The 56,664-nt window shown below is 72.2% G+C and carries 53 protein-coding genes and 2 tRNA genes; 19 read left to right on the top strand and 36 right to left on the bottom strand.

Going from position 1 to position 56,664, the window contains the following annotated elements; genetic code table 11:
• Positions 1 to 491 precede the first annotated feature (491 nt).
• A complete protein-coding gene (locus tag E1182_RS04165) occupies positions 492 to 719 on the top strand; it encodes a hypothetical protein (protein ID WP_132261285.1) in 228 nt (75 codons plus the stop codon).
• 6 nt (positions 720 to 725) lie between these two features.
• On the opposite strand, the gene E1182_RS04160 is transcribed toward E1182_RS04165, so the two are convergent.
• The 6 genes from E1182_RS04160 to E1182_RS04135 all read right to left on the bottom strand — a co-directional run bounded on the left by E1182_RS04160 (position 726) and on the right by E1182_RS04135 (position 6,247).
• Positions 726 to 1,523, bottom strand: coding sequence for a carbon-nitrogen hydrolase family protein (locus E1182_RS04160; protein ID WP_132261284.1), 798 nt, complete (start codon positions 1,521 to 1,523; stop codon positions 726 to 728).
• A 164-nt stretch (positions 1,524 to 1,687) separates the two neighbouring features.
• The gene (gene clpX, locus E1182_RS04155) at positions 1,688 to 2,983 is read right to left on the bottom strand and encodes an ATP-dependent Clp protease ATP-binding subunit ClpX (protein WP_132261283.1); all 1,296 of its coding nucleotides are present in this window, start codon (positions 2,981 to 2,983) and stop codon (positions 1,688 to 1,690) included.
• Between the two features lie 210 nt (positions 2,984 to 3,193).
• Complete coding sequence (locus tag E1182_RS04150; protein ID WP_132261282.1) at positions 3,194 to 3,856, bottom strand: ATP-dependent Clp protease proteolytic subunit; 663 nt, start codon at positions 3,854 to 3,856, stop codon at positions 3,194 to 3,196.
• A gap of 14 nt (positions 3,857 to 3,870) precedes the next feature.
• Complete coding sequence (locus E1182_RS04145; RefSeq protein ID WP_132261281.1) at positions 3,871 to 4,512, bottom strand: ATP-dependent Clp protease proteolytic subunit; 642 nt, start codon at positions 4,510 to 4,512, stop codon at positions 3,871 to 3,873.
• 171 nt (positions 4,513 to 4,683) lie between these two features.
• Entirely contained in the window at positions 4,684 to 6,030 is a 1,347-nt protein-coding gene (gene tig / locus E1182_RS04140) for a trigger factor (RefSeq protein ID WP_165942504.1), read from the bottom strand.
• A gap of 143 nt (positions 6,031 to 6,173) precedes the next feature.
• Positions 6,174 to 6,247, bottom strand: a tRNA-Pro gene (locus E1182_RS04135).
• Positions 6,248 to 6,514: 267 nt separating this feature from the next.
• Between E1182_RS04135 and E1182_RS04130 the strand changes: the two genes are divergently transcribed.
• Both E1182_RS04130 and E1182_RS04125 read left to right on the top strand, forming a co-directional pair.
• A tRNA-Gly gene (locus E1182_RS04130) sits at positions 6,515 to 6,588 on the top strand.
• A 143-nt stretch (positions 6,589 to 6,731) separates the two neighbouring features.
• Entirely contained in the window at positions 6,732 to 7,220 is a 489-nt protein-coding gene (locus E1182_RS04125; RefSeq protein ID WP_132261279.1) for an SRPBCC family protein, read from the top strand.
• 168 nt (positions 7,221 to 7,388) lie between these two features.
• Here the strand turns inward: E1182_RS04125 and E1182_RS04120 are convergent, their stop codons facing one another.
• Positions 7,389 to 8,390: a hypothetical protein gene (locus E1182_RS04120; RefSeq protein WP_132261278.1), complete on the bottom strand. Its 1,002-nt coding sequence runs from the start codon at positions 8,388 to 8,390 to the stop codon at positions 7,389 to 7,391.
• A 705-nt stretch (positions 8,391 to 9,095) separates the two neighbouring features.
• Here E1182_RS04120 and E1182_RS04115 point away from each other — a divergent pair.
• Positions 9,096 to 10,988 (top strand): RICIN domain-containing protein, encoded by a 1,893-nt coding sequence (locus tag E1182_RS04115; RefSeq protein ID WP_132261277.1) that lies wholly within the window; start codon positions 9,096 to 9,098, stop codon positions 10,986 to 10,988.
• Between the two features lie 82 nt (positions 10,989 to 11,070).
• Here E1182_RS04115 and E1182_RS04110 read toward each other — a convergent pair whose 3' ends face one another.
• The 3 genes from E1182_RS04110 to E1182_RS04100 form a co-directional block, all read right to left on the bottom strand.
• Positions 11,071 to 12,018: a hypothetical protein gene (locus E1182_RS04110; protein ID WP_132261276.1), complete on the bottom strand. Its 948-nt coding sequence runs from the start codon at positions 12,016 to 12,018 to the stop codon at positions 11,071 to 11,073.
• On the bottom strand, positions 12,015 to 12,347 hold the full coding sequence (locus E1182_RS04105) for a PadR family transcriptional regulator (protein ID WP_132261275.1): 333 nt from the start codon (positions 12,345 to 12,347) through the stop codon (positions 12,015 to 12,017). Before E1182_RS04105 ends, E1182_RS04110 begins: the two co-directional genes overlap by 4 nt.
• A 71-nt stretch (positions 12,348 to 12,418) precedes the next feature.
• Positions 12,419 to 12,763, bottom strand: coding sequence for a hypothetical protein (locus tag E1182_RS04100; RefSeq protein ID WP_132261274.1), 345 nt, complete (start codon positions 12,761 to 12,763; stop codon positions 12,419 to 12,421).
• 69 nt (positions 12,764 to 12,832) lie between these two features.
• Between E1182_RS04100 and E1182_RS04095 the strand changes: the two genes are divergently transcribed.
• On the top strand, positions 12,833 to 13,096 hold the full coding sequence (locus E1182_RS04095; protein ID WP_132261273.1) for a hypothetical protein: 264 nt from the start codon (positions 12,833 to 12,835) through the stop codon (positions 13,094 to 13,096).
• A 93-nt stretch (positions 13,097 to 13,189) separates the two neighbouring features.
• On the opposite strand, the gene E1182_RS04090 is transcribed toward E1182_RS04095, so the two are convergent.
• Entirely contained in the window at positions 13,190 to 13,720 is a 531-nt protein-coding gene (locus E1182_RS04090; RefSeq protein ID WP_132261272.1) for a hypothetical protein, read from the bottom strand.
• A 124-nt stretch (positions 13,721 to 13,844) separates the two neighbouring features.
• On the opposite strand from E1182_RS04090, the gene E1182_RS04085 reads away from it, so the two are divergent.
• A complete protein-coding gene (locus tag E1182_RS04085) occupies positions 13,845 to 14,174 on the top strand; it encodes a hypothetical protein (RefSeq protein WP_132261271.1) in 330 nt (109 codons plus the stop codon).
• Between the two features lie 41 nt (positions 14,175 to 14,215).
• On the opposite strand, the gene E1182_RS04080 is transcribed toward E1182_RS04085, so the two are convergent.
• Together E1182_RS04080 and E1182_RS04075 are read right to left on the bottom strand one after the other, a co-directional pair.
• Positions 14,216 to 14,683 (bottom strand): ribose-5-phosphate isomerase, encoded by a 468-nt coding sequence (locus E1182_RS04080; protein WP_132261270.1) that lies wholly within the window; start codon positions 14,681 to 14,683, stop codon positions 14,216 to 14,218.
• A gap of 70 nt (positions 14,684 to 14,753) precedes the next feature.
• Positions 14,754 to 15,956: a DUF1015 family protein gene (locus E1182_RS04075; RefSeq protein WP_132261269.1), complete on the bottom strand. Its 1,203-nt coding sequence runs from the start codon at positions 15,954 to 15,956 to the stop codon at positions 14,754 to 14,756.
• A 581-nt stretch (positions 15,957 to 16,537) separates the two neighbouring features.
• Between E1182_RS04075 and pepN the strand changes: the two genes are divergently transcribed.
• Positions 16,538 to 19,084, top strand: coding sequence for an aminopeptidase N (pepN, locus tag E1182_RS04070; protein WP_132261268.1), 2,547 nt, complete (start codon positions 16,538 to 16,540; stop codon positions 19,082 to 19,084).
• Positions 19,085 to 19,141: 57 nt separating this feature from the next.
• On the opposite strand, the gene E1182_RS04065 is transcribed toward pepN, so the two are convergent.
• From E1182_RS04065 to E1182_RS04040, 7 genes are all read right to left on the bottom strand, one after another.
• A complete protein-coding gene (locus E1182_RS04065) occupies positions 19,142 to 19,555 on the bottom strand; it encodes a DUF5130 family protein (RefSeq protein WP_132261267.1) in 414 nt (137 codons plus the stop codon).
• Positions 19,542 to 19,841, bottom strand: a complete 300-nt coding sequence (locus tag E1182_RS04060) for a hypothetical protein (RefSeq protein ID WP_132261266.1) — start codon at positions 19,839 to 19,841, stop codon at positions 19,542 to 19,544. Before E1182_RS04060 ends, E1182_RS04065 begins: the two co-directional genes overlap by 14 nt.
• A gap of 54 nt (positions 19,842 to 19,895) precedes the next feature.
• Entirely contained in the window at positions 19,896 to 21,359 is a 1,464-nt protein-coding gene (locus E1182_RS04055) for an amidase (protein ID WP_132261265.1), read from the bottom strand.
• A 337-nt stretch (positions 21,360 to 21,696) separates the two neighbouring features.
• The gene (locus tag E1182_RS30855; RefSeq protein WP_165942503.1) at positions 21,697 to 21,873 is read right to left on the bottom strand and encodes a hypothetical protein; all 177 of its coding nucleotides are present in this window, start codon (positions 21,871 to 21,873) and stop codon (positions 21,697 to 21,699) included.
• 67 nt (positions 21,874 to 21,940) lie between these two features.
• Positions 21,941 to 23,275, bottom strand: a complete 1,335-nt coding sequence (locus E1182_RS04050; protein ID WP_132261264.1) for an NAD(P)/FAD-dependent oxidoreductase — start codon at positions 23,273 to 23,275, stop codon at positions 21,941 to 21,943.
• Positions 23,272 to 24,585: a kynureninase gene (kynU, locus tag E1182_RS04045; RefSeq protein WP_371687511.1), complete on the bottom strand. Its 1,314-nt coding sequence runs from the start codon at positions 24,583 to 24,585 to the stop codon at positions 23,272 to 23,274. Before kynU ends, E1182_RS04050 begins: the two co-directional genes overlap by 4 nt.
• Entirely contained in the window at positions 24,561 to 25,463 is a 903-nt protein-coding gene (locus E1182_RS04040; protein WP_132261262.1) for a tryptophan 2,3-dioxygenase, read from the bottom strand. Before E1182_RS04040 ends, kynU begins: the two co-directional genes overlap by 25 nt.
• Before the next feature lie 145 nt (positions 25,464 to 25,608).
• Here E1182_RS04040 and E1182_RS04035 point away from each other — a divergent pair, with 145 nt between their 5' ends.
• The 3 genes from E1182_RS04035 to E1182_RS04025 all read left to right on the top strand — a co-directional run bounded on the left by E1182_RS04035 (position 25,609) and on the right by E1182_RS04025 (position 27,550).
• The gene (locus E1182_RS04035) at positions 25,609 to 26,079 is read left to right on the top strand and encodes an Lrp/AsnC family transcriptional regulator (RefSeq protein WP_132261261.1); all 471 of its coding nucleotides are present in this window, start codon (positions 25,609 to 25,611) and stop codon (positions 26,077 to 26,079) included.
• Between the two features lie 160 nt (positions 26,080 to 26,239).
• The gene (locus E1182_RS04030) at positions 26,240 to 26,716 is read left to right on the top strand and encodes a hypothetical protein (protein WP_132261289.1); all 477 of its coding nucleotides are present in this window, start codon (positions 26,240 to 26,242) and stop codon (positions 26,714 to 26,716) included.
• 12 nt (positions 26,717 to 26,728) lie between these two features.
• Entirely contained in the window at positions 26,729 to 27,550 is an 822-nt protein-coding gene (locus E1182_RS04025) for a class F sortase (protein ID WP_132261260.1), read from the top strand.
• A gap of 9 nt (positions 27,551 to 27,559) precedes the next feature.
• On the opposite strand, the gene E1182_RS04020 is transcribed toward E1182_RS04025, so the two are convergent.
• Positions 27,560 to 28,105, bottom strand: a complete 546-nt coding sequence (locus E1182_RS04020; protein WP_132261259.1) for an HNH endonuclease — start codon at positions 28,103 to 28,105, stop codon at positions 27,560 to 27,562.
• 212 nt (positions 28,106 to 28,317) lie between these two features.
• Between E1182_RS04020 and E1182_RS04015 the strand changes: the two genes are divergently transcribed.
• The 3 genes from E1182_RS04015 to E1182_RS04005 all read left to right on the top strand — a co-directional run bounded on the left by E1182_RS04015 (position 28,318) and on the right by E1182_RS04005 (position 31,559).
• Positions 28,318 to 29,463, top strand: coding sequence for a mechanosensitive ion channel family protein (locus tag E1182_RS04015; protein WP_132261258.1), 1,146 nt, complete (start codon positions 28,318 to 28,320; stop codon positions 29,461 to 29,463).
• A 217-nt stretch (positions 29,464 to 29,680) separates the two neighbouring features.
• Positions 29,681 to 31,075, top strand: a complete 1,395-nt coding sequence (locus E1182_RS04010) for an MFS transporter (protein WP_132261257.1) — start codon at positions 29,681 to 29,683, stop codon at positions 31,073 to 31,075.
• A gap of 61 nt (positions 31,076 to 31,136) precedes the next feature.
• Positions 31,137 to 31,559, top strand: coding sequence for a globin (locus tag E1182_RS04005; protein WP_132261256.1), 423 nt, complete (start codon positions 31,137 to 31,139; stop codon positions 31,557 to 31,559).
• 44 nt (positions 31,560 to 31,603) lie between these two features.
• Here E1182_RS04005 and E1182_RS04000 read toward each other — a convergent pair whose 3' ends face one another.
• From E1182_RS04000 to ettA, 4 genes are all read right to left on the bottom strand, one after another.
• Positions 31,604 to 32,191 (bottom strand): YbjN domain-containing protein, encoded by a 588-nt coding sequence (locus tag E1182_RS04000; protein ID WP_132261255.1) that lies wholly within the window; start codon positions 32,189 to 32,191, stop codon positions 31,604 to 31,606.
• Between the two features lie 131 nt (positions 32,192 to 32,322).
• Positions 32,323 to 33,009, bottom strand: coding sequence for a hypothetical protein (locus E1182_RS03995; protein ID WP_132261254.1), 687 nt, complete (start codon positions 33,007 to 33,009; stop codon positions 32,323 to 32,325).
• On the bottom strand, positions 33,006 to 33,452 hold the full coding sequence (locus tag E1182_RS03990; RefSeq protein WP_132261253.1) for a thioesterase family protein: 447 nt from the start codon (positions 33,450 to 33,452) through the stop codon (positions 33,006 to 33,008). The genes E1182_RS03995 and E1182_RS03990 overlap by 4 nt, the downstream gene beginning before the upstream one ends.
• 2 nt (positions 33,453 to 33,454) lie before the next feature.
• Entirely contained in the window at positions 33,455 to 35,131 is a 1,677-nt protein-coding gene (gene ettA, locus E1182_RS03985) for an energy-dependent translational throttle protein EttA (protein WP_132261252.1), read from the bottom strand.
• Positions 35,132 to 35,533: 402 nt separating this feature from the next.
• On the opposite strand from ettA, the gene E1182_RS03980 reads away from it, so the two are divergent.
• The 3 genes from E1182_RS03980 (at position 35,534) to otsB (ending at position 40,177) form a co-directional block, all read left to right on the top strand.
• Entirely contained in the window at positions 35,534 to 35,920 is a 387-nt protein-coding gene (locus E1182_RS03980; RefSeq protein ID WP_132261251.1) for a hypothetical protein, read from the top strand.
• 141 nt (positions 35,921 to 36,061) lie between these two features.
• Positions 36,062 to 37,459, top strand: coding sequence for a trehalose-6-phosphate synthase (locus E1182_RS03975; protein ID WP_132261250.1), 1,398 nt, complete (start codon positions 36,062 to 36,064; stop codon positions 37,457 to 37,459).
• A gap of 156 nt (positions 37,460 to 37,615) precedes the next feature.
• A complete protein-coding gene (otsB, locus tag E1182_RS03970) occupies positions 37,616 to 40,177 on the top strand; it encodes a trehalose-phosphatase (RefSeq protein ID WP_371687510.1) in 2,562 nt (853 codons plus the stop codon).
• A gap of 91 nt (positions 40,178 to 40,268) precedes the next feature.
• On the opposite strand, the gene cobA is transcribed toward otsB, so the two are convergent.
• The 3 genes from cobA to cobC are packed head-to-tail and all read right to left on the bottom strand — an operon-like array spanning position 40,269 to position 43,719.
• Positions 40,269 to 41,483 carry a uroporphyrinogen-III C-methyltransferase gene (gene cobA / locus E1182_RS03965; protein WP_132261248.1) on the bottom strand — a complete coding sequence of 405 codons (1,215 nt, stop codon included), beginning with the start codon at positions 41,481 to 41,483 and terminating at the stop codon, positions 40,269 to 40,271.
• Entirely contained in the window at positions 41,480 to 42,550 is a 1,071-nt protein-coding gene (gene cobT, locus E1182_RS03960) for a nicotinate-nucleotide--dimethylbenzimidazole phosphoribosyltransferase (protein WP_132261288.1), read from the bottom strand. Before cobT ends, cobA begins: the two co-directional genes overlap by 4 nt.
• Positions 42,550 to 43,719 carry an Rv2231c family pyridoxal phosphate-dependent protein CobC gene (gene cobC / locus E1182_RS03955; RefSeq protein WP_132261247.1) on the bottom strand — a complete coding sequence of 390 codons (1,170 nt, stop codon included), beginning with the start codon at positions 43,717 to 43,719 and terminating at the stop codon, positions 42,550 to 42,552. The genes cobT and cobC overlap by 1 nt, the downstream gene beginning before the upstream one ends.
• A gap of 123 nt (positions 43,720 to 43,842) precedes the next feature.
• Between cobC and E1182_RS03950 the strand changes: the two genes are divergently transcribed.
• Positions 43,843 to 45,975, top strand: a complete 2,133-nt coding sequence (locus tag E1182_RS03950; protein ID WP_132261246.1) for a transglycosylase domain-containing protein — start codon at positions 43,843 to 43,845, stop codon at positions 45,973 to 45,975.
• A gap of 143 nt (positions 45,976 to 46,118) precedes the next feature.
• Here E1182_RS03950 and E1182_RS03945 read toward each other — a convergent pair whose 3' ends face one another.
• Positions 46,119 to 46,688 carry a GNAT family N-acetyltransferase gene (locus E1182_RS03945; RefSeq protein ID WP_132261245.1) on the bottom strand — a complete coding sequence of 190 codons (570 nt, stop codon included), beginning with the start codon at positions 46,686 to 46,688 and terminating at the stop codon, positions 46,119 to 46,121.
• Entirely contained in the window at positions 46,685 to 48,133 is a 1,449-nt protein-coding gene (locus tag E1182_RS03940; RefSeq protein WP_132261244.1) for a cobyrinate a,c-diamide synthase, read from the bottom strand. Before E1182_RS03940 ends, E1182_RS03945 begins: the two co-directional genes overlap by 4 nt.
• A gap of 172 nt (positions 48,134 to 48,305) precedes the next feature.
• Here E1182_RS03940 and E1182_RS03935 point away from each other — a divergent pair, with 172 nt between their 5' ends.
• Positions 48,306 to 49,124, top strand: coding sequence for an SURF1 family protein (locus tag E1182_RS03935; RefSeq protein ID WP_132261243.1), 819 nt, complete (start codon positions 48,306 to 48,308; stop codon positions 49,122 to 49,124).
• A 9-nt stretch (positions 49,125 to 49,133) separates the two neighbouring features.
• Here the strand turns inward: E1182_RS03935 and E1182_RS03930 are convergent, their stop codons facing one another.
• The 4 genes from E1182_RS03930 to E1182_RS03915 form a co-directional block, all read right to left on the bottom strand.
• Positions 49,134 to 50,726, bottom strand: a complete 1,593-nt coding sequence (locus E1182_RS03930; RefSeq protein WP_243706025.1) for an ATP-dependent DNA ligase — start codon at positions 50,724 to 50,726, stop codon at positions 49,134 to 49,136.
• Positions 50,727 to 50,795: 69 nt separating this feature from the next.
• Complete coding sequence (locus tag E1182_RS03925) at positions 50,796 to 51,002, bottom strand: hypothetical protein (RefSeq protein WP_132261242.1); 207 nt, start codon at positions 51,000 to 51,002, stop codon at positions 50,796 to 50,798.
• Between the two features lie 142 nt (positions 51,003 to 51,144).
• On the bottom strand, positions 51,145 to 52,497 hold the full coding sequence (locus tag E1182_RS03920) for a dipeptidase (RefSeq protein WP_207921263.1): 1,353 nt from the start codon (positions 52,495 to 52,497) through the stop codon (positions 51,145 to 51,147).
• A 36-nt stretch (positions 52,498 to 52,533) separates the two neighbouring features.
• Positions 52,534 to 53,280: a uridine kinase gene (locus E1182_RS03915; protein WP_371687509.1), complete on the bottom strand. Its 747-nt coding sequence runs from the start codon at positions 53,278 to 53,280 to the stop codon at positions 52,534 to 52,536.
• Positions 53,281 to 53,345: 65 nt separating this feature from the next.
• Here E1182_RS03915 and E1182_RS03910 point away from each other — a divergent pair, with 65 nt between their 5' ends.
• Positions 53,346 to 53,747, top strand: coding sequence for a rhodanese-like domain-containing protein (locus E1182_RS03910; RefSeq protein ID WP_132261286.1), 402 nt, complete (start codon positions 53,346 to 53,348; stop codon positions 53,745 to 53,747).
• 136 nt (positions 53,748 to 53,883) lie between these two features.
• Here the strand turns inward: E1182_RS03910 and E1182_RS03905 are convergent, their stop codons facing one another.
• Positions 53,884 to 55,425 (bottom strand): cobyric acid synthase, encoded by a 1,542-nt coding sequence (locus E1182_RS03905; protein WP_132261240.1) that lies wholly within the window; start codon positions 55,423 to 55,425, stop codon positions 53,884 to 53,886.
• Positions 55,422 to 56,495 (bottom strand): cobalamin biosynthesis protein, encoded by a 1,074-nt coding sequence (locus E1182_RS03900; protein WP_132261239.1) that lies wholly within the window; start codon positions 56,493 to 56,495, stop codon positions 55,422 to 55,424. Before E1182_RS03900 ends, E1182_RS03905 begins: the two co-directional genes overlap by 4 nt.
• Positions 56,496 to 56,664 lie beyond the last annotated feature (169 nt).

Below are 56,664 nucleotides of genomic sequence, written 5' to 3'. Positions count from 1 at the left end.
CCCACCGAAAGCCCCACACCGTGGAACCCCCGCCAGGGGCAACCTCTCCACCTTACCCGACTCAACCTCACTCGTCAACCTTGTCTCAGATTGACAACGTGGTGTGAGTCGTCCCACGCTCACGCACGCCATACTTGGCGGTCGCTTCTGGCATGGAAGTTGGCAGACCGGCCGATCGCCGCTCTCGCGGCCACCCGCCCGGCACCCTGCCGGCTTTCGAACTCTACCCGGTCGGCTTCGCGATCGCAACCCCGTCTTCCGGATCGCCTCGCACCGCCCGCCCAGCCTCGTTCGGTGTCGCCATCACGAGCCTGGTGCCCACTTGCGGCCAGTTTGCCCGGCCTTTCGCGTGCAGAGAGAAAGTTACGCCGACGCCCCCGGATAAGGCAAATCAACGATCATCATTGCCTGCTCGGTCGCTGCGCAGCCGCTGGTATTCCGACAGGCGCACACCGACCCACAACGGCTTGTGACGTGCCAGAGTGGCTGCCATGGTTGACATGACCCGGTCCCCGGTCGCGCTCCTCGCCGAAGAGGCGTTGCTCGGACTGCTGCTGCCGTTCTGGCAGATGGTGATCGCCGCGGTCGTGTTCGTCGTGGTGATCCTGTCGGTCACGCGACTGGCCCGGCGCGGCCGGTCGCGCATGGGCACCGCGCTACTCGTGACCGCCGCCGCCATCGTCGGCCTGACAGTCCTCGGCGTACTGCTCCAGACCTGATCGGCGCTACAGCCGGCGGTTGGCCAAGCTCGGCAGTTCGGCGCGGATGGTGCGCAGCCGGTCAAGGTCCAGGTCGACGACGGAGAGCCCGGGGCCGTCGGGCACCTGGCCGAGCACCGTGCCCCACGGATCCACCACCATGCTGCGTCCGAAGCATGTGCGGCCCGGATCGTGGTCGCCGGTCTGCCCGGCGGCGGCCACGAAGCATTGGTTCTCGATGGCCCGAGCCCGCAGCAGCACCTCCCAGTGGTCTCGACCGGTGTGCATCATGAACGCGGCCGGCACCACGAGAAGCTGCGCCTGCCCATCGGTGGCCAGCCGTCGGTACAGCTCGGGGAAGCGCAGGTCGTAGCAGATGGACAATCCCACCCGCAGCCCCTCGACGTCGACGACCACCGGCTGGTCCCCCGGCGCCACCGACGCCGACTCAAGGTAGGAGACCCGGCCGGGGATCTCCACGTCGTACAGGTGGATCTTGCGGTAGCTGGCGGCGAGCGTGCCGGAACGGTCGAAGACCAGCGACGTGTTCCAGGTATGGCGCGGATCCGGACCGGCCTCGTGGAAGGAACCGGCGATCACCCAGATGCCGAGCCGGGCCGCGACGCCGGCGAAAAAGGTACCCACCGTGCCCTGCACCGACTCGGGCTCTGGCATACCGGCGGCGTAACCCAGGTAGTCGACGTACTCCGGCAGGATCGCGAGATCGGCGCCGGCCGCCGCAGCCCTGACCAGCAGGGCCTCGGCGGCGGCCAGGTTGGCGTCGCGGTTGTCACGGGAGTTGAGCTGGCAGACGGCGACACGCATGTGAGCCAGGGTACGGACCGCAGGCCCACCGGCGACAGGGTCGGGTGCCCGGGCGTGGGGGGTCGTCGCCGCAGCGACACTCCGGGTCGGTCAGTCCGACCCGGAACGGCGGAAGCACGGCCGCCGAGCGGCCGTGCTTCCGGATGTCTGATGCGTACGGCTGATCAGGCCGACTTCTCCTCGCGCTCACGACGGGCACGGCGGCCGGTGAACTCCCGCGGCACGATCGTCGGGTTGACGTTCTCCAGGACCACCTCGCGGGTGATCAGCACGCGGGCGGCGTCGGGGTTGCTGGGCACCTCGTACATCACGGAGAGCAGAACCTCCTCCATGATGGCGCGCAGCCCCCGAGCCCCGGTGCCACGCAGCATCGCCTGGTCGGCGATCGCCTCGAGCGCGGGCTGCTCGAACTCCAACTCCACCCCGTCGAGCTCGAACAGGCGCTGGTACTGCCGGACCAAGGCGTTGCGCGGCTCGGTGAGGATCCGCACCAGGGCGCTACGGTCCAGGCTCCGCACGTTGGTGATCACCGGAAGGCGGCCGATGAACTCGGGGATCAGCCCGAACTTGAGCATGTCCTCCGGCATGACCTGACTGAAGATGTCGTCGGTCGACCGCTCGGACACCGAGCGCAGCCGGGCGCCGAACCCGGTGCCGCCGTGGCCGGTGCGGGCCTCGATGATCTGGTCGAGGCCGGCGAAGGCACCACCGCAGATGAACAGCACGTTGGTGGTGTCGATCTGGATGAACTCCTGGTGCGGGTGCTTGCGCCCGCCCTGCGGCGGCACGTTGGCCACCGTGCCTTCGAGCATCTTCAGCAGCGCCTGCTGGACGCCCTCTCCGGAGACGTCCCGGGTGATCGACGGGTTCTCCGACTTGCGGGCGATCTTGTCGACCTCGTCGATGTAGATGATGCCGGTCTCGGCGCGTTTGATGTCGTAGTCCGCGGCCTGGATCAGCTTGAGGAGGATGTTCTCCACGTCCTCGCCGACGTATCCGGCCTCGGTCAGGGCCGTGGCGTCGGCGATGGCGAACGGGACGTTCAGCATCCGCGCGAGGGTCTGCGCCAGGTGCGTCTTGCCGCAACCGGTCGGCCCGAGCAGCAGGATGTTGGACTTGGCCAGCTCGACGCTGTCGCTGCCGGCACCCGGCGCGTTGGCGGCCTCGGCCTGGATCCGCTTGTAGTGGTTGTAGACCGCGACGGCGAGTGCCTTCTTGGCCTGCTCCTGGCCCACGACGTAGTTGTCGAGGAACTGGCAGATCTCCATCGGCTTGGGAAGCTCTTCCCACTTCACCTCGCCGGACTCGGCCAGCTCCTCCTCGATGATCTCGTTGCAGAGATCGATGCACTCGTCGCAGATGTAGACCCCGGGGCCCGCGATGAGCTTCTTGACCTGCTTCTGGGACTTGCCACAGAAGGAGCACTTCAGTAGGTCGCCGCCGTCACCGATCCGTGCCACCTACGTTCTCCCTGCACTCGTCGGCCGGAACCCGGCCCTGACCTGCGGACGCCGGGCGTCCGTCCGTCTGATTCCCTGCGACCGGGTCGGCCCGGCGCAGCGGTACGGACCCGACGTTACCCGTTGGCGGAGGATTCTCCGACCCCCGGAACGGGTGTGTCAGAGGTCGGCCGGGAACGCGGCCCCGACCGGCCTCTGACCCGGTGCTGCTCAGCCGGCGGCGTTGGCCGCCAGCAGACCCTTCTTGCGGCTGGTCAGAATGGTGTCGACCAGCCCGTACTCCTTGGCCTCCTCGGCCGTCATGATCTTGTCGCGGTCGATGTCCTTCCGGACCATCTCGATCGGGCGGTTGCAGTGCCGGGAGAGCATGTCCTCCAGCTGGGTCCGCATCCGCAGGATCTCCCGCGCCTGGATCTCGATGTCCGAGCCCTGGCCGTAGCCGCCCTCGGTGGCCGGCTGGTGGATGATGATCCGCGAGTTCGGCAGAGCCATCCGCTTGCCCGGGGTACCCGCCGAGAGCAGCACCGCAGCCGCGCTCGCCGCCTGGCCCAGGCAGACCGTGGAGATGTCCGGCCGGACGTACTGCATGGTGTCGTAGATCGCCGTCATGGCGGTGAACGAACCACCGGGCGAGTTGATGTACATGATGATGTCGCGGTCCGGGTCGGTGCCCTCGAGCGTCAACAGCTGCGCCATCACGTCGTTGGCCGACGCATCGTCCACCTGCACGCCGAGGAAGATGATCCGGTCCTCGAAGAGCTTGTTGTACGGGTTGGACTCCTTGACCCCGTACGACGTCCGCTCCACGAACGACGGAAGGACGTAGCGGTTGTGCACGGCCGCGAACTGGGGCGGCAGGCTCAGGTCGGTCATCGTCAGCTCCTCGGTCAGCTCAGGGTCCCGGCGCCTTCCGGAACCTGTGCGGCTCCGGTGATCACCTTGTCGATGAAGCCGTAGTCCATGGCCTCCTTGGCGGTGAACCAGCGGTCGCGGTCCGAATCCACCTCGATCTGGGCCTGGGTCTGGCCGGTGTGGAAGGCCACCCGCTCCTGGAACATCCGCTTGGTGTAGAGCATCTGCTCCGCCTGGATGGCGATGTCGGAAGCGGTACCGCCCATGCCGCCGGACGGCTGGTGCATCATGATCCGCGCGTGCGGCAGGGCGTACCGCTTGCCCTTGGTGCCCGCGCAGAGCAGCAGCTGGCCCATGGAGGCGGCCATGCCCATCGCCACGGTCGACACGTCGTTGTCGATGTACTGCATCGTGTCGTAGATCGCCATGCCCGAGTAGACCGAGCCACCCGGCGAGTTGATCCAGAGGAAGATGTCCCGGTCCGGGTCCTCCGCCGCGAGCAGCAGCAGCTGCGCGCAGATGCGGTTGGCCACCTGGTCGTTCACCTCGCTGCCCAGGAAGATGATGCGCTCCTTGAGCAACCGGTTGTAGACCGAGTCGTCGAGGTTGCCAATTGAGTCGCCACCGCGGGCGTCGATCGCCCGGAGCGGCTTCGCTGGGATGTGCATGTCGGTCATGGCAGCCCTTCGCTCTCCGTACCGTCGTACCCGACACTAACCGCTCACCCGGGTGACGGACTCCCGGTCGGGGCACTGTTCGCTATCAGCGCACTCGCCGGGAAGGCGTACCCGGAAAGGGTTTCGGCCGCCGTCCACCGCAATCGGCGGACGGCGGCCTACCAGGGTCGATCAGTGCTCGTGGTCGTGCGCCTGCTCGCTCTCGGCGCGCAGCGCGTCGAGGGTGACCTCGTTACCCGCCGTGTCCTTGATCTTGATCTTCTCCATCACGGCGGCGAGCGCCTTGCCGCGACGGACGTCGCCGAAGACAGCGGCGGCGGCACCCGAGCGCACCAGCTGGTCGTAGTACTGCTGCGGGGCCATGCCCGCCCGCTGCGCCCGGTGGACGATCTCGTGACCGAACTCGTCGTCGGAGACCTGGACGTCCTCGGCGTCGGCCAGCGTGTCCAGCAGCAGCTGGACCTTGACGCCCTCCGTCGCCGCCTCGGTCAACTCGGCGTCGATCTGCTCCTCGGTCTTCTCCTCGGCGGCGAGGTACTCCTCCATCGAGGCGCCGATCCGCTCCAGCTGGTCGATCATGGCAGCCTTGCGGCTCTCGACCTCCTCGCGGACGACACCCTCCGGCGCCGGCACCCCGGCCGCCTCGACCAGCTGCGCGAGGGCCTTGTCCCGGGCGGCGTAGATCTGCTCGACCCGCTTGCTCCGGGTGACCCGCTCGCGCAGGTCGGCACGAAGCTCCTCGATGGTGTCGAACTCGCTCGCCATCTGGGCGAAGTCGTCGTTGAGCTCCGGCAGCTCCTTCTCCTTGACCGTACGGGCGGTCACCGCCACCTCGGCGTCCCGGCCGGCGAAGTCGCCGCCCACCAGCTGGGTGGTGAAGGTGGTGCTGTCACCGGCGGCCAGGCCGACCAGGGCCTCGTCCAGCCCCGGCAGCAGCTGCTTGCTGCCGACCTCGTGGGAGATGTTGCTCGCCTGGCCACCCGGCACGGGCTCGCCGTCGACGGTGGCGTCCAGGTCGAGCTGGACGTAGTCGCCCTCCTGGGCGGCCCGCTCCACGGTCTTGAGGGTGGCGAACCGCTCCCGCAGGTTCTTCACCTGCTCGTCGATCTCGCTCTCGTCGACCTGCAGCTCGTCGACGGTCACCTCGACGGTGGCCGGGTCCGGCAGAGTGATCTCCGGCCGGACGTCGACCTCGGCGGTGAAGTTCAGCGAGTCACCGTCGTTAAACTCGGTGATCTCGACCTCGGGACGGCCGAGGGTCTTCAGGTCGTGCTCGCGGACCGCGGCGAGGATGTTCTGCGGGATCGCCTCCTGCACCGCCTCGTTGAGGACGGTGCCCCGGCCCACCCGCTGGTCGATGACAGCAGCCGGCACCTTGCCCCGACGGAAGCCGGGAACCTGGACCTGCTGGCCGATCTCCCGGTACGCCTTCTTGAGGCTCGGCTCGAGCTCGACGAACGGCACCTCGATGGCGAGCCGCACGCGCGTCGGGCTCAGAGTCTCGACGGTGCTCTTCACAGGCGTACTCCTTGACGGGATCTCAGTTGAGTCTGGGCGTGATTGCGCCCATCGAGTGTAGGCGAGCCGGGCAGCGGCCCCGGCAGCGCCCGGGGGGCGCGCGGAAACCGGCGCGCCCCGGGCGACCTCGACGCGGACGACAGTCGGGGTGGCGGGATTTGAACCCACGGCCCCTCGCTCCCAAAGCGAGTGCGCTACCAAGCTGCGCCACACCCCGTGGCGACAGAAGTGTATGCCTTCGACGCGCGCCAGAGGTGCCGGGGCGTCCCTACGCGCCGAACCGCCCCCACGGCGGACCCGCGGCGGACCGGGCGCGGGCCGACGCGGGCGACGCCGTTTGCGGCAAGTTGCGGTGTCCGGGCTGCGGAATACCCCTGTTTGCCGAATGTTGTGCGGGGGATCATGAAGAGCGGCGCGGGATATGCCGCTGCGCGCGGGGCGGCCGGACCAGGTAGGCTGTCGACGCGTCCCCATTGGGGCGTACGCGGGCGTAGCTCAATGGCAGAGCTTCAGTCTTCCAAACTGACGGTGCGGGTTCGATTCCCGTCGCCCGCTCCACACCTTCCGGCCCAGGTCAGCGGCATGATCGCCGAGCCTGGGCCGTTCTCGTGCTAGCTCGCTTTGATCTTGCGTGCCTTCAGGGCGTCCCTGTCCACCTCGCCATCTTTTCGCGCTCCCGGGCCGGGACCTACGGTGGCTGTATGCCGCGCATCGAGCTGCTGACCGACGTTCAGGCAGTCCCGGAAGCCGTCTTCGACGCCTGCCTCGACGTCGGCATGCACACCCGGTCCATGGGGACCAGCTCCGAACGCGCGGTCGGAGGTGTGACGACCGGCCGGTTGACGGCCGGCGATGCCGTCACGTGGGAAGCCAGGCACTTCGGCCTTCCCTGGCGGATGACCGTTCGGATCACTGACTACCGGCGGCCGCACGGCTTCACCGACGAGCAGATCAGCGGCCCTTTTGGTCGATGGCACCACGAGCACAGCTTCACGCCGGACCCGGCTGACTCCTCGGCGACGGTCATGCGCGATGTCATCGACTTCGCTGCGCCGATGGGGTTCGTCGGCGACCTCATGGCCAGCTTCATCCTGCGGCCGTATCTGCGACGTCTCATCGCACGCCGCAGCGCCTATCTCGCTGCCACGCTGGCGGGGGGTCCTCGCCCAGCCCATGAGGAGGTGGTGTGAAGACGCCCGGTGACAGTGGCGCGCAGATGCGGCACGAGACGGCGTGAATGGTCCGTACGACGTGGCGGGCCGGGCGCGGGTCGACGGCAGACAGTGAGGATGGTGCTGATTTCAGTTCGAGTTGCCCTCAATGTTTCTGATCATCTGCCGTAGCAGCGTGCGGGCAGATCATGCGGGCGCAGGCACTTCCCGTCGCTCGGCACGCCGCCTGTTGGCGGTGTGGGCGATGACCAGCAGACCGGGGACCGCGCCGAGTAGCCAGATCGCGACCAACGGCCAGTGGACCAGCTCGCCAACCGCTCCACGGATGTCGGGCGGCTTTCCGACCAGGTAGGACGCCTGATCGTCGGAGGATCGACAGTTCAGCGAGTAGACGCCGGCGTCGGGGACGTCGAAGGAGGCGACCCAGGCGTACGCGGCGGCGTCGGTGCCGTAGTCACCGGGCGCGACCGTGACCAACTTTGCCGGTCGACCCGACGCGCCGGCACCGGTGACTCGGCAGTCGGGATCGTGCGGCGCGAAACCCACCGCCAAGATCGCATACCGGCCCCCCGCCGGCAGGGTCACCACCCCGGGTTCACCTGCCGCCGCGCCGTACGGCCCCACGCCACCGTGGCTGATCACTTCGTAGCCGCTGGTGCTGTCCTCGGCGCCCAGCCGCACCGTCACCTCTGCGAGGAGGACACCCACCACAGCCATCATCACGCCGATGAGGTAGCCGTGCCGATCCGACAGCCGACGGCGGCGCCCGTTACCCAGGCCGACCAGGTAGCCGATGACCGCACCGGCGGCCACCAGCAGAGCACCGCTGGACAGGACGCCCCGCCATCCGGCCGCGCCCTGCAGCGGCACGACCCACCGGTAGACGGCCATGGAGGCCCCCAGGAACACCGCGCTGACCAGCATGGCCACACCGACGGCCGTCAGGAGGCCGGAGCTGGTACGACGCCGGCCGGTGCACCGGGTCCAGCTTGCCGCCACCCCAGCGGCGAGCACCGGCACCGCACCCAGCGTCCACCAGAGCGCCGTCGACACGTCCTGGCGTTCCTCCCACCGATGGGTGCCCTCGAAGAACAGCAGCGGAGCTGGCAGGGTCACCGCGACCCACGCCGCCAGCCCCACCGGGCCGGGACACGCCCGCCCCATCGTCCGCCAGGCCGCCGCATCCACGCATCGATCGTGCCCCGCAGCATCGATGGGCAGGAGCCGCGCGGCGGACATGAGCGGGCACAAAATGGCAACGAATCCGCCTGTCCGACTCCCGCACACCGGTGGCGGCCCGCCCGGGTCCGCTGCCGCCGGCATCGACAGCCTCTCCACGAAGGAGGCCGGAGAGCGCGGGTGCGGAGAAGGAGCCTTCGGGTCGGGTAGGTCGAGCGGTCCTGCCCGCTGCACCCCGAAAGCAGCGAGAACGGAAGTTGTTAGCGTTAACAGGAATGGGTTCGCTTGGTCCGGGACCGGTCGGCGCCGTGGTCATGATCGAGTAGCAGGAGGCCAGGCGGTTCCCGGCGGGTACAGCCTCCCGCCGGAACGACCGGACATGTCGAGCAGGTTGCCGACGTGCCCCCTCGAAGTGTTAACGCTCACAGCCCGGCCGTCAAGAGGGCTTTCCGCCCCCCGTACCGATGGGCGACCATGCCGCCCGGCCCAGCGGGCGCGGGTACCAGGCCGCCCTCTCGACCGAGACACGACACCCTCTTGACCTCGGGGCCGGTCGCCGTTAACACTGCGCAGCACCGCATCGCCCGTAGGGTGCAGCCCCCGCCGGTCGCGACGCCCGCCCTCATCACCCCCACCTCGGCGGTGCCCGGCACCCCGGCGGAGACCTCGACGCCCGCTGGCATCGCCGCGTCCGCAAGGCGATAGGAGAATCCCATGTCGCGACGACGCTGGCGAACGCTCGCCGCCGCCTGTGCCGCCCTGCTCGGCGTGGTCTACGCGCTCGTGCCGGTCAGCATCGCGAACGCGGTCGGCGAGACCTCGTTCCGCAATCCGCTGGTGGCCAACGGGGCTGACCCGTGGCTGCAGTACCACAACGGCAACTACTACCTGGCGTACACGACCTGGAACAACCAGCTGCTCATGAAGAAGTCACCCACGCTCGCCGGGCTGAGCACGGCAGCGGCGGTGAACATCTGGTCGGACACCGAGGCCGACCGCTGCTGCAGCCACTGGGCGCCCGAGTTCCACCGGCTGACCGGCCCCAACGGCACCCGCTGGTACTACATGTACACCTCGGGGCGGGACGGGACGCTCGACTTCCAGCACCTGCACGTGCTGGAGAGCGCCGGGGACGATCCGATGGGGCCGTACCTCTACCGCGGCTCCCCGATGCCGACCACGTGGAACATCGACGGCAGCTACCTGCAGCTCAACGGACAGCTCTACCTGATGTGGTCAGAGTGGGAGAGCGGCGACCAGAGCCTGTGGATCGCCCAGATGAGCAACCCGTGGACGATCACCGGATCGAAGGTGCTCATCTCCCGCCCGTCACTGAGCTGGGAGATCCAGGGCGGGCGCACCGAGGAGGGTCCGGTGGCGCTGCAGCGCAACGGCAAGACCTACATCGTGTACTCGGCCAGCTCCTGCAACACACCGGACTACAAGCTCGGGATGCTGACCCTGACCGGCAGCAATCCGCTGAGCCCGGCGTCGTGGACCAAGTCCCCCAACCCGGTCTTCCAGGCGGCCAACGGCGTGTACGGCCCCGGCCACAACGGCTTCTTCACCTCGCCCGACGGCACGGAGAACTGGATCGTCTACCACGGCAACGCCTCGTCGACCGACGGCTGCGGGTCGACCCGCTCGACCCGGGCGCAGAAGTTCACCTGGAACGCCGACGACACCCCGAACTTCGGCTCACCCGTGTCGACCAGCACCAACCTGGCCGTACCGTCCGGTGAGCAAGCGGCAACCACCACCGCGGTGCGCGGTGCCGCGTACCGGCTGGTCAACCGCAACAGCGCGCTGTGCGCCGCGGTGGCCGGCAGCTCGACGGCGGACGGCGGCAACGTCTCGCAACAGGCCTGCAGCGGCGCCGCGGCGGAGTGGGTACTCGACTCGACCGCGGACGGCTACTACCGGCTGATCAACCGGGGCAGCAACAAGGCCCTCGACGTGGCCGACTGCGGCACCGCCGACGGCACGAACGTACGGCAGTGGGCCTGGCTGAACAGCAACTGCCAGCAGTGGCAGGTGACCAGCACCTCCGACGGCTGGTTCCGGTTGCAGTCGCGCAGCTCGGACAAAATGCTCGACGTCAACGGCTGCGGTACGTCCACCGGCACCAACATCCAGCTGTGGACCTCGCTGAACAACAACTGCCAGCAGTGGCGGCTCCAACCGGTCGGTACCGTGGCGATCGCGAGCATGCAGAGCGGCAAGGTGGTCGACGTGGCCAACTGCGCCACGGCCAACGGCAGCAACGTCCAGCAGTGGGGCTACCTCGGCACGGCCTGCCAGAAGTGGACGTTCACCCACACCGACAGCGGCTACTACCGGATCGTGCCCACCCACGCCACCAGCAGCTGCCTCGTCGTCGCCGGTGCCTCCACCGCCGACGGCGCCAACGTCGAACAGAACGCCTGCGGTGGCACGAACAGCCAGTGGCGGGTGGAGCCGCTCGCTGACGGCTCGGTGCGCCTGGTGGCCCGGCACAGCGGCAGGGCCCTCGACCTGGCCGGCTGCGGCCTGCCCAACGGCACCAACGTCCAGCAGTGGAGCTGGCTGGACAACATCTGCCAGCGCTTCCACCTGATGCCCGTCTAGAACGAGGCCGACTCCGGGCACCTGTCGCCTCCGATAAAGCGGCAGGTGACCGGAGTTCACGCGTCATCGGCGGCCGGGCCTGCTAGACGCGGACCTGACGGCGCAGGCCGAGAGCTCCGGCGATCAACAGGCCAACTGCCCCGATGACCAATGTCCAGAACCACCGGCTGTCGAGCGCCTCGGGCTGGCCCCAGGCGCCCAGGGCCTTGGACCCCAGCATGGCGGTGATCAGCGGGACGAGTAGCACCCCGGCCGCGATGGTCGCCCGGGCATCGACAGCGACCCACAACAGGAAGCCAGCCATCACGACCACGGTAGGCGCCGGTTGCAGGTTGATCGTCACGTTGTAGCCCGTGGGTAGCGACAACACCGCGACCGGCACGGCGAGCAGCCAGGCCACCGGCCTCCCCGTGCCTGGTGCCGGCCAACGGATCAACGGCACGAGCAACAGTACGGCGAGCGGCAGCGGCCAGAGCGTCGGGTCAGGCATTGCGAAGTCGCGGACGAACTCGATCGGTAGATAGTGGCGCTCACCGGTGACGTTGTCCACGGTGAAGTAGGTGAGGCGCAGGACGACCAACGTCAGCGCGCACGTGCCGAGCGCCGTCAGCAGGCCCAGCACGTATCGGCCGCCGGCTACCGCGACGACCGCCGAGCCGGCGATGACGGTCACCAGTGGGTGGAGAAGCTCTGGTGGATACTCCACGGCGCGGTCGGCGACAGCGCGAGAGAGGACCCTGCCGCTCTCGATCAGGCTGCCGGCCGTGGCGTAGGCGAGCAGCAGGAGCACGGCCAACCGCAGCGCCCCGCGTGTGCCCGCACCGACCGAGCGCGCATGGTGTGTCCCGGCGCGGGCCTGCAGCCCGCGCAGGATCAGGATCACCGCCTCCCGCACCGTCGGACGCCGCTGGTCGGTGCCGGCGGCCTCCATGAGCGTGCCGATCATCTCAGCGCCGCGCTCGCGCCGGTAGTGACGGGGGTACGCGCACAGCAGCAGCCGGTACCACGCCTCAAGCGCCTCCTGGGTCATGCCGGCCTCGCCGCCTGCACGCGACGTACCGGTCGATCGTTCACCACGCGCGCGGCCCGGACCATCCGGTCGGCTTCGGCGTGAAGCGCGGCGAGACCGTCATCGGTGAGGTCGTAGTAGCGCCGGGCCCGCCCGTTGACCACCTCCTCGTCAACCACCCGGAGGAGCCCTTCGGCGCTGAGCCGATCGAGCGCGGCGTAGAGGGTGCCGGCCGCCATGCGCACCCGACCGCCCGACAGTTCCTCGGCGCGTTTGATGATCGCGTATCCATGGAGTGGGCCATCCATCAGCGCGGCGAGTGCGTAGTAGCTCTGTTCGCGTATACTCATTCGAGTAGTATATGCACTCATGCAGAGTATGCAGATGCGCGGAACGAGGTGCGCGGAGCATGTCTGTCACATCAACCCGCCGGCGTCGGGGGCAGTGGGAGATTCACCCGCCGGCCCGTCCCGAACTCCTCCGCCACGTCGTCAGTGACCATCGCGAAAGCGCCGGCCGGCACCCGGTCGAGTGACGTCACCTCGGAAGCGACCTTGAGCAGTGCCCGCTCGCTGCCGCCGGCGACGAAGAAGAGGTAGTGGTCCCCGTACTCCTCGCCGTCGTCGTACGCCTGGACGTCGCCCTGCTCGTCCAGGTCCGCCAGAAAGTCCTCGATGTCCTCGATCCAGGGGAAGGCGTACTCGTCGTCGGCGAGCCCGGGAGTTGCCAGCAGCGGTACATGGATCTCCACAATCACGGTCGGCATGGGAGTGAGTCTGCCCGACCCTGCCGACGGTTCCGTTTCCGTTCGCTCCGGCAGGGGTACGGCTGCGGCATGGACACGAACACGAAGGCGTACCTGGTCGGTGGTCCCTGCGACGGCAGCAGCCGGGAGGCGGACTCCGCTCTCCTGGAGGTCGAGCTGGACGGCATGATCCACCGCTACGTGCGCACCACCAAGCAGCACGGTGACGACGGCACGATCTACAACTACGACGGCATGGTGGCCCCGGGCGGCGGTGAGCCGGGCGTCGAGAACCCGGCAGCCCGGGTGGCGTCGCCGAAGGCGGACGCGGAGGGGCAGGGCGGCCCGGCCTGACCGGCCACCCGCGCGCCGTCGCGTCACCGACGATCATCGCGGTCGGCGGCGCGGTGGCGCGGGCTCACCCGCCGGGGAAGCGGGGCGACCAGGTCACCCGCCGGTCAGGAAGTTCCAGGCGGAGACGACCCAGCTGGTCTGTTGGAGGTAGGCGATGCCGACCCCGACCAGGTAGGCCGCCGTCACCAGGTGCGCCCCGCGCGCGCTGCGCCGGATCCGGCCGAACTGCCGCTCCAGGATCAGGTGGCCCAGCAGCCGGGCAAGCAGGAAGAGGCCGACCCCGACCAGCAGGCTCAGCACGAAGGTGAGCAGCGGTCCGGTCAGGTCTCCCCAGTTGGAGATGGCCCAGACCCCCCAGCAGACGAACGCGAAGAGAGCGCCGGTGGCGCTGAACTCGCGGCCCACCCGCCACTGGGCCAGATGCCAGCTCAACGGGCGGCGGGGAGCGTCCGGCCCGGCCCATTCGTGCTCCACCGTCGGGAACGGCTCGGTGCGGGGGGTACGCGGCTGCCCGACCGAGGCGACACCCCGGCGGAACACGTCCCGCTGCGGCGGCACCCCGACACCGGGCTGCGGCGGCACCTCGACGGTCCGCTCGGTCCACGGCTGAGTCTGGTCTGCCATCTCGTCGTCCTCCCCCTGACCGATACCGGCCTCCGACCTACGAGGGTATCCAGCGGACAAAGCAGTCGCCGCCCCCCGTGTCGAGCCAGGTGCCGTCGCCCCGACCGGGCGGTACGGTCACCAGATGGCGGAAGTGGAACGGCGACGGCGCCGGCTGCGGCACCAGCCCGACGGCCAGGCCGGGGAGGCCGGCAGCGCGACGACGGCGGCAACGGCCGACGAGCCCGACGAACCGCCGCCGCCCCGGGCCCGTCGCGGCGGGGCGGACGAGAACGAGCGCGGGCTGCGGGGCCTGGTCGGCTCCGGCTCGTCGCAGGTGGGTGTGCGTGCGGCGATGCGGGCTCGGGACGCCGCCCGGCCCAGCGAGGAGGACCTGGCCGCCGCCGAGGCCCGGCTGGTGGTCGTCCGACGCAACTGGACACCCCGCGAGGAGCTGCCGCGTTCGGGGCGGTGACCCGACCGGCCCCGGACGGGACCGGCCGGAATCGGGATGCGTCAGGGCAGGTCGGGCAGCTTGCGGGTGTGCTCGTACTCGGCCACCTGGGCGATCCGGCGGGCGTGCCGCTCGTTGCCGGAGAACGCCGTGGTGAGGAACGCCTCGACCAGGGCGGTGGCCTCGTCCAGGGTGTGCTGGCGGGCACCCACGGCCACCACGTTGGCGTCGTTGTGTGCCCGGCCGAGCTGAGCGGTCTCGACGTTCCAGGCCAGCGCCGCGCGGACGCCGGCGACCTTGTTCGCGGCGATCTGCTCACCGTTGCCGGAGCCGCCGATGACCACCCCGAGGCTGCCCGGGTCGTCGACCACCCGCTGGCCGGTGTGCAGACAGAAGGCCGGGTAGTCGTCGTCCGGGTCGAAGACGTGGGGGCCGACGTCGACCACCTCGTAGCCCTGCTTGGCCAGATGGTTGGCCAGGTGCACCTTCAACTCGAAACCGGCGTGGTCGGATCCCAGGTAGACGCGCATACGCGCAGTCTGACAGGGCCGTGTTCCGACACGTCGCGGGGGCGGCGTGCCGGACCGGATGCTGACACGCTCAGCGGGACAGCTCGGCGACGACCAGACCGCCGCGGGCCTTGGGGGTGAACCAGGTGCTCTTGCGGGGCATCTTCTCCCGGGCCAGGTTGACCGCGACGAAGTCGTCCACGGTGACCGGGGCGATGAGGATGGCCAGCTCGGCACGGCCGGCGTCGACCTCACCGGTGAGCCAGCTCGCCGGGTAGTCGCCGCCGACGTAGGTGATCCGCTTGTCGCCCGGGTCGAGGCCGAGCGCCTCCCGTAGCAGCAGCCGCTCGACCAGGGCGTGGTCGAGGTTCTCCAGCCGGGCGGCGCCCGGGTCGTGGGGCAGCCGGACCGCGTACCCCTGACCGGGAAGCCGGAGGTGGACGGTGCCGCCGGTGGCCGGCACCTGCACCGGACCGTCGATTCCGGTGATCTCCGCGCCGGCGGCACGGAGCCGGTCGAGCAGTTCGTCGGGAGTGGCGGTCAGCTCGCTGACCAGCCGGTTGTAGGGCTGGATGGCAACCGAGGCCGGGGTGGTCACCACCGCCAGGAAGCGGGGCAGGCCACCGGTCTGGGCGGCCAGGCTGCGGTGGTTGCCGTCGGCGACCACCAGTTCCCCGCCGCCGGCCAGCGCGGTCAGCTCGTCCTGCTCCGGGCCGGGGCCGAGCAGCCAGATGGCGTGGGTACGCCCGGCCTGGTCGGTGTCGGTCGCGGCTGGCGCGCCGGCCGCCTCGGTCGCCGCGGCGAGCGCGGCGTGCAGTTCCTCGCCACGCCCGGTCTGCAGCAGCAGTACGGGCGAGAGCAGGTGCCCGAGCGCCTCGGCGAGCGCCACCCGCTCCCGGACCTTGGCGATGAAGACGTCCTCGTTGCGGATGACCAGGCCGGGCTCGTCGGCGCTGGTGGAGATCTGGTCGGTGTCGACCATGGCGAACAGCCCGTACGCGGGCTCCTCCCCGGGCGCGCTGATCCGGTAGAGGACGATCACCTGCTCGGCCGGGGTGTAACTGCCGTCGGCCTTGGCCTCGGTGAGGCGGGCCACCGCGTCGGGGAGCGCGTCGAGGAAGGATTTCCCGAGGCTCTCCGGGGCCCGGTGGGGCATCTCGATGCCGAGGGCACTGTGCGGGTTCGTCTCGATGATCGCGGTGATCTCCGCGTCGTCGGCGAACTCGTCGTAGTTCTGCGCGCCGGTGCCGCCAGTGGTGATCCAGGCCCGGGCGATCGGATGCACGACCGTCATGGCACCTGACGCTACCGGCGTCGGCCGTTGGGATGGCGCGGACCCCGCGTACGGTCCACCAGATGAACGGCTCTGCGCGCGCTCGACCTGGTCCTTGCCCCGCCGGTACCGGCCGCGGCGGCTTGTGCCGGTGGAACCGGCCGCGGGGCAGACCTGCTGGGCGGACGCTACAAACGTGAGTACGCGAATGGATCGGCGTTGGCGCCCCCGGTCGGGCCGGCCGCCCAGCCGCTGGCGGGAGCACCAGCCGTCGGGGACGTCCGGGGCGGGTGGTTTGGATGCCCTCCGGCCGATCCATCTGTGCGCTCAGGTTCGTAGCAGCCGGTACACCCTGCCGCCATCCCCAGGCGGCAGGAACGCATCGCCACAGCCCATGGTGGTGTACAGCCGGGCCACCGCCTCCTGGCCGTGCTGCCCTCACCCCGGACGGCACCGGCTGGTCGGGAAATGAGAGCGTGACCTCTGCCACCGAAAAGCGTGGTGCATGGAAGACTCGGCTCGGAAACGGCCGCCACGAACGGCCGGCGGGCTGGCTCAGCCGCCAGGCGGCGAGAGTGGGATGGAGACGAAAAGTGCCGGGAGTGCGCAACCTGACCCAGGTGGAGGCCACCGAGCGGGCCCGCCTGCTCGAGGTGACCGGATACGACATCAACCTGGACCTGTCGACCGCCGTGCAGGCCGAGGGCCGCACGTTCCGGTCGGTGACCGAGGTGCGGTTCCGCTGCGCCGAACCCGGCGCCAGCACCTTCATCGAGGTCGCCGCCGACTCGGTGCGTTCGGCCACACTGAACGGCACGCCACTCGACCTGTCCGGTTGGTCGGCCGAGAAGGGGTTGGCCCTGGCCGGGCTGGCCGCCGAGAACACCCTCGTCGTGGACGCCGACTTCGCGTACTCGAACAGCGGGCAGGGCCTGCACCGGACGGTGGACCCGGTCGACGGGGAGACCTACCTGTACAGCCAGTTCGAGACGGCGGACGCGCAGCGCGTCTTCGCCTGCTTCGACCAGCCCGACCTGAAGAGCGTCTACACCTGGCACGCCACCGTCCCGGAGCACTGGCGGGTGGTGTCCAACATGCCGGTGGCGCGCGAGGAGCCCGCCGGGGAGGCCCTCAAGACCGTCCACTTCACCTCCTCCGCGCGGATGAGCACCTACATCACCGCGCTCTGCGCCGGGCCGTACCACGAGGTGCGCGACAGCCACGACGGCATCGACCTGGGGGTCTTCTGCCGGGCCTCGATGGCTCGGTACCTCGACTCCGACGACCTGTTCCTCATCACCAAGCAGGGCTTCGACTTCTTCCACCAGCAGTTCGGGGTGCGCTACCCGCTGCCCAAGTACGACCAGCTCTGGGTGCCGGACTTCAACGCCGGCGCGATGGAGAACTTCGGTTGCGTCACCCACGCCGAGTCGCACTACATCTTCCGCTCGCAGGTCACCGACTTCGAGTACGAGCAGCGGGCCAACACGATCCTGCACGAGCTGGCTCACATGTGGTTCGGTGACCTGGTCACCATGCGCTGGTGGAACGACCTGTGGCTCAACGAGTCGTTCGCCGAGTGGGCGAGCCACTGGTGCAACACCCACGCCACCCGCTTCACCGAAGCCTGGACGACCTTCCTGTCCATCCGGAAGAACTGGGGCTACCGACAGGACCAGCTCTCCTCCACCCACCCGGTCTACTGCGACATGCCGGACCTGGAGGCGGTCGAGGTCAACTTCGACGGCATCACGTACGCCAAGGGCGCCAGCGTGCTCAAGCAGCTCGTCGCGTACGTGGGCGAGGAGCCGTTCCTGGCCGGGCTGCGGGCGTACTTCGGCAAGCACGCCTGGGGCAACGCCACCTTCGACGACCTGCTCGGCGAGCTGGAGGCGGCCTCCGGCCGGGAGCTGCGCAAGTTCGCCACGCAGTGGTTGGAGACCGCGCAGGTCAACACGCTGCGTCCGGAGGTGACGATCGGCGCCGACGGGACGTACGAGCAGGTGCTGGTCCGCCAGGAGGCGCCGGCCGGGCACCCGACGTTGCGGACCCACCGGATCGGGGTGGGCCTCTACGACCTGTCCGACGGCCGGCTGGTCCGCCGGGAGCGATTTGAGGTCGACGTCACCGGCGAGCTGACCGAACTGGACGTGCTGACCGGCCGGCCCGCCGCCGACGTGCTGCTGCTCAACGACGACGACCTGACGTACGCGAAGCTGCGGCTGGACGAGCGTTCCATGGCCACGGTGGTGCAGCACATCGCCGGTTTCGAGTCGTCGCTGGCCCGGGCGCTGTGCTGGACCGCCGCCTGGGACATGGTCCGCGACGCGGAGCTGTCGGCCCGCGACTACGTGGCCCTGGTGCTGGCCGGCCTGCCCGCCGAGACCGACATCAACCTGGTCACCGCCACCCTGCGGCAGGCGAGCAGCACGCTGACCTTCTACGCCGACCCGGCGTGGGCGCCGACGGGCTGGGCGGAGCTGGCCCGCACCGCCAGGGCGGCGCTGGCCGCCGCCGAACCGGGCAGCGGCTTCCAGCTCGCCTGGGCTCGCGCGTACGCCTCGGCGGCCCGCTCCGCCGAGGACCTGGCGACGCTGCGTGGCTGGCTGGGTGGCGTCGACGTGCCGGCCGGCCTGACCGTCGACACCGAGCTGCGCTGGACGGTGTTGCAGTCGCTGGTGGCCAACGGGGCGGCGGGCACCACCGAGATCGAGGCGGAACTCGCCGGCGACCGGACCGCCAGCGGCGAGCGGGAGGCCGCGTACGCGCACGCGCTGGTGCCCACCGCGGAGAACAAGGCGCTGGTGTGGGCGCAGCTCACCGGCGCGCAGCCGCTGGCGAACTGGCGCAACCGGGCGTTGTTGCAGGGCTTCACCCACCCGGCTCAGGTCGAGCTGACCGCGCCGTACCGGGAGCGGTACTTCGTGGCCGTGGCGCAGGTCTGGGCGCAGCGGGACAGCGAGCCGGCGCAGGAGTTCGCGCAGCTGGCGTACCCGGCGTACCTGGTCGAGGAGGAGACGGTGGCGGCCACCGACGCCTGGCTGGCGCAGGAGGGTCACCCGGCGCCGTTGCGCCGGCTGGTCGCCGAGGGGCGCGACGGTGTGCTGCGTGCCCTGAAGGCCCGCGAGCGGGACGCCGGGGCCGCCTGACCGACGCGAAAGCCCGGCCCGCGTCTCGCGGGCCGGGCTTCGTCGTGTCGGGAGGGCTCAGCCCCTGCCGGCGTGGCTGGCCAACTGGTCGAGGCCCTGAATGATGCCGCCGGCCAGGTCGCCGCCGCCGAACGCCGCCACCATGGACAGGGCGGCCAGTTTGGCGTACGTGTCGGGGATGCGCTTACGGGCGTGCCGGCCGGTCACGATCTCCAGCCGGCGCTGGTTGGGCGAGACCGCGATCAGCACGGACCGGTCCGGTTCGGCGAGCTGCCGGTGCAGCCGCTCGGCGCGCTCCCGGACCGGCTCGTCGAGGCCGCCCACGTAGACCGAGAAGACCAGGCCGCTGCCCTGGTCGGCCAGGCGCAGCGCCTCGTCGATGCGCAGCAGCTGGCGGGTCGAGAACGGCCCGTCGAGCACGTCGGGCGGGGTGGCCACGCCGGCCTCGGCCCGCTTCTCACCAACGGTCACTTGCGCCTCCGGTTCCACCGGCCGGCGCCTGGACGCCGGCCTGCTCCTGCTTACGGCTGGCCAGCGCCGGTGCCGGCGCCCCGGCGGCCAGGGCGATGCCGGCGGAGTCGGCCAGCTGCTCCGGCCGGCTCAGGAACCAGACCGGGTTGAAGTCGAAGCGGCGGCCCGGCCGGTAACGCTTGGCGCCCCCGCTGTCACGGTTGCCGGCGAACACCAGCCCGACGATCACCAGCACCACCGCCACGGGGATGCCGACGAAGATCAGCGCAGTCTCAGTGACAGACAATCCCAACGCCCCCAGGCGGAAAGAGAGACCAGAGCATTCGGTTCGAAAAGACGATCATGGCGTCGTCCCCCCGACTCCGCTGCCATTCACGTTAGCGGAGGCCACGCCCCGCCAGATTGCGGGGTGCCGATCCCATCCGTCACTGAAGTGCTCCAGTTGCGCGGCGGTGGCGATCAGCCGGGCGTCTTCGCCGTACCGACCGGTCAGCAGCACCCCGACGGGCAGATCCGTCGCGGTCCGCCCGATCGGTAGTGAGACGGACGGCTGACCCGTGACGTTGAACACCGCGCAGAACGGGGAGAACCGGCGTTGCCGGTCGAAGTCGGCATCCGGGTCGCCGCCGGCGGTGAACCAACCGACGGGGGCCTGCGGCGCGGCGAGGGTCGGGCAGAGCAGCAGGTCGTAGCCGGCGGAGCGGCGGGCGGCGAGGCGGACCTGGGCCTGGAGCTCACCGAGGGTGGCCAGCAGGGTGCCCGCCCCGACGGCCGCCCCCCGGGACCGGAGCAGCCGGGTCAGCGGCAGCAGCCGAGCCTCCTGCTCGGCGGGCACCGGGGCCAGCGCCAGCACGTACCAGAGGGTCTCGAACAGCGGCCACACCGCCGGGCCGAACGGCGGCTCCACCTCGACCACCTCGTGGCCGGCGGCGGTGAGCAGCGCGGCGGCCCGGTCCACGGCGGCCAGGCAGTCCGGGTGGACCGGCTCGTCGGCGAGCATCGGCGCGGTGAACCGGCCGATCCGCAGCCGCCCGGGGGTGGCTTGGCGGGCGGCGGCGAGGTAGCCGCCGTCGGGTCGCGGCGGCGGTGGGTACGGCTCGCCGGGCATCGGCTCGGCCAGCACGTCAAGCAGGGCGGCGACGTCGGCGACGGTACGCCCGATCGGGCCGTTGGTGGGCAGGCCGAAGCCGCCGAAGCCGACCGGCCCGCCGGAGACCAGCCCGCGGCTGGGTTTGTAGCCGACCAGCCCGCAGAGGGCGGCGGGGATGCGCAGCGACCCGCCGCCGTCGGAGCCCTGCGCGACGGGGACCAGCCCGGCGGCGACCGCCGCGGCCGCGCCGCCGCTGGACCCGCCGGCCGTGTGGGCGAGATCCCACGGATTGCGGGCGGGCGGAGCGACCAGCCCTTCGGAGTGGAGCGAGCACCCGAACTCGGAGGTGGTGGTCTTACCCAGGCTGACCAGCCCGGCGGCGGCCATCAGCCGGACCACGTCGGCGTCCAGCGGCGGGACGAAGTCGGCGAAGGCTGCCGAGCCGAAGGTGGTCCGGACCCCGGCGGTGAGGGTGAGGTCCTTGATCGCGGTGGGTATGCCGTGCAGCGGCCCGCGCCGCCCGGCCGGCACGGCGTCGGCGGCGCGGGCGGCGGCGAGCGCCCGCTCGGGAGTGACGGTGACGAACGCGCCGACGGTGTCACCGAGCGCGGCGACCCGGGTCAGGTGGTGGGTGACCAGCTCGACGCTGGAGAGTTCGTCACGGGCGACGGCGGCGGCCTGGTGCAGCGCGGTCAGGTCGTGCGGCTCGGCCATGCCGCCATCCTGCCGGTTCGTCGTCGGATCGGCGGGGCGACACGGCGCGCTGCGGGCCCGGCGCCTCATACCTCGCTGACATGACCCGACCGGGATTGCCGACGGGCGGGTGCCGGCGCGGACGATGGTGTTCGATCAATGTTGATCGATGTTGCTGTCGGTCGGGGATCACCCCGCCGCCCACCGTGCAGGGAGCAAACCGTGCAACCCGTACCCGCTGCGCACCCCCACGACATCCACCCTCCACCGGACCGCCGCTGGTGGTGGAACCCTCCGCGGCCCGATCCCCTCGACACCACCCGCCGGGCGGCCGGGCACCTGCCCGGTCCCCCGGCGGTCAGCGACCCGGGCGTACGGACGAGGCCGTGCCGTCCGGGCAGCCCGTCCCGTCACGGTCGCCGCTGAGCCGCCCTCGACCGGCGTACCGCCGGTCGAGGGCGAGGAAGCGGAGGGCGTTGCCGCCGAGCAGCCGGTCGCGCTGCTCGGCGGTGAGGAACTCCGCCTCGCCGACCACCCGACTCCAGGGTCAGGTCGTTGAAGATCCGGGCCACCCGGACGCTCGTCCTCGTCGTCGAAGCGGGTCATCCGCGCCTGCCCCGGGCGAGTAGCGCGCCGACGCCGGCCAGCAGCGCCGCGGTGCCGGCCGCCGCCGCCCCGACCGCGGCGTACTGCCGGCGGACCCGGCGGCGCACCTCGGCGTACGGGGTGGTGGAGAACGACACCAGTTCGTACTGGGAGACGTACCGGCCGGGCAGGGCCCGTTCGAGGGCGTGTTCGATCCGGCGGCGGGCCTGGAAGACCGGGGAGGCGACCTTGTCGCGCATCTCCACGAAGTTGGCCAACGCCATCCGCGCGATCGCCTCGACGTTGGCCTGTCGCCGCCGCTGGAACAACGGCAGCGCCGAGGCCCACCGGTCACCGCACTCGTCCAGGCAGCGGTCCAGCTCCACCACGTCCTCGAAGGCACAGTTCGCGCCCTGGCCGTAGAACGGGACGATGGCGTGCGCGGCGTCGCCGAGCAGAGCCACCCGGCCGTTCACCTGCCACGGGTGGCAGCGGACCGTGCCGAGCACTCCGACCGGGTTGTGCCGGTAGTCGTCGACCAGGTTCGGCGCGAGTGCCAGCAGGTCCGGGTAGTGGGTGGCGAAGTGCCGTTCGACGGCCGCCGGGCTACCCAGCGAGGCGAAGGCGGCGGTGCCGTGGGTGGGCCAGAACAGCGTGCAGGTGAAGGAGCGGTCCGGGTTGGGCAGCGCGATCATCATCGAGGTGCCGCGCGGCCAGATGTGCAGGGCCGCCGGGTCGAGGGCGAACTCGCCGCCGACCGGCGGGATGGTCAGCTCCTTGTAGCCGTAGTCGAGGAAGTCGAGACTCTCGTCCAGCACGCCGTACCCGAGCAGTTGCCCGCGCACCGCGGAGCCGGCTCCGTCGGCGCCGAGCACGACCGGCGCGGTGGCGGTGAGCTTGCCCTGCGGGGTCTCGAATGCCATCTCGCCGGTGGCCGGGTCGAGCCCGACCAGCCGGTGGTCGAAGGCGATCCGTACGCCGGGCCGCGCGGCGGCGGCGGTGAGCAGGGCGTTGTTCAGCGCGCTGCGGCTGATCGAGTTGATCGCCCGGTCGCCGTCGGCGCTGTACGACTGGAACCGTGGTTCCCCGGCCACCGGGTGGATCATCCGGCCGCGCATCGGCAGCGCGTCGCCCATCACCTGCTCGTCCAGGCCGATGCGGCGCAGCGCGTCGAGGCCGCGCGCGGAGAGCGCCAGGTTGATCGAGCGCCCCCGCTCCGCCGTGCTGGTGCGCGGGTCGGGCCGCCGCTCGTAGAGCGCGACCGGGTACCCGCGCCGGGCCAGGAAGCAGGCCAGCAGGCAGCCGGCCAGCCCGGCCCCGACCACCGCGATCTCGTCCCGTCCGCTGGTCATGAGGTCGCCTCCACGGTGGTGGCCAGCGCCTCGGCCACCCGCCAGCAGTCGTGGTACGTCGAGTAGAGCGGCACCGGGGCGAACCGGACGATGTCCGGTTCCCGGGCGTCGGCGATGACACCGTGCTCGTGACGCAGCCGCCTGGTCAGTTCGGCGGCGCTGCCCGCGCCGACGCGCACCGAGAGCTGGCAGCCCCGCCGGTCGGCCTCGCGCGGGGTGATGACGGCCAGTGGCCGGTCGGCGGTCACCTCGTCGAGCAGCCGGTGCAGGTAGCCGGTGAGCCGGACGCTGCGTGCCCGCAGCGCCGGCATGCCGATCGCGTCGAACAGCTCCAGCGAGGTACGCACCGGCCCCATCGCGAGGATCGGCGGGTTGGAGATCTGCCAGGCCTCGGCGGTGGCCGGTGGCCGGGAGACCGGGGTCATCTCGAACCGGGTGGCCGCCTCGGTGCTCCACCAGCCCTCGAACCGCGGCAGGTTCGGGTCGCCGAGGTGGCGTTGGTGGACGAAGACTCCGGCGACGGATCCCGGTCCCGAGTTGAGGTACTTGTAGGAGCACCAGGCGGCGACGTCGACGTCCCAGTCGTGCAACGCCAGCGGCACGTTGCCGACGGCGTGTGCCAGGTCCCAGCCGACGACCGCGCCCGCGGCCCGGCCGGCGGCGGTGATCGCCGGGATGTCCATCAGCTCGCCGGTGAGGTAGTTGACGCCGCCGAGCAGCACCAGCGCGACGGTGTCGCCCTCGGCGGCGAGGAAGTCGGTGACGTCCCGCGTCCGCAGGTTCTCCTCGCCGGGGCGGGGCTTCAGGCGTACCACCGTGGCGTCCGGGTCGAGGCCGTGGAAACGGGCCTGGCTGCGGACGGCGTAGGAGTCCGAGGGGAAGGCGGTGTCCTCGACGACGATCCGGGTCCGCCGCCCGGCCGGGCGGTAGAAACTCACCATCAGCAGGTGCAGGTTGACCGTGAGGGAGTTCATCACCACGGTCTCCGCGGGCGACGCGCCGACCAGTCGCGCGGCCGGCGCGGCCAACAGCTCGTGGTACGACAGCCACGGCCGCTCGGCCTCCAGGTGCCCCTCGACGCCCAGCCGGCGCCACGCGTCCAGGTCGGCGAGGAGTTCGTCGCAGGTGGCGCGGGGCTGCAGGCCGAGGGAGTTGCCGGCCAGGTAGGCGGCCTCCGGGTAGCGACCGCCGTCGGCCGGTGGCACGTGGAAGAGGTGGCGGTGGCCGGGGTCGGCCTTGTCGAGGCGGTGGGCCTCCTGCTCGTCGGGCACGTCCGCTCCCCCGCTCACATCGCCGTCCGGGCCGACCAGAGTTCCGGGAAGACCACCCGGGCCATGCTGCGCTGCAACCAGGCCAGACCGGCGGAGCCGCCGCTGCCGACCTTGGCGCCCATGGTGCGCTGGACGGCCTTGACATGGTTCCACCGCCAGTCGCCGAACTGCTCGGCCACCTCGGTCAGCGCCTCACCGAGCAGCCGGAGCTGGTTGTCGGGGCGGTTGTCGTCGTAGACCGTCAGCCAGGCTGCCTCGACCGCCGGATGTGGATGATGCTCGACGGAGACGTCCCGGCCGAGCAGGTCGGCGGGGAGGTCGTGACCGTGCCGGGCGAGCAGGGCGACCACGTCGTCCCAGAGGCTCGGCGCGGCGAGGGCGGCGCGCAGTTCGTCGTACACCTGCGGTTGGCGCCGGAACGGGCGGATCAGGGCCGGGTCGCGCAGGCCGAGCAGGAATTCCAGCCGCCGGTACATCGCCGACTGGAAGCCGGAGCCCTCGCCGAGGAGATCGCGGAACCGGTTGAAGTCGGCCGGGGTCATCCAGCGCAGACCGCGCCAGGCGGCATTGAGCCCTTCCAGGTGCAGCGCGGCGCGGCGCAGCGGGGCCAGGGCGTCCCAGACCCGGTCGGCGCGCAGGTCCCGCTGCGCCTGGCGCAGCTCGTGGCAGGTCAGCCCGAAGTAGAGCTCCATGATCTGGCTGACCATCAGGAAGGACATCTCGCCCGGGTCGTCGCTGAGCGGCTGCTGCAACCGGTGCAGCGTGCTGGCGTGCACGTACGCGTCGTACGGCACCCGGTCGGCGAACTCCAGGGTCGGCTCGCCGCGGTTGCGGGCCGCGCGTGCGGTCCGTTGCTGGGGGGTGGCCGGGCGCACCGCTGCGGTGAGCGTCGTCGCCCGCCGGTCTGTCTGCTTCACCGTCTCGTCACCTCCGTGGCCGGATACGACATGGTCCCGCGGTACGGACGGTCGATGGAATGCCGATCCGACGGCACTAGGGCAGGGTCACCTTGCGGTCTGAAGGTGTTGTCCGGGTTCTACCTGCGGAAGGTAAAGTCCGGGCATGGACGACATGGACTGGGCGCTGCTGCGGGAGTTGCAGGCCGACGCGCGCCTGTCGTACAGCGAGCTGTCCCGGCGGGTGCACCTGTCCCCACCGGCGGTGGCCGAGCGGGTGCGCCGGCTCGAGGCGACCGGGGTGATTCTCGGCTACCACGCCCACGTCGACCTGGCCCGGGCCGGCCGCAGCGTGCTCGCGCTGATCCGGATGTCCTGCTACGGGCCGCGCTGCATCCTGCACGACCCGGCGGTGGCCGAGTGGCCGGAGATCCGCGAGATCCACCGGATCACCGGCGACGCGTGCAGCGCGCTGAAGGTGGCCGCCGGCTCGATGGAGGGCTTCGAGGCGGTCATCGACCGGCTCGCTCCGTACGGGCAGCCGTCGAGCACGATGGTGCTGTCCACCCCACTGGACTGGCACCCGGTCGCTCCGCTGCCGCCCGTGGCGGGCGCCGCCTCCACCCGTCGTCGTTGACCCGCCACTTCCTCCCACCAATCACCCTCAGTGATCCCCCGGGTTTGCCGTCCCGCCAGCGGGAATGCAGGCCCGGACACCCGTCGCAGGATGCCGGCGAACATGCCGGGAGGGGGGAATCATGCGGGGGCTCATCGGGCACCATCGTGCCTTCTCCGCCGTGCTGGCGATGTTCGTCGCGTTCGTGCTGTCCGGGGCGACACCGGCCCGCGCGGGCGACAACACCTTCGTCGAGGTCACGCCGAACACCGCACAGGCCGGCACCCGGGTCAACATCCGGGCCAGTTGCGACACCGCCAACAACCAGCAGGCCACCGTGCAGTCCGACGCGTTCGGCCGGGTGGTGCTGCGGCCGGACAACGGCTTCCTCACCGGGGCGGTCACCATCCCGCGCAACCGGGAGGCCGGCGACTATCCGGTCGACCTGCGCTGCGCCAACGGACAGACCGCGTCGACCGTGCTCACCGTGCTCAACATGACCCAACCGACCAAGGGGCCGGCGACCGGGGGCGGCGGCACCGCCGACGACCGTGGGGCCGGCTCGCTGCTGCTCGTCGGCGCGCTGGTCGCGGTCGCGGTGGTGGCCGGCCTCGGGGTGCTCGGCGGGGGTCGGCGTCGGGCCGGGACCGGCTCCTGACCCCACGCCGCCATGGCCCGCGCACGTTCGCGTACGCCACGGTCGGACCGGCTGCGGGCCACCGCCCGGTTGGTGGCCCGCGCGGCCGGCCGACTACGCCGGGTGGCCGGTCACGCCGTCGCCGCCAGCGTGTCCACCACCGACCCCGTCGCGCACACCACCCCGGTACGCCCGGCGACCCGCCGCCCGTACCGGCCGCTGTCCCGCCGGGTCGGGGCCCCGGGGCCGGGGCTGCCGGTGATGGTGGTCGCCGGACTGATGGTGCTGATCGTCGCGTTGCTCGGCGCCGAACGGGTGACCGGCCTGAGCCTGCTGCCGGACCGGTTCATCGCCGGGCTGCGTCCGCCGCCGAGAGGGTTCCCGGTCCTGCCGGCGAGCCCGCCGACCAGGATCGTGATCGACCGGATCGAGGTGCGGGCGCCGGTGCACCACGTCGGCATCGCCGCGGACGGCAGCATCGGGGTGCCGGACGCCGCCCGAGCCCAGGAGGCGGGCTGGTACGACCAGGGCCCCACCCCCGGCCAGTACGGCCCGGCGGTCATCGTCGGGCACGTCGACACCAGCGCCGGCCCGGCCGTCTTCCACGGGCTGCGGGAGTTGCGCGACGGCGACGAGGTCGAGGTGACCCGCGAGGACGGGAAGGTGGCCGTTTTCGAGGTCGACCGGGTGCAGCGGCACGGCAAGGAGCGACTGCCGGTGGACGAGATCTACGGTGACTTCAGCCGCCCGAACCTCCGGTTGATCACCTGTGGCGGGCGCTGGGTGGGCGGTGACACCGGGTACGCCGACAACGTGGTGGTGTACGCCTCGCTGGTCCGCGCCCGTGACGGGTGAGCGACCGGCTCAGGCGGCCTCGGTCTCGCGCAGCGACTCCCGAAGGTCGAGCCAGTCCTCCCAGCGCGGGTCGGGGGCGCGGTGGCCGAGCACCCGCCAGGCCGTCCCCTTGGGGGCGACGGGCATGCTGTGCAACCGCCAGCCCAGTTCGGCGGGGGTCTTGTCGCCCTTCGTGTGGTTGCAGCGGGCACAGGCGGCGACCACGTTCTCCCAGGCGTGCCGACCGCCCCGGCTGCGCGGGAAGACATGGTCGATGGTTTCCGCCGGCCCCCGGCAGTACGCGCACCGCCCGCCGTCGCGAGCGAAGACGGCCCGTCGGGAGAGGCCGACGTGGGTGCGGTACGGCACCCGGACGAAGCGGGTGAGGCGGACCACCGAGGGCACCGGCAGGGCACTTCGGGCGCTGTGCAGGACCCCGTCGCCGTCGGCGACGCAGACCGCCTTGGCCGAGAGCACGAGGATCGCGGCACGACGCACCGACACGACACACAGCGGCTCGTAGGTGGCGTTGAGAACCAGCGCGCCGGAGCCCACCGTGGGTCGTATGTCAGGCATCGTGCTCACCCTCCCGGTCCAGCCGCTCCCACCGCTGGCCGCGCCGGCCGCGCCCTGCGGACACAGGGTGACCACGACCGACGCCGGCAGGATCACCGACGTCCGTTGCGCCAATCGTCCCTGATAAGACCCCGGATTGCACGCACTAATCCGGGGCACCGGGGAAGCCTGCAGCCGGGCGTGTGAAAATGACCGGTTCGGCACCTGTGATCATGAGTAACGACACCCCGAGCAGCCGGCGGGTCGACGCTGGCCCCTGCTCCACGGTGGGGTACGAAAGCAGGGTGCGCGCCGCCGACCTGACCGTCCTCGCCGAACCGATCATCGACCCGACCCCGTCGCAGAGCTGCCTCGACGACCCCCTGTGCGGCTTTGTGCTGGACACGACCGGATCGACCTGGTTCGCCGAGGGCAGCTACTGGATTCTGCTCAAGCCGCTGCGGGTCGTCCTGATCCTGTTGCTGGCGCTGCTCGCCCGGTGGGCGCTGCACCGGACCATCAACCGGCTGGTCCGTACCACCAGCGAGAGCACCATGCCCACCCTGCTGCGGCCGTTGCGGGAGCGGATCCCCTCCGCGGCGGCGGACCCGGCGCAGTTCGTCCCGGAGCGCCGCCGGCAGCGGGCCGAGGCGATCGGCTCGGTGCTCCGCAGCATGGTCACCGCCTTCGTCTTCGGCATCGCGCTGCTGATGGTGCTCAGGGAGTTCAGCTTCGACCTCGCCCCGCTGCTGGCCAGTGCCGGTATCGCCGGCGTGGCCCTGGGCTTCGGCGCGCAGAGCCTGGTGAAGGATCTGCTCGCCGGCCTGTTCATGCTCATCGAAGACCAGTACGGCGTGGGTGACACAGTCGACTTGGGCGAGGCCACCGGCGTGGTCGAGGCGGTGGGGCTGCGGGTGACCACGGTCCGCGACGGGCGCGGGGTGCTGTGGTACATCCGCAACGGTGAGATCGTCCGGGTCGGCAACAAGAGCCAGGGCTGGGCGTTGGTGGTGGTGGACCTGCCGATCGGGTTCGCCAGCACCGAGGAGGCCACGGCCGTGCTGCGTACCGCGGCGGCGTCGGTGGCCATGGACCCGGAGCTGGCACCGGAGATCGTCGAAGCGCCGGAGGTGCTGGGCGTGGAGCAGATGACGGTCGACGGCGCGGTGATCCGAACCGTGGTCAAGACGACGGCGGACGGCCAGTTCTCGGTCGGTCGCGAGCTGCGCCGCCGGCTCGCCGAGGCGCTGGAGAACTCGGGCATCACCGCGAAGATCGCCGCGGCCCGGCTCTATCCCGGCCTGCCGATGACCGCGCCGGCCGGCGGCGGACCGGCCGCCGGGGGTACCCCGCCCACCGGTCAGGGGGGTGCCACCTGACCCGAATTCTGGGGGTTCCCGACCACCCGAACCCTCGGGTATCGTCCGTTCGTTCAGTCGGAGATGCGACGATCGATCCGTTCGCCCTAGCCAGTTGTCAGACGATCGGGCAGAATCCGGAGCACGCGCTCCCGCCGGAGCGTGACCATTTCCTCGCTGATCCGTAGATCTGACGACGGGGTCCGCCAGGCCGTCACGAGCGGTGCCGGCGGGTCCGATGGAGGCGACGGTGTCCGACGAGCAAGCCTCTCCGGACCGCCCGGCTACCTTCCGTGAGGTGTTCGCCCAGCCCGAGTACCGGGCGATCTTCACCGCCAGCCTCCTGTCCTGGATCGGCGACTACCTCGCCAAGGCGGCGGTCACCGTTCTGGTCTACCGGGAGAGCGAGTCGATCGCTCTCTCCGCCGCCGCGTTCGCGGTCAGCTACCTCCCCTGGCTCGCCGGGGGGCCGCTGCTCGCGGCACTGGCCGAGCGGTACCCGTACCGCCGGGTGATGGTGGTCTGCGACCTGATCCGGATGACACTGATGGCGCTGATCGCGGTGCCGCAGTCCCCGGTCTGGGTGATCCTGGTCCTGCTCTTCGCCACCACGCTCGCCAACCCGCCCAGCCAGGCGGCCAGGTCGGCGCTGCTGCCGACCATCCTCAGCGGTGACCGACTGGTCGTCGCGTTGTCCTTGAACGCCAGCACCGGCCAGGCCGCCCAGGTCGTCGGATACCTGCTCGGGGCCGCCGTGGCCGCGGTGAACCCGACCGTCGCGTTGCTGATCAACGCGGCGACCTTCGCCGCGTCGGCCGTGCTGGTCCGGTGGGGGGTACGCGACCGTGCCCCGGCGATGAACGCCACCCACCGCAGTCACCTGCTCCGGGAGACCGCCGAGGGATTCCGCATCGTCTTCGGCAACCCGGTCCTGCGGGCGATCGCCGTGCTGGTCTTCAGCGCCATGCTCTTCTCCATCGTTCCGGAAGGGCTCGCCGCCGCCTGGGCCGGTGAACGGGCCGACGACCGACTGGGCAGCGGCCCGTCGCAGGCGCTGATCATGGCGGCCGGCCCGGTCGGCTTCATCCTGGGTGGACTGCTGGTCGGACGGGCGGTCGCGCCGGCCCGCCGGATCATGCTGATGCGCCCCCTGGCGGTGGCGGCACCGCTGGTGCTGGTGCCCGCGCTGCTGGACCCACCGCCGGTGGTGGTGGCCCTGCTCGCCGCCGGGTGTGGGTTCGCCGTCGCGGGAGTGCTGCCGACCGCCAACGGGCTGTTCGTCCGCGCCCTGCCCAACGGCTACCGGGCCCGCGCCTTCGGCGTGATGGCCAGCGGGATGCAGGTGATCCAGGGGGCCGCCGTACTGGTCACCGGGCTGTTCGCGGACCGGTTCTCCATCCCCGTGGTGGTCGGCGCGTGGAGCGCCGCCGGCGTCCTGCTGATGCTCGTCGCGGCGCTGCGCTGGCCGGACGGCTCGACCGTCGAGTCGGCGGTGGCGGCGGCCACCCGTGCCAACGCCAACGCGGCGACCGACGGGTTGCCCGCTCCCGTCGGGTCTCATCCCGGGACCGGCCGGGCAGCTCCGGGCGACCGGATCGACGAACGGGACCGGCGCAGCCCCGCGGCGACGTGACCGCCGCCGCCCGGGCGGTGGGCGGCGCCCGCCGGGCCGGGACGCCTGGCAGGATGGAACGGTGAGCCCCGCAGGTGAGTCCGACCGTACCGAGCCGCCGACGACCCTCTTCGAAGCGGTCGGCGGCGAGCCCACCTTCCGCAAGCTGGTCGACGAGTTCTACGCCGGCGTCGCCACCGACCCGTTGCTGCGCCCGATGTATCCGGAGGAGGACCTCGGGCCAGCCGCCGACCGGCTGACCCTCTTCCTCATGCAGTACTGGGGTGGCCCGAACACCTACTCGTCGCAGCGCGGGCACCCGCGGCTGCGGATGCGGCACGCGCCGTACCGGATTGGCGCCGCCGAGCGGGACGCGTGGCTGCACCACATGCGACGCGCGGTCGACCGGCTGGAGCTGCCGCCGGAGATCGCCGCAGCGCTCTGGGACTACCTGGAGCGGGCGGCCTACTTCATGGTGAACGTCATGGAGGACCCAACCGGTTGAACCGGCCGGCCCGGACACCGCCCGACCGGCAGCCGGCGGCGGGCCTACAGCAGCGCGCCCTCGTCGTGCAGCCAGTCGACGAAGGTGGTCGCGACGGCCGCGCCGCAGTCGAGCAGCTCCACCAGGAGCGCGTCGTGGGTGCCGGCACCGAGCGGCACCTGGAGTTCGGCGTAGATGGGCAGCTGGCCGCGCTCGGTCGGGTCACCGATGTATGCCTTGCAGAACCGCCGCGTGTGGTTCCACTCGTTGACCACCCGGTAGGCCCGGTCCGCCCAGTCCGGGGGGACGGTGGCGTGTGGACGGGCGCGCATCACCAGGATCTCGTCCTCCGGACCCTCCAGGGTGACCAGTACCGCGTGCCGTTCCCACATGGCCAGCAGGTTGCCGTCACCGTCGGCCAGGTAACGCACGTCGAGCAGGTCGAGCGCGTCGCAGACCCGGCGCAGGGTGACCGGCGCGACCGCGGGGGGCAGGTCGCCGGCCACCGGTCGGTCGGCGGCCTTGCAGCAGTCGTCACCCGGCTGCCGGGGGGACGGTGGTCCGACCCGGAGGTTGCTGTCCACTGTGGTCCCGCTTCGAGTTTCCTGATCGCCACCTGTGACGGAACCAGGGCGCCATGACCACCACGGCATCGCTCGCGCACCTCACTCCCCAGCGGATCCGGACGCCTACGGTGTGTTGGATCCGAGGATGGACGGTACCCGGATAGCCGGCCGGAGACACCCCCCCAACGACAGCACCAGGCCAGAAGAATGACCATGGGTCATACTTTCGGGTGGTCCTTGCGGGGTTGGATGGCGAGTTCGTGAACCTTGCGCGACCATGCCGTTCCGTACGGTCCGACCAGTCCGACCCAGCGGCCGGCCACCCGGACCTGGGCCGCACCGGCGGCGTCGACCGGGCCGAGAAAACCCATCCGGACCACCGCCTGCACCAACCGTTGGCTCACCTCGACCGGCTCACCCGACGCGTCGTCCGGGGTCACCACCACCGCGACGTGGTCCAGTAGCGCGTCGCGCAGCACCCGCTGCCCCACCGCCCGGCCACCGACCCCGTGTGCCGCCGCGCTGCGCAGGGTGCCCGCAGCCGCCTCGGCGATCCGGCGCAGCTCCCCGGCCGGCACCTGCTCCACCCCCCGGCTCGCCACCGGTGGCAGCGGCCAGCGCCACCGCTCGTCCCGCCGGGTCGGCAACGCGGCGTCGGCCGACTCCAGACGGGCCAGCAGGTCGATGGCGGAGACGGTGACGTCGCCCGGTGCACGCCCGGCGACCGTCCGGGTCACCAGGGCATCCCAGGGCAGCCGGGCCCACAGCGCCGTGCGCCCGGCCCCGTCGACCGGCCGGAGCCGGACCACGGTGGCCGGGTCGAAGCGGACCAGCCGGGCCAGGAAGGCGCCCGCGTCGGCGACGCCCTCCAGCCCGTGTCCCGGCGCCGTCGCCGCCCCGCTCACCCCGGCCCGCCGGCCGGCGCGTACGACAGCAGGAAGGTCCGCTCGTCGTCGTTGATCCGCCGGGGTCGCTTCGCGGTCAGGTCGAACGGCACCAACACCGAACGGGCGGTGCTGGCCAGCACCTCGCCGTCGTACAACTCGTAGGCGACGGTGAACGAACCGGCCCGGATCTGTTCCACCCACAGTTCGATCCGGACGGTCGGGGCCGCCTCGGCGGTGGCCCGGCCGAGGGCGTAGTCGATCGGCCGCAGGTAGTCGACCTCGTGCCGGCGGATGACCACCCCGTCGGCGAACGAGTCGACCCCCCACGCCCGGCCACCGGCGAACATCATCGCCACCCGGGCCTCCTCGTAGAGGGTGAGGAAGCGGGCGTTGTTGACGTGGCCGTACGCGTCCAGGTCGGACCAGCGCAGCGTGCAGTGGTAAACGAAGCGGTCCGCCATGCTCAGTCGCGGGTGAGCTTGCGGTAGGTCACCCGGTGCGGGCGGGCCGCCTCCGCGCCGAGCCGGTCGATCTTGTTCTTCTCGTACGCCTCGAAGTTGCCCTCGAACCAGAACCACTTGGCCGGGTTCTCGTCGTCACCCTCCCAGGCCAGGATGTGGGTGGCGACCCGGTCCAGGAACATCCGGTCGTGCGAGATGACCACGGCGCAGCCGGGGAACTCCAACAACGCGTTCTCCAGGCTGGAGAGGGTCTCCACGTCCAGGTCGTTGGTCGGCTCGTCGAGCAGGATGACGTTGCCGCCGATCTTGAGGGTGAGCGCCAGGTTGAGCCGGTTACGCTCGCCGCCGGAGAGCACCTTGGTCGGCTTCTGCTGGTCCGGCCCCTTGAACCCGAACGCGGCGATGTACGCCCGCGACGGCATCTCGACCTTGCCGACCATGAGGTGGTCCAGCCCGTCGGAGACGACCTCCCAGACCGTCTTGTCGCCGGCCAGGCCCTGCCGGTTCTGGTCGACGTACGACAGCGACACGGTCTCGCCGACCTTGACGTCGCCGCTCGTCGGCTGCTCGAGCCCGACGATGGTCTTGAACAGGGTGGTCTTGCCGACGCCGTTCGGACCGATGATGCCGACGATGCCGTTGCGTGGCAGCGAGAACGACAGGTTGTCGATCAGCACCCGGTCGCCGAACCCCTTGGTGAGGTTCTGCGCCTCGATGACGGTGTTGCCCAGGCGCGGACCCGGCGGAATCTGGATCTCCTCGAAGTCCAGCTTGCGGGTCTTCTCCGCCTCGCTGGCCATCTCCTCGTAGCGGTCGAGGCGGGCCTTGGACTTGGTCTGGCGGGCCTTGGCGTTCGAGCGCACCCACTCCAGCTCGTCGGCGAGGCGCTTCTTCATCTTGGCGTCCCGACGGCCCTCCACCGAGAGCCGGGCGGCCTTCTTCTCCAGGTAGGTGGAGTAGTTGCCCTCGTAGCCGATGGCCCGGCCCCGGTCGAGTTCCAGGATCCAGCCGGCCACGTTGTCGAGGAAGTACCGGTCGTGCGTGATGGCCAGGACGGTGCCGGCGTACTTGGCGAGGTGCTGCTCCAGCCACTGCACGCTCTCCGCGTCCAGGTGGTTGGTCGGCTCGTCCAGCAGCAGCAGGTCGGGCGCCTCCAGCAGCAGCTTGCACAGCGCCACCCGGCGACGCTCACCACCGGAGAGCTGGGTCACGTCGGCGTCCGGCGGCGGGCAGCGCAGCGCGTCCATCGCCAGTTCGAGCTTGGAGTCGATGTCCCAGGCGTCGGCGTTGTCCAGCTCCTCCTGGAGCCGACCCATCTCCTCCATCAGTTCGTCGGAGTAGTCCGTCGCCATCTGCTCGGCGATCTTGTTGAACCGCTCCAGCTTGGCCTTGATCTCGGCGACCGCCTCCTCGACGTTGCCGAGCACGGTCTTGGCGTCGTTGAGCGGGGGCTCCTGGGCCAGCAGGCCGACGGTGTAGCCGGGCATGAGCCGGGCCTCGCCGTTGCTGGGCCGGTCCAGCCCTGCCATGATCTTGAGAAGGCTGGACTTACCGGCGCCGTTCGGGCCGACCACACCGATCTTGGCCCCCGGCAGGAAGTTCAGCGTCACGTTGTCGAGCACGACCTTGTCGCCGTGCGCCTTGCGCGCCTTTTCCAGGACGTAGATGAACTGGGCCACGGTGCGGGCTACCTCCGTCGGTTGCGGTCGCGAGCTGGTGGGGCGCGGGCGCTGGTTGCGACTTCCGCTCGCCGCCGTCGGCCGGGAGCCGGCCGCGCGCACGCCGTCGTCAATCCTGACAGGTACGGGCGGCCACGCCCACATCACCCCACCCCGGCGGTACGGCGTCGAGCCCTCGTTGTCCCCGGCGGTATAACTCGCTAGTGTCCCCGGTATGACCAGGAAGATCGCCATCAGCGTCCCCGACGACGTCGCGGAGCGAGGCCGGCTTCCGACTCTCCGAGGACGGGGTCGCCGAGGCGGGCCGCACGCTCGACGAGGCACAGGCAAAGATCACTCCGGAGCTGCGCGCCAAGGCGGCCGCACTGTTGAGCGAGTCGTCCCGCGGACGGCTGACCATCCGTGACTGACGCCGGCCTGGTGCTCGACACCGCATGCCTGGTGGCCTACTCCGGAGGCACCGAGGCGGTCGGGGAGCAGATCGCCCAGGTGGCGGACCGGCGGCAGGCGGTGATCGTGCCCGCACTGTGCCTCGCCGAGGCGTACCGCCGGGTGACCACCGACGGCTGGCGCCTCCTGGACACCCTCGGCGATCTCGACCAGGTGATCGTCACTCCCGTCGAGCATGACATGTGCATGTTTCTCGGCGGCTGGTCCCGCACCCTGGGAAGCATGGACCTGGCCCAGGCGGCGCTGGAGGCCACACGGGCCACCACTCCGATCATGACGGACCGGCGGGAGTTGCTCGGCGAGGTGCTGCCGAAGGAGTGGCCGGTCATCGACCTCTGAACCGCCGATGTCAACAAGATCACGATCAGGGTTCGGCGGTTCTGGGACGGGTAGGTGAGTCCGACACGGGGGCCAAAGCACCGCAGCTACGCTCAGTACGCTCATCGCGGTGGACCCGTCAGCACCCGGAGGTGGCCGATCGTGACCGTCCGTAGCTCCTTTGTCGTAGTGGCGAACCGACTGCCGGTCGACGAGGTGAGCACACCCGAGGGGCGGCAGTGGCGACGCAGCCCGGGAGGGCTGGTCACCGCGCTGCACCCCGTCCTCGCCGAGCACCAGGGCACCTGGGTCGGCTGGGCCGGCGGCACCGGTGCCGCACCGGAGCCGTTCGACCTGGAGGGCATCCGGTTGCACCCGGTGCCGCTGAGCGCCGAGGAACTGGAGCGCTACTACGAGGGCCAGTCCAACGCCACCATCTGGCCCCTCTACCACGACGCGGTCGAGACGCCGGCCTACAAGCGCCGCTGGCGCGAGGCGTACCGCCTGGTCAACGCCCGTTTCGCGGAGGCCGCGGCGGACGTGGCGGCCGAGGGGGCGACCGTCTGGGTGCAGGACTACCAGCTCCAGCTGGTCCCGGCGATGCTGCGCGAGCTGCGACCCGACCTGAAGATCGGCTTCTTCCTGCACATCCCGTTCCCGCCGATCGAGCTGTTCATGCAGATGCCGTTCCGCACCGAGATCCTGCGCGGTCTACTCGGGGCCGATCTGGTCGGGTTCCAGCAGCGACTGGCCGCGCAGAACTTCGTCCGGCTGGCTCGGCACCTGCTCGGCCTCCGTTACGAGGGCCAGATGATCCAGGTGGACGGCCGCCAGGTGAAGGCGGGCGCCTTCCCCATCTCGATCGACACCAGGGAGATGGAGCGGCTGGCCGAGGATCCGGCGATCCAGGCCCGGGCCAAGCAGATCCGCGAGGAGCTCGGCAATCCGAAGACGATCATCCTGGGCGTCGACCGGCTGGACTACACCAAGGGCATCGAGCTTCGACTCAAGGCCTTCCGGGAACTTCTTGCTGACGGAAAGTTGACAGTTCCCGAGGCGGTTATGGTGCAGGTCGCCACGCCCAGCCGGGAGCGTGTGGAGCACTACCAGGCACTTCGCGTCAAGGTGGAACGCGAGGTTGGTCGGATTAATGGCGAATTCGGTAGAGTCGGCGTGCCTGCGGTGCATTATCTGCATCAGTCGTACAGTCGCTCCGAACTGGCCGCGCTGTACGTGGCGGCCGACGTGATGATGGTGACCCCGCTGCGAGACGGAATGAATCTGGTGGCCAAGGAGTACGTGGCATCGCGCGACGACCAGGGCGGCGCGCTCGTGCTCAGTGAGTTCGCCGGCGCCGCCACCGAGCTGCGCCAGGCGTTCCTGTGCAACCCGCACGACCCCGACGCCGTCAAGGACGCTCTCCTGCGGGCCGTACACGTGGAGAAGCCGGAGGCCCGTCGACGCATGCGGATCATGCAACGTCATCTACGCACCCACGACGTGGGGCACTGGGCGAAATCGTTCCTGACCGAACTCGGCCCCGAGGTGGAGGCCGAGTGAGCGCGAGGAGTGAGCCGACCCTGCGAGCCCCGCAGTCGCGAACCGAGGTGACCCTGTGAGCGCGAGGAGTGAGCCGACCCTGCGAGCCCCGCAGTCGCGAACCGAGGTGACCCTGTGAGCGCCGCCATCGACATCGTGACCCCGCCCGCGGGGACGATGGATCCCGAGCTGCGCGCGGCCATCGGGCGGATCGCCCGGGTGCCGCAGCTCCTGGTCGCCTGCGACTACGACGGCACGCTCGCGCCGATCGTCGCGGACCCGAGCAAGGCGGTACCGCTGCCGGAGTCGGTGGCCGCGGTGCGCGCCCTCGCCGCGCTGCCGCAGACCACCGTCGCGGTGGTCTCCGGTCGTGCGCTGCGGGACCTGGCCGCGCTGTCCCGGCTGCCCAGCGAGGTGCACCTGGTCGGCAGCCACGGCTCCGAGTTCGACATCGGCTTCGTCGAGCGGCTCTCCCCCGAGTTGGTCGCCGTCCGCACCCGGCTGCGCGACGCGCTGCGCGAGATCGCCGTGGCCCATCCCGGGATCCGGCTGGAGCGCAAACCGGCCAGCGTCGCCGTCCACACCCGCGGGGTGGACCCGCAGGTCGCCGCCGCGGCCGTCGAGGCGGTCCGCAACGGCCCCGCGACCTGGCCGGACGTCACCGTCACCCAGGGCAAGGAGGTCATCGAACTGTCGGTGGTCGCCACCCACAAGGGCACCGCGGTCGACCAGTTGCGTACCCAGCTGTCGGCCAGCGCGGTGCTGTTCATCGGCGACGACGTCACCGACGAGAACGCCTTCGGCAACCTGCACGGTCCCGACATCGGCATCAAGATCGGTCCCGGGGACACCCAGGCGCACTTCCGGGTCGCCGAGCCGCTCGACGCGGCCCGGGCGCTCGGCCTGCTGCTGGAGACCCGGCGGCACTGGCTCTTCGGCGAGCGGGCCGTGCCGATCGAACGGCACTCGATGCTGGCCAACGGCCGGACGGTCGCCCTGCTCACCCCCGAGGCCAAGGTCACCTGGCTCTGCCACCCCAAGCCCGACTCGGCCGCGATCTTCGCCGACCTGGTCGGCGGCAGCCCGGCCGGTCACTTCACCGTCGGGCCGGAGAAGGGTGGCATCCCGCTCGGGCAGCGCTACCGCAGCGGCACGATGACCGTGGAGACCCGCTGGTCCGGCCTGACCGTCACGGACTGGCTGGACCTGCCGGCCACCGAGACCACCCCGGACGGCCCGGCCGTGGTCAGCGGCGACTCCATCCTGGTCCGGGTGCTCACCGGCACCGGGCGGGCCCGCATCGAGTTCGCTCCCCGTCCCGAGTTCGGGCAGGTTCAGGTCCAGCTCCAGCCGATGGACGACGGCCTGCTGGTGCTCGGCTCGAACGAGCCGGTGTCGCTGTACGCCCCCGGGGTGGAGTGGGAGGTCGGCAACGACGGCGGGTACGAGACCGCGCGGGCCGTGGTCGACCTGCGCGCCGCCGGTGGGCAGGTCGTGCTGGAGCTGCGCTTCGGCACGCACAGCCTGGAGCACCACCTGGTGCCGGTCCACGAGCGGCAGGCCGCGGCCGAGCGGCCGTGGAAGGACTGGGTGGCCTCGCTGCGGCTGCCGAACACCGAACGCGAACTGGTCGCCCGCAGCGCACTCACCCTGCGCGGGCTCTGTCACCAACCCACCGGTTCGATCCTGGCCGCCGCCACCACCTCACTGCCCGAGGAACTGGGCGGCGTCCGGAACTGGGACTACCGGTACTGCTGGCTGCGCGACGCCGCGATGACCGCTCGCGCGCTGGTCGACCTCGGCTCCACCGAGGAGGCCGAGGGGCTGCTGCGCTGGATCGACGGCGTCATCGAACGCACCGGCGGGCACCCGGAGCGGCTGCACCCGCTCTACACCGTGGACGGCTACGAGCTGGGTGCCGAGGCGGTCATCGACACCCTGCCCGGGTACGCCGGCTCCCGGCCGGTCCGGGTCGGCAACCTGGCCAACCACCAGCTCCAGCTCGACGTGTTCGGGCCGGTCGCCGATCTGATCGCCGCCGTGGCCGACGCCCGAGGCTCGGTCCGCGAGGACGAGTGGCGGGTGCTGGAGAACATGGTCGAGGCGGTCCGTCGCCGCTGGCACGAGCCCGACCACGGCATCTGGGAGGCCCGCCTGCCGCCCCGGCACCACGTCTTCTCCAAGGTGATGCTCTGGATGACGGTGGACCGGGCGCTGCACGTGGTACGCCAGCACGGTGGCGAGGACCGGCCCGAGTGGGTGGAGCTGCGGGACCGGATCGGCGCCAACGTGCTGGAGAACGGCTGGCACGAGGAGGTCGAGGCGTACAGCGTCGCGTACGGCGACGAGGACATGGACGCCTCCTCGCTCTGGATCGGCCTGTCCGGGCTGCTCCCCGGCGACGACCCGCGCTTCCTCTCCACGGTGCTGCGGATCGAGGCGGACCTGCGCAGCGGCCCGGTCGTCTACCGGTACCACTGGGACGACGGCCTGCCCGGTCGGGAGGGCGGCTTCCACATCTGCACGGCGTGGCTGGTCGAGGCGTACCTGCGCACCGGTCGCCGTACCGACGCCGAGGAGCTGTTCACGCAGATGGTCGACACCGCCGGCCCGACGGGACTGCTTCCCGAGCAGTACGACCCGCTGGCCGAACGTGGCCTGGGCAACCATCCGCAGGCGTACAGCCACCTGGGCCTGGTCCGCTGCGCGCTGCTGCTGGACAACATGCTCAAGCAGTGACCGACCGAAGACGGCGGGCCCCGGACCGCGGTCCGGGGCCCGCCGTCTTCTCCCGGCAGGTCCACTCCGTTTCAGGGCGGGGCGGAGCGGGTCACCCGTCGAGCGCGCCGACCACGTCGCCGATCACCACGATGGCGGGCGGACGCAGGCCCGCCACCGCCACGTCCGTCGCCACCGCGCCGAGGGTCGACCGCAGGGTGCGCTGGGTGCCGGTGGTGCCCTCCTGGATCACCGCGACCGGGGTGGCCGGGTCCTTGCCGTGGCCGACGAGGGTGGCCGTGATCGCCGCCAGGTTCTTCAGACCCATCAGCACCACCAGGGTGCCGCGCAGGTCGGCCAGGGCCGCCCAGCGCACCAGCGAGTCCGGTGAGTCCGGAGCGACGTGCCCGGAGACGACGGTGAACTCGTGGGCCACCGCCCGGTGGGTGACCGGGACGCCGGCGACCGCCGGCACGGCGATCGCGCTGGTCACCCCGGGAACCACGGTCACCGGTACGCCGGCGGCGGCGCAGGCCAGCAACTCCTCGCCGCCGCGGCCGAAGACGTACGGGTCACCCCCCTTGAGCCGGACCACGAACCTCCCGGCCAGCGCCCGCTCCACCAGGATCCGGTTGATCTCCTCCTGTGCGCGGGACGGCCCGTACGGGATCTTCGAGGCGTCGACCAGCTCGACGTCGGGGCGCAACTCGTCGAGCAGCAGCCCGGGAACGAGCCGGTCGGCCACCACCACGTCCGCCTCGGTGAGCAGCCGCCATCCCTTGACGGTGATCAGCTCGGGGTCGCCGGGGCCGGCCCCGACCAACGCCACCCGCCCGGGTTCGACCCCGGTGGACGCCGTCGCGACCAGCCCGGTTCGGACGGTCAGCAGCTCGCGCACCGCGTCACGGACACCCATCGCCCGGCGCGGATCCCCGCCGCCGAACACGGCCACGGTGACCGGGCCGTGCCGGGTCACCGCCGGGGTCCAGGCGGTGGCGGCGGCCCGATCGTCGGCGCGTACGCAGAAGACGCGCCGCTCGGCGGCGGCGGCGCTGACCGCTGCGGCGGCGAGCCGGTCGTCGACGGCGACCTGGACCAGCCAGGCCCCGTCGAGGTCATCCGGTTCAAAGCGGCGGGGCGCCCAGTGCAGCCGACCGGCGTCGACGTGCGCGCGCAGGGCAGGGGTCAGCTCCGGCGCGACGAGGAACACGTCGGCGCCCGCCTCGAGCAGCGCCGGCACCCGCCGGGTGGCGACGGCTCCCCCGCCCACCACGACCACCCGGCGGCCGGTGAGGCGCAACCCGAGGGGATAGGGAGTGGCGGTCACTTCTCCGAGACCCCCGCCGCATCGAAGGTGGCGACCTCGTGCAGCACCCGCACCGCGCCGGTGACCACCGGCAGCGCCAGCAGCGCCCCGGTGCCCTCACCGAGGCGCAGCCCGAGATCGATCAGCGGGTCCAGCCCGAGGTGGCGCAGCGCGACACTCGCGCCCGGCTCGGCCGACCGGTGACCGGCCACCATCGCGCCGACCGCGTCCGGGGCGAAGGCCGCCGCCGCGAGCGCGGCGCTGGCCGCGATCACGCCGTCCAGCAGCACCGGGACGCGGCGGGCGGCACCGCCCAGGATCAGGCCGACCAGCGCGGCGTGCTCCAGCCCACCGACGGCGGCCAGCACGCCCAGCGGGTCTACCGGGTCGGGCCGGTGCCGGCGCAGCGCGGCCCGCACCACGTCGATCTTGCGCTGGTACGTCTCGTCGTCGACCCCGGTGCCACGCCCGGTGACCGCCGCCGGGTCGACGCCGGTGAAGGCGGCGATCAGCGCGGCGGAAGGGGTGGTGTTGCCGATACCCATGTCGCCGGTCAGCAGGATGCCGGCACCGGCGTCGACCAGTTCGTCGGCGACCCGGACGCCGGTCTCCACCGCCGCCCGAGCCTCGTCACGGGTGAGGGCGGCGGTGACGGTCATGTCCCGGGTGCCACGGCGGACGTTCGCGGCCACCAGCCGGGGCCCCACCGACACCTCGGCGGCACCGACCGGCGGGACGGTGGCGACACCGACGTCGACCACGGTAACCGTGGCACCGGCCTGCCGGGCGAAGGCGTTGACCACCGCACCGCCGGCCAGGAAGTTGCCGATCATCTGGACGGTGACCTCCTGCGGCCAGGGGGTCACGCCCTGGGCGTGCACACCGTGGTCACCGGCGAAGATCGCGACCGCGGCCGGCTCGGGCAGTGGTGGCGGGCAGGTCCCGGCCAGCCCGGCGAGGCGCACCGAGAGGTCTTCCAGGGCGCCGAGGGAGCCGGCCGGCTTCGTCAACCGCGCCTGGAGGTCCCGGGCGGCGGCCACCGCCGGCTCGTCGAGCGGCCGGATCGCCGCGATCGTGGTTTCCAACATCATGCCTCCAGGATCTCGCGCAGTACCCGGGTGAACGCGTCGGAGGTGGCCGGGTCCCGGACGGCCACCCGAAGCCAGTCGGAGCCCAGCCCCGGGAAGGTGTCGCCGCGGCGCACCGCCCAGCCCCGCTCGCGCAGCGTCTCACGTACCCGGTCCGCGCCGGGCAGGTGGATCAGAACGAAGGCGCTGGCCGGGCGGCCCGCCACGCGTACCCCGGGCAGGGCCGCCAGGCGGGCGACGAGGTGGTCGCGGTCGGCGGCGAGTCGGGCGGCGATGGCGCGCTCGGCCGCGACGGCGGCCGGGGTGGCGATCGCGGCGGCGGCGGCCAGCGCCGGGGTGGAGACGGCCCAGAGTGGCTGCCCGGCCGCGAAGCGCGCCAGCAGCGCGGCCTCACCGAGCAGGTAGCCGATGCGCAGGCCGGCCAGGCCCCAGGTCTTGGTGAGGCTGCGGACCACCACCAGGCCGGGCAGGTCGCGTCGGGCGGCCAGTGACTCCGGCTCGCCGTCGACGCCCGCAGCGAGGGTGGTGTCGGCGAACGCCTCGTCGACCACCAGGACCCGGCCGGGCCGGGCCAGCGCGGCCAGGTCGGCGGCGGGGTGCAGCACCGAGGTGGGGTTGGTGGGGTTGCCGATCATCACCAGGTCGGCGTCGGCGGGCACCCGCGCCGGGTCGAGCCGGAAGCCCTCGTCCGGGTCGAGCAGCAGCCGCTCGACGGTGTGCCCGGCGGCCCGCAGCGCCGCCTCCGGCTCGGTGAACTGCGGGTGCACCACCACCGGTCGGCGTACCCCGGTCAGCGCGCGGGCGATCAGCACGAACCCCTCGGCGGCGCCGGCGGTGAGCAGCACCTCCTGCGGGGGACGGCCGTGCCGGGCGGCGACGGCCGCGCGGGCCGGCCGGGAGTCGGGGTACGCGGCCAGGTCGGCCAGGGCCGCGGTGACCGGGTCGGCCAGCCAGTCCGGCATCTGGTCGCGGCGGACGTTGACCGCCAGGTCGACCAGGCCGGGGGTGGCCTCGGCGTCGCCGTGGTGGGCGAGGTCGGGTTCGACGCTGGCGCTGCCCGGTTCCGGGCCGCCGGTGGCGGGACCTTCCCCGACGGCCGGCTCCGGGCCGCCGGGGGTGGCCGGCCCGTCCTCGACGGCCGGCTCCGCGCCGATCAGTTGCCCACGCATGTCCGGCATCCTGCCGGGAAGCCGTCCCACTGCACAGCCGGACCCACCGTGGGCCACGTCACCACGTCATCTCGTTCATGAGTTCTTCTCATGGACGAATCGGAAATGTCATAACTTGAGGCCGTGAGCTACCGACCCCTCGCCGCCGCTGGTCGTTCCCTCCCACTGCTGCGTGCCGGCCTGATCACCGGCCTCGTCGTCGCCGCGCTGGCCTATCCACTGGCCGCCGCCACCGGCCTGGGCGCCAAGGCCACCGCGCACGCCCTGGAGCACAAGACCAACATTCTGCGCACCGCCATGCCGGCCGAGACGTCGTACCTCTACGCTCCGGACGGCAAAACCGTGCTGACCATGTTCTACGAGGAGTACCGGCAGTACACGAAGCTGTCGGACATGTCGCCGAACATCCAGCAGGCGATCATCGCCGCCGAGGACAACCGCTTCCACCAGCACCGCGGCGTCGACCCGAAGGGCGTCGCGCGCGCCTTCGTGGCCAACGCCCACTCCAGCGGCGTCTCCCAGGGCGCCTCCACCATCACCATGCAGTACGTCCGGATGGCGCTGCGGGACAGCGCCACCAGCCCGAAGGAGGTCCAGGAGGCCACCGAGCAGACCAGCATGCGCAAGATCAAGGAGATGCGCATGGCGCTGGACATCGAGGAGGAGCTGACCAAGGACGAGATCCTGGAGCGCTACCTCAACTCGGCGTACTTCGGTCACCGGGCGTACGGCATCTACGCCGCCGCGCAGATCTTCTTCTCCAAGACCCCGGCCACCCTCACCCCGGTCGAGGCGGCCACCCTCGCCGGGCTGGTCAAGTCCCCGTCCGAGTACGACCCGATCACCTCGGACAAGAAGGCCGCGACCGGACGGCGCAACTACGTGCTCGACCGAATGGCGCAACTCGGCTACCTGTCGCCGGACGCCGCCGCGGCGGCCAAAGCCGAACCGATCCGCACCAGGGTCACCGTCCCGGCCAACGACTGCGCCGCCATCAATACCAAGCACGTCACCTGGGGCTTCTACTGCGACTACGTGAAGAACTGGTGGAGCGCGCAGCCCGCCTTCGGCCAGAACCGGCTGGAGCGGATGGACAAACTACGCCGCGGCGGCTACCGGATCGTGCTGGCCCTCGACCCGAAGGTCCAGGCGGCGGCCGAGCAGAACGTCGGCGCCAAGGAGAACGTCGGCAGCCCGTTCGCCAACGGCATCGTGGTCGCCGAGCCGGGCACCGGCCGGATCAAGGCGATGGCGGTCAACCGGAACTACTCACTGGACCTGAGCGAGAACGGCCCCAGTTCCAATCCGGAGGCCGGCCCGAACATCAAGGCCAACTACCCGAACACGGTCGCACCCCTGCTCGGTGGCGGCACCCTCCCCGGCTACCAGGCGGGCTCGACGTTCAAGATGTTCCCGATGCTCGCCGCCCTCGACGCCGGCATGCCACTGTCGACCGCGTTCGACTCGCCGCACCGCTACCACTCCGAGGTGTACGACGGCTGGTCGCCGTCCAACGCCAGCGGCGCGATGACCGGCCGGCAGACCATGTGGTCCGGCTTCGGCAAGTCGGTGAACACCTACTTCGTCTGGCTGGAGGAGCAGGTCGGCGCGGACCGGGCGGTGCGCATGGCCGAACAGCTCGGCCTGCGCTGGCGTACCGACGTGGACCGCGAGCACGCCTCGCCGGCCAAGGCCAAGAAGTGGGGCGCGTTCACCCTGGGCGTCTCCGACGCCACCCCGCTGGAGATGGCCAACGCGTACGCCGCGGTCGCCGCCGACGGGCGCTACTGCGAGGCGATCCCGGTCAACTCGATCACCAAGCGGGACGGCACACCCGCCACCTACCGGACCGCCAGCGGGATCGAACGCGAGGTGGCCAAGCCGCGGTGCCGGCAGGTGGTGAGCGCCGACGCGGCCCGCGCCGCCACCGACGCCGCCCGGTGCCCGACCGGCGACACCCCGGCCAGGGGAAGCTGCGGCGGCTGGTCGACCGCGGACAGCGTCCGGGGCACGGTGGGCCGTCCAGTCGCCGGCAAGACCGGCACCACGGACAGCACCCGTACGGCCTGGTTCGTCGGCTACACCCCGGAACTCGCGGCGGCCAGCTTCATCGCCGACCCGGACAACCCGTTCAACGCCGTGGGTGACGGGCAGTCCCAGATCCCCATCCAGGCGGTGGCCAACACCCTCAAGGCGGCCCTCAAGGGCACACCGGTCCGCCAGTTCACCCCACCGTCTGATCAGATCGTGGGGTGACCGGGAGCGGTCGAGGGCTCCGTGACGGGAATGGTGCGGTTCCTGCCATGGAGCCCCCGGCATGCCTGCCGTCGCGGCACCACCGGCTGCCCGGCCGCGCGTCCCGCCCAAGGCCGCCCGCACGCCCAACACCACCCGCCCGATCAGTGCAGGTCGGCGGCGACCAGGGACCACAGCTCCAGATCGGCCCGGGCGCCCCGGACGAAACCCGCGTTGCGCAGCAGCCCCTCGTAGCTGAACCCGGCCTTCTCGGCCACCCGGCGCGACGCCGTGTTGCCCGGCGCGACGCGCAGCTCCACCCGCTGGAAACCGTGCTCCAGGATCAGCGCGATGGCCAGCGCGTCCACCGCCTCGGCGGCCAGGCCGTAGCCGCGGGCGTGCGGGGCCAGGGCGTACGACACCTCGGTGAGCCGGGCACCCCAGTCGGTGCGCCTGGTCCACAGGCAGCCGACCACCCGGTCGTCCTCCCGGCGCAGCACCGCGTAGTGGTCGCCGTCGCCGCTGTCCCGGCGTTGCCGGGCCAGGTCGGTGCACCAGGCCAGCCCGTCGATGCGCCCGGTGGGATCGGCCACCGGCAGCCACCGTTGGGTCTGCCGGTCGGCGAAGACCTCGTCCACCGCCTTCGCGTCGGCCGCGACGAGCTGGCGCACCTCCGTACGCGGCGTGGAGACGGTCAGCTCCGGGAAGCGGCGCACCGCCACCTGCCCGATCACGCCGGAGCCCCGACGCCCTCGGCCTGCCGGGCCGCCGCGACCAGCCGGGCCGCCATCGCCGGATCCGCCGCCCAGTGCAGGCCGAGCTGCGAGGCGTGCACCCCCCGCCAGACGAAACCCTCCGGCGCGCCACCACCCCAGTCCCACGCCGGATGCTCTCCGGCGCGGGGGGTGAGCACCGCCGCGTGCTGCTTGTAGCCCCGCACGGTCGCGCCCGCCTCGGCGACCACGCTGGCCGTACGGGCGGTCGCCTCCCGGTAGCCCACCACCAGGCCGTCGCGGGTCACGCCGGTCGCGTCCAGCACCCCGCACATCGGTAGGCCGTCCAGCTCCCGGGACAGCCAGAGCAGGCCGGTGCCCTCGGCGACCACCGGGCGGCCGGTGCGGGCCAGCTCGGCCACCGCGATGCAGAGCCGGCGGTTGGCGGAAAGATCCCGGGCGCACACCTCGGGCAGACCGGCCCCGATCACCAACGCCCTGGTGCCGGCGGGCAGCGCCTCGTCGCGCAGCGGGTCGAGGGTGACCACCTCGGCACCGGCGGCCCGCAGCAGCTCGGCCGTTTCCGGGTAGCTGAAGCCGCCGCCCGACCCGCCGGCCAGCGCGACCACCGGGGCGGACGAGGCGACGGCGTCGCCACCGATCCCCGGCCCGACCGCAGCACCACCGACCGCGGCCCCGCCGGCTCCCGGCCCGGACACGAGGGCCGCCAGCTCGCCCGTCGCCGACCAGGCCGGAATCGACAGGGCTGGCGCGGATCGGCCCAGGGCGAGCAACCGGTCCAGCTCGACGGTGGCGGCGACCGCCTCGCCGAGCCGACGCACCGCCCGGGCGGCCTCGGGATCCTGCCCGACCACCGGCAGCACCCCGTGCCGGCGGGCGGGCAGCACCGGCGGCAGCTCGTGGCGGCGCAGCGCGCCGTAGACCGGCACGTCGATGTCGTCGAGCGCCTCACGGAGCATCGTCTCGTGCCGCGGGGAGGCGACCTGGGTGAGGATCACCCCGGCCAGCCAGAGCTGCTCGTCGTACGACCGGAAACCGTGCACCAGGGCGGCCACCGACTGACCCATCGCGGCCACGTCCACCACCAGCACCACCGGACTACGCAGCGCGGTGGCGACCGCCGCCGTCGACTCCTCGTCCGGCCGGCCGGAGACCGAGTCGTACAGGCCCATGGTGCCCTGGACCACGGCCAGGCCGGCATTGGCCGCGCCGTGCGCGAAGATCGGCCCGAGCCGGTCCACGCCGACCAGCCGGGGATCCAGGTTCCGCCCGGGGCGACCGGCCGCCAGCCCCAGGTAGGCGGCGTCGACATGGTCCGGCCCGACCTTGAAGCCGGCGACCGGGACGCCCCGCTCGGCGAGCGCGGCGAGCAGACCGACGGCGAGGGCGTTCGTGCCGTGTCCGGAGGACGGCGCGCTGAGCACGAGGCGCGGCACCGCGGTCATCATCGACTCCTCGCAGGCGACAGGAAGTGACGCACGGACGACCGGGAGGAAGCACCCGTGTGGTCCGCTCGCGTGACCATACCCGCCCGGATCAACCGGTGGCGGCCACCGGGCGGACGGCACCGAGGGCCGTCACGACGGGTGCCGGCGACCGTCCGGGTAGCCTCGTGCTGTGTACCGGTTCCTGCTGACCCCACGCTGGCTGGGCATCCTCGCGCTGACTCTGGTCGCCGCCGCGGTGATGGTGCTGCTCGGCAACTGGCAGCTGGACCGCTACCGGGAACGTACGGCGGTCAACGAGCGCATCGACGCCGGCAGCCGGGGGGCCGCCACGCCGCTGGGCGACCGGGTGCCGGCCCCCACCGGCGGCGCGGGCACCGCCGGCCCGGCCCCCGCCGAGCAGGACGAGTGGAGCCGGGTCACCGTCACCGGCCGGTACGACCCGACGAACGTGGTCCTGGTCCGTGGTCGGACGGTGGACCGCACCGTGGGTTTCGAGGTGGTCGTCCCGCTGCTCCTCGCCGACGGCACCGCCGTGCTGGTCGACCAGGGTTGGATACCGCCCCTGCCGGGCGCCGGGGCGATGACCCCGCCGCGGGTGCCGGCCCTACCCGCCGGCGAGGTGACCGTGGTGGGGCGGGTGCACCCGACCGAGACCGGCGGCAGTGGGGTGCAGCGGCGCGACGGCCGGTTGGAAACCCGCCGGATCACCGTCGGCAAGCTCGCCGCCGAGCTGCCCTACCCGGTGTACGGGGCGTACCTGCTGCTCGACGAGCAGACTCCGGCGCAGGACCCGACCTTCAAGGCGGTGTCGATCGGGCACACCAACAACTGGCAGAACCTCGGCTACGTCGTCCAGTGGTGGATCTTCGCGGGGATGACGCTGGTCGGGTACGCCTGGGTGGCCCGTCGGGAGGCGCACCGCGCGGCCGGACCCGATCGGCCGGCGGGCCCGGTCGACCGGGCCGCCGAACCGGCCACACCGGTCTGACCCAACCGGTCACCCCCCGGCGTGGCCGGCGTGGATGGCCCGGACCATGTCGATGGTGTCCGCCTCGGCGGCGGTCTTGTCCTCCCGGTAGCGAACCACCCGGGCGAACCGCAGCGCCACCCCACCCGGGTAGCGGGAACTGGTCTGCACCCCGTCGAAGGCGATCTCGACCACCTGCTCGGGGCGGACCCGCACCACCCAGTCGCCGCGTTCGACGGCGAGGGCGAGGAACCGCTCGGTCTGCCAGCGCAGCAGCTCGTCGGTGAGGCCCTTGAACGTCTTGCCAAGCATCACGAAGCCTCCGGTGCGCGGGTCGCGCGCGCCGAGGTGCAGGTTTGACAGCCAGCCCTCCCGACGGCCGCTGCCCCACTCCACCGCGAGCACCACCAGGTCGAGGGTGTGCCGGGGCTTGACCTTGACCCAGGCCGCGCCGCGTCGCCCCGCGTCGTAGGGCGCGTCCGGCGCCTTCACCACGACACCTTCCTGGCCGGCGTCGAGCGCCGCCGCGAAGGCCACGCCGGCCTGCTCGGCGTCGTCGACCTCCATCCGACCCACCAGCAGCGACTCGTCGACCGTGCCGGCCAGCGCCGCCCACCGCTCCCGGCCCGGCCGGTCGATCAGATCCGTCCCGTCCAGGTGCAGCAGGTCGAAGAAGTACGGCGTGAGCACCGCGTCGCCGGTGGTCCGGGCGGCGGCGAGCACCGCCGGCGCCACCGGCGTGCCACCGGTGGTGCTGGGCGTGGCGCGGCGGGCGGCCCGGCTGGAGGTCTGTTGGAACGGCAGCGGCCGGCCGGCCGCGTCCAGCCCGATCGCCTCGCCGTCGAGCACCAGGTCCCGTGCCGGGAGCGCGCGGACGGCGGCCACCACCTCCGGGACCCGGGTGGTGATCTCGTCGAGGCTGCGGGTGAAGACCGCGATGTTGTCGCCCGAACGGTGCACCTGGATGCGGATGCCGTCCAGTTTGACATCGACCACCGCCGGTAGGCCGGTGGCCTCCACCGCCGCGTCGACCGTCGGTGCGCTCTGCGCCAGCATCGGGGCCAGCGGACGGCCCACCTGAAGCCCGAACCCGGCCAGCGCGGCGGCACCCCCGCCGAGCGCGGCAACCGCGACGACGCGCAGGTCACCGGCGAGCAGCAGGGCGCGTCGGACGGTGGCGACCGGCACCTGCGCCGCCCGGGCGACGGCGTCGACGAGCAGGCCCGCCTGGGCGCCCTGGCGCAGTTCGCCGCGGAACAGCCCGACCAGCAGTCGCTGCTCCTCGGCGGTGGCGGCGGCGAACAGCGCGCCGAGCAGCGCCCGCCGGCGGGCCTGCGAGCCGGGACCACGCACCGCGGCGATCTCCTCCACCGCCGCGTCGACGGCCGCGACGGTCAGCGTCGGCTCGGTCGCCGGGGGCGGCAGGTCACGCAGGCTGGCCCAGCCCACCCCGGTCTGCCGCTGACGCAGCTCACCGGCGAGGTAACCGGCACCGGCCGGCATCTCGGCCGGATCCAGCGACCGGAGGGCGGCGGCGAGCAACTCGACCTTGGCCCGCCGGCCGCTGGCGGCGGCGACGGCTGCGGAGGTGGCTGCCAGGTCGAGGAACCGCACGGCCCTCATCCTGCCAGCCACCCCCGACTCCACCCGGGTATTGCCGTACCCGGGTCGTCCGCCGGCGGTGGCCGGTGATCAGGCGGAGACCGGCTCCTCGATGCGCAGGCCGCGGGCGCGCACCCCGTCGGCGACCCGGGAGAGCACCGTGTCGAGGGCGACCAGCGCCGCGGAGAGCTCGCCGAGCTGATCCTTGAGCGTGTCCTCAGGCCACGCGGAGACGTCGACGTCCCCCAGAGCACTGACGGCGGCTTCGAGCCGCGACATCACCTCGTTCGTACGCATGTTCGAAAGGCTATAACAGCTGCGCACCCGACACACCGCAAACCTCGACATCCGCCCCAAAGTTACCGTTCCGCGACCTGGCCGGGAGGCTTTCACCACGACCGGTCGCGCCGCCTCCCGACGGCGTCCAGGGCCGGCCGGCTCAACCGGTCTGCCGGCCAACCTCGGCGACCTTGGCCAGCAGCAGCGCCTCGGCCAGACAGACCCGGGCGAACTCGCCGAGGTGCAGGCTCTCGTTCGGGCCGTGCGCCCCGGCGTGCGGATCCTCCACCCCGGTGACCAGGATCGCCGCCTCCGGAAACAACTCCTGGAAGGTGGCGATGAACGGGATCGAGCCGCCGACACCGATGTCGACCGGGTCGGTGCCGTCCCAGGCGGTCCGGAACGCCGACCGGGCGGCGTCGAACATCGGGCCGGTCGCGTCGATGACGCAGGGGGCACCGTCGTGCTCGAAAGTGATCGTGACCTGGGCGCCCCACGGCGTGTGCCGCTCCAGGTGGGCGCGGAGCGCGTCGTACGCCCGCTTCGGGTCGTCGCCCGGCGCCAGCCGTACGCTGAGCTTGGCCTTGGCCACCGGGACCAGCGCGTTGGGCGCCTCGGCGGTGGCGGGGGCGTCGACGCCGAGGATCGCCAGGGCCGGCTTGGTCCAGAGCCGGTCGGTGATCCGCCCGGTGCCGATCAGCGACCCGCCCTCCACCAGCCCGGCCTCGGCGCGGAACCGGTCCTCGGGGTAGTCGACGCTGGCCTCCTCCCGGCCGACCAGGCCCTCGACGGTCACGTTCCCGGCGTCGTCGTGCAGCGTGGACAGCAGCCGCACCAGGGCCGTCAGTGCGTCCGGCACCGGGCCGCCGAACATGCCGCTGTGCACCGCCTGGTCGAGGGTACGCAGCTCGACGAAGCAGTTGACGATGCCGCGCAGCGAGGTGGTCAGCGCCGGCACGCCGATGTCCCAGTTGGCGGAGTCGGCGATGACGATCACGTCGCAGGCGATCTCGTCGCGGTGCGTGGCGAGCAGCCGCTCCAGCGAGTCCGAGCCGTACTCCTCCTCGCCCTCGACGAACAGGACCACGCCGACCGGGAGCCGGTCGCCGAAGGCGCGCAACGCGGCGACGTGCGCCATGATGCCAGCCTTGTCGTCGGCGGCACCCCGGCCGTAGAGCCGGCCGTCCCGTTCGACCGGCTCGAACGGGTCGGACTCCCACAGCGATCGGTCGCCGACCGGCTGCACGTCGTGGTGGGCGTAGAGCAGCACGGTGGGCGCGCCGGGTGGGGCCGGCCTCGTCCCGATCACCGCGGGCTGACCGCCGGACCGCACGATCTTCGTGTCGAGGCCGCACCCGCGCAGCAGCTCGGCGACGGCCTCGGCGGAGCGCTCCACGTGCGAGTGGTCGAAGCCCTCGAAGGCGATGCCGGGGATGCGGACGAGGCGTTCCAGGTCGGCCCGGACACCGGGCAGTTCCCGCGCGACGGCGGCCCGGACCTCGGACTCGGACATGATCGAAGTGGTCATGACCGGCATCGTATGCCGGCCTTACCGGCCGGTACCCGCCCCGTCAGCCGCCGGGCCGGCCCTGTCCGCCGCCGGGCCGGCCCTGTCCGCCGCCGGGCCGGTCAGGTGCAGGTAGTAGCGGTCGGCGTCGTGCGGCAGCCGCGGCGCGCCGTCGACCACCAGGTCCACGTGCGCGGCGGTGGCGTCCGCGGCGAAGTGGATGCGTTCTCCCACGTGCCAGCGGTGCAGCTCGGGCAGGACGGTCGGGCCGTCGCGCGCCACCGCCCGGGCCAGGCGCAGCTCGGCGGGGGCGGTGACGTAGACCACCAGGCTGAGCTCCGGCCGGATCGCCGCCCGTGCCGCGCTCACCCCCTCCAGCAGCAGCACCGCAGCGACCGGCACCGGCACCGCCCGGGGCAGGAAGGCCCGCCGCACCCAGCTGTAGCGGTGGTACGCCCCCGGCCGCCCGGCCCGCAGCGGGGCCAGCACGCCGCGCTCCAGTCGGGGCCAGAAGGTGAGCTGGTCGTCCCAGCCGTCGAGCAGGTCGTCGGTGTGCACCACCGGCGGCCGCTGCCCGCCGACGAGCGGGGTGAGGGCGTCCGCGAGGCGCGCGGTGAAGAGGCTCTTGCCCGCGCCGCTCGGCCCGTCGACGGCCACCAGTCGGGTCCGCCCCAACCGCGCCGGCCGGGCCAGCACCCGCCGGGCCAGCGTCGCGTACGCCTCGACCACCGCCACCGTCACGCAGGTGACGCTAGTGGGTGTCCCCCGGGAGCCTGGTTCCACCGTCACGGGCCGGCGTTCCGCGGGCGGGCGACACCGGAGACGGGCATGATCTGGACGTGCTCAACGACGTGATGAGTCCGGGCGTGGACGCCCTACTGGAACAGGCCCGGGCGGGGCTGCGCCGGCTGAGCCCGCAGGAGACGGCCGAGGCGGTGCGGGCCGGCGCCCTGCTGGTCGACACCCGCACTGAGGCGCAGCGCCGCGAGCAGGGTGAGCTGCCTGGCGCGATCGTCATCGACCGGAACGTGCTGGAGTGGCGGCTCGACCCGGCCAGCGAGTGGCGCATCCCGGAGGCGACCGGCTACGACCGGGGGGTCGTCGTGGTGTGCCGGCACGGGTACAGCTCCAGCCTGGCCGCCGCGAGCCTGCAGGCGCTGGGGTTGCGCAACGCCACCGACATGGTCGGCGGGGTGCAGGCGTGGCTGGAGGCGGGGCTGCCGCTCAACGACGGACCGGCCGACGTCCGCCACTGATGACCCGCGCCGCCGGGGCGTTGCGGGCCGACCGTCGGCCCGGTCACTCCGGGAGGCGCCGCCACGATCGCGCGCCGTTGACGGTGAGGTGGGCGAGTTGCCCGAGCGCCGTCCGTCCTCGGTGTGCGCTCGGCGGTCAGGTCGTGGGGGGCGCTCCGGGCGGGATGAACGGCAGCCCGGCCGGTGGCCCGGACTGGATCAGCCGCCACAGCGCGTCGGTGTCCAGATGCTCCTCGACCAGGTCGCCGAGCAGGTCCAGGGAACGTTCGCGGACGGCGGCGAAGGCGGTGTCGGGGGCCACCCGGAAGCCGTGCCGGCCGGCGGCGCGGGCCGCCTCGGTGAGGAAACGGCGGCGGAACTCGTCGGACTCGAACGCGCCGTGCCAGTGGGTGCCGTACACCGTACCCAGCCGGGCGCCCTCGCCGCTGCCGTCGGCGTACCTGAGCAGCGACGGCAGGGCGGGATCGGCGGCCGAGACGTAGCCGTGGTGGATCTCGTAGCCGCGGACCGGGACGCCGTCGGCCGTCCCGGTGGACTGCCGGACGGTCTTGCGCGCGGCGAAGGTGATCTCGACGGGGAGCAGCCCCAACCCGGGGACGCTGCCCCGGCGGCTCTCCACCGGGTCGTGCACGACCCGGGCCAGCATCTGGAAGCCCCCGCAGATGCCCAGCAGCGGCCGACCGGCCGCCGCGTGCGCGGTGACCGCGTCGGCCAGGCCGGTCTCCCGCAGCCAGGCCAGGTCGGCGACGGTGGACTTGGAACCGGGCAGTACGACCAGGTCGGCGGCGGCCAGTTCGGCGGGTTCGACGGTCAGCCGGACCCGGACGCCGGGCTCGGTGGCGAGCGCCTCCACGTCGGTGGCGTTGCTGATCCGGGGCAGCCGGACCACCGCGACGTCGAGCCAGTCGGTGCCGTGCGGGGCGGCCGGCCGGCCGAGCACCCGCCCGTACGCCAGGGAGTCCTCGGCGTCGAGCCAGAGGTCGAGGTGCCAGGGCAGCACCCCGTACGTGGGTCGGCCGGTGACCCGGTGCAGCATGTCCAGCCCCGGTCGCAGCAGGCCGAGGTCACCCCGGAACTTGTTGATCACGAATCCGGCAACGAGCGCCTGGTCGGCGGGGTCGAGCAGGGCGACGGTGCCGAACATGGCGGCGAACACGCCGCCCCGGTCGATGTCACCGACCACGATGGCGGGCAGGCCGGCGTGCCGGGCCAGCCCCATGTTGACGTAGTCGCCGGCGCGCAGGTTGATCTCGGCCGGGCTGCCCGCGCCCTCGCAGATCACCACGTCGTATTCCGCGCGCAGCTCGGCCAGCGCCGCGTACGCGGTCTGGGCGAGGCGCGGACGCAGTTGTCGGAAGTTGCCGGCGGTGACCGTGTCGACGGCCTCGCCGAGCAGCACCACCTGGCTGGCCAGGTCGCTGCCCGGTTTCAGCAGCACCGGGTTGAAGCGGAGGTCCGGTGTGAGGCCGCAGGCCGCCGCCTGCATGGCCTGGGCCCGACCGATCTCGCCGCCCCGGCCGTCGGCGCCGACCACCACGGCGGAGTTGTTCGACATGTTCTGCGCCTTGAAGGGCGCCACCTTCACGCCGCGCCGGTGCAGCCACCGGCAGATGCCGGCGGTGAGGACGCTCTTGCCCGCGTCGGAGGTGGTGCCCGCGACGAGCAGGCCCCCGCTCACCGGCCCCTCCCCCGGCCCGCGCCCGTTCCCAGGCGCACCCGCGTTCCGAGGCGCACCCGCGCGGAGTCGTGCCCGCCCGGCGCGCGTAGCCGGTGCAGTCCCCGCCGGGCGGCCGTGCCCACCAGCCGCCCTCCCGTGACCGGCCAGGCCGCCGCGAGCGCCAGGGCGGCGAGCCCGACCGCGTTGGAGATCAGGGCGGCCCGGCGCAGGTGCCGCGCCTCGGGGCGGGGCCCGTCACCGAGGTAGGGGCGCACCTCGCAGCGGCCGAAGTAGACGTTGCGACCGCCGAGCCGAACGCCGAGGGCACCGGCCATCGCCGCCTCGCACTGCCCGGCGTTCGGACTGGGATGGTGGTTGCGGTCGCGTCGCCAGACCCGCCAGGCCCGGTTCCGGTCCCCGTCGGCGAGCGGGGCCACGGCGATGGTGAGCAGGCCGGTCAACCGGGCGGGCACCAGGTTGAGCACGTCGTCGAGGCGGGCCGCGGGGGTGCCGAACCGGGCGTACCGGGGCGAACGGTGGCCGACCATGGCGTCGAGGGTGTTGGCGGCGCGGTAACCGAGCAGGCCGGGCAGCCCGGCGACCGCTCCCCAGAGCAGGGGGGCCACCACGGCGTCGGAGGTGTTCTCGGCGACCGACTCGACGGTGGCCCGGGCCAGTTCCGGCTCGTCGAGGGTGGACGGGTCCCGCCCGCAGAGGTGGTTCAGCCGACGCCGGGCCGCCGGCAGGTCGCCGCCGCGCAGGGCGGCCCCCATCAGGTCGGCCTCGCGGCGCAGGGTGCGGCCACCCAGGACGCTCCAGGTGCCGGCCGCCACCAGCAGGGCCCGGACCAGGGGACGCCGCCGGGTGGCCACCGTGGCGGCGGCAGCGAGCAGGACCGGTGCGCCCACCGCGAGCGCGGTGAAGACCGCGCCGGCGGTGCGGTGGGGCCGGTGGATCCGCTGTTCCAGGGCTCCGGCCGCCCGACCGAATCCGGCGACCGGGTGCCAACGCGCCGGGTCGCCGAGAAGCCCGTCCAGCGCGTACCCCGCCACCAGCCCAACCGCGTTCGCCACGGCGGTCGTCTGACGCACAGTCACCACCTCCGGCCGGCCAGCCTAGCCGTACGCGGGGTGGCCACGTCCGCCGTCGCCACCCCGCCCCCCGTCCGTCCGCCGGTCGGGCGGACCCTCGGCCACCGCCGCCGCAGGTCACCGGCTCCGGTGCGGCGGCTCAGGCCGGCACCGGCACCCGCCCCCGGCC

It is taken from the genome of Micromonospora sp. KC721 (genome assembly GCF_004348355.1).
Taxonomy (GTDB): Bacteria; Actinomycetota; Actinomycetes; order Mycobacteriales; family Micromonosporaceae; genus Micromonospora.
The sequence above is the reverse complement of the archived record's forward strand: the minus strand, read 5'-3'. Positions and strand labels throughout refer to the sequence as shown.

Bases quoted from the DNA above. Each gene is read 5' to 3' on its own strand.
- E1182_RS03910 (WP_132261286.1), top strand. From the start codon at position 53,346: ATGAGTCCGGGCGTGGACGCCCTACTGGAACAGGCCCGGGCGGGGCTG.
- E1182_RS04035 (WP_132261261.1), top strand. From the start codon at position 25,609: ATGGACGACATGGACTGGGCGCTGCTGCGGGAGTTGCAGGCCGACGCG.
- E1182_RS03990 (WP_132261253.1), bottom strand. From the start codon at position 33,452: ATGGCGGACCGCTTCGTTTACCACTGCACGCTGCGCTGGTCCGACCTG.
- E1182_RS04075 (WP_132261269.1), bottom strand. From the start codon at position 15,956: ATGACGGTCGTGCATCCGATCGCCCGGGCCTGGATCACCACTGGCGGC.
- cobC (WP_132261247.1), bottom strand. From the start codon at position 43,719: ATGCGTGGGCAACTGATCGGCGCGGAGCCGGCCGTCGAGGACGGGCCG.
- E1182_RS04050 (WP_132261264.1), bottom strand. From the start codon at position 23,275: ATGACCAGCGGACGGGACGAGATCGCGGTGGTCGGGGCCGGGCTGGCC.
- E1182_RS04125 (WP_132261279.1), top strand. From the start codon at position 6,732: ATGCCGCGCATCGAGCTGCTGACCGACGTTCAGGCAGTCCCGGAAGCC.
- E1182_RS04085 (WP_132261271.1), top strand. From the start codon at position 13,845: ATGGCGGAAGTGGAACGGCGACGGCGCCGGCTGCGGCACCAGCCCGAC.
- E1182_RS04105 (WP_132261275.1), bottom strand. From the start codon at position 12,347: ATGAGTATACGCGAACAGAGCTACTACGCACTCGCCGCGCTGATGGAT.
- E1182_RS04160 (WP_132261284.1), bottom strand. From the start codon at position 1,523: ATGCGTGTCGCCGTCTGCCAGCTCAACTCCCGTGACAACCGCGACGCC.
- E1182_RS03940 (WP_132261244.1), bottom strand. From the start codon at position 48,133: ATGACCGCGGTGCCGCGCCTCGTGCTCAGCGCGCCGTCCTCCGGACAC.
- E1182_RS04025 (WP_132261260.1), top strand. From the start codon at position 26,729: ATGGCCCGCGCACGTTCGCGTACGCCACGGTCGGACCGGCTGCGGGCC.
- E1182_RS04110 (WP_132261276.1), bottom strand. From the start codon at position 12,018: ATGACCCAGGAGGCGCTTGAGGCGTGGTACCGGCTGCTGCTGTGCGCG.
- E1182_RS04080 (WP_132261270.1), bottom strand. From the start codon at position 14,683: ATGCGCGTCTACCTGGGATCCGACCACGCCGGTTTCGAGTTGAAGGTG.
- cobT (WP_132261288.1), bottom strand. From the start codon at position 42,550: ATGTTGGAAACCACGATCGCGGCGATCCGGCCGCTCGACGAGCCGGCG.
- E1182_RS03925 (WP_132261242.1), bottom strand. From the start codon at position 51,002: ATGCGTACGAACGAGGTGATGTCGCGGCTCGAAGCCGCCGTCAGTGCT.
- E1182_RS04145 (WP_132261281.1), bottom strand. From the start codon at position 4,512: ATGACCGACATGCACATCCCAGCGAAGCCGCTCCGGGCGATCGACGCC.
- E1182_RS04055 (WP_132261265.1), bottom strand. From the start codon at position 21,359: ATGGCCGAGCCGCACGACCTGACCGCGCTGCACCAGGCCGCCGCCGTC.
- E1182_RS03930 (WP_243706025.1), bottom strand. From the start codon at position 50,726: ATGAGGGCCGTGCGGTTCCTCGACCTGGCAGCCACCTCCGCAGCCGTC.
- E1182_RS04015 (WP_132261258.1), top strand. From the start codon at position 28,318: ATGAGTAACGACACCCCGAGCAGCCGGCGGGTCGACGCTGGCCCCTGC.
- otsB (WP_371687510.1), top strand. From the start codon at position 37,616: ATGGATCCCGAGCTGCGCGCGGCCATCGGGCGGATCGCCCGGGTGCCG.
- E1182_RS04000 (WP_132261255.1), bottom strand. From the start codon at position 32,191: ATGCCGTGGTGGTCATGGCGCCCTGGTTCCGTCACAGGTGGCGATCAG.
- E1182_RS04115 (WP_132261277.1), top strand. From the start codon at position 9,096: ATGTCGCGACGACGCTGGCGAACGCTCGCCGCCGCCTGTGCCGCCCTG.
- E1182_RS04020 (WP_132261259.1), bottom strand. From the start codon at position 28,105: ATGCCTGACATACGACCCACGGTGGGCTCCGGCGCGCTGGTTCTCAAC.
- E1182_RS03920 (WP_207921263.1), bottom strand. From the start codon at position 52,497: ATGTCCGAGTCCGAGGTCCGGGCCGCCGTCGCGCGGGAACTGCCCGGT.
- E1182_RS04095 (WP_132261273.1), top strand. From the start codon at position 12,833: ATGGACACGAACACGAAGGCGTACCTGGTCGGTGGTCCCTGCGACGGC.
- E1182_RS04100 (WP_132261274.1), bottom strand. From the start codon at position 12,763: ATGCCGACCGTGATTGTGGAGATCCATGTACCGCTGCTGGCAACTCCC.
- E1182_RS04010 (WP_132261257.1), top strand. From the start codon at position 29,681: ATGGAGGCGACGGTGTCCGACGAGCAAGCCTCTCCGGACCGCCCGGCT.
- E1182_RS04165 (WP_132261285.1), top strand. From the start codon at position 492: ATGGTTGACATGACCCGGTCCCCGGTCGCGCTCCTCGCCGAAGAGGCG.
- E1182_RS04150 (WP_132261282.1), bottom strand. From the start codon at position 3,856: ATGACCGACCTGAGCCTGCCGCCCCAGTTCGCGGCCGTGCACAACCGC.
- E1182_RS04090 (WP_132261272.1), bottom strand. From the start codon at position 13,720: ATGGCAGACCAGACTCAGCCGTGGACCGAGCGGACCGTCGAGGTGCCG.